This window comes from Agromyces sp. NPDC058064, assembly GCF_042885275.1.
Taxonomy (GTDB): Bacteria; Actinomycetota; Actinomycetes; order Actinomycetales; family Microbacteriaceae; genus Agromyces.
Genome location: NZ_JBHVSE010000002.1, coordinates 1,193,513 through 1,246,649 on the forward strand (window position 1 = coordinate 1,193,513; position 53,137 = coordinate 1,246,649).

Genomic DNA, 53,137 nt, shown 5'->3' on the forward strand with positions numbered 1-53,137 from the left:
GACTCGATCACGGGCCGGCTCGACGCGACGGTCGACTACGACGACGACCACATCATCGTCGACGGCACCGCGATCAAGGCGTTCTCGGAGCGCGACCCCGCGAACCTGCCCTGGGGCGAGCTCGGCGTCGACATCGTGATCGAGTCCACGGGCTTCTTCACGAAGGCGGCCGACGCGCGCAAGCACCTCGTGGCCGGCGCGAAGAAGGTGCTGATCTCGGCACCCGCCACCGACGAGGACGCGACCTTCGTGATCGGCGTCAACGAGCAGGACTACGACCCCGACCGCCACCACATCATCTCGAACGCCTCCTGCACGACGAACTGCCTGGCGCCGCTGGCGAAGGTGTTCAACGACGCCTTCGGCATCGAGCGGGGCCTCATGACGACGGTCCACGCCTACACGGCCGACCAGAACCTGCAGGACGGCCCCCACCGCGACCTCCGTCGCGCCCGTGCCGCCGCGCTCAACATCGTGCCGACGTCCACCGGGGCGGCGAAGGCCATCGGCCTGGTGCTGCCCGAGCTCGTCGGCAAGCTCGACGGCTTCGCGCTCCGCGTGCCGGTCCCTACCGGGTCGATCACCGACCTGACCGTGACTTCCTCGCGACCGGTCACGGTCGACGAGGTCAAGGCCGCCTACAAGGCAGCCGCCGAGGGGCCCCTGAAGGGCATCCTCAAGTACACCGAAGACGAGATCGTCTCCAGCGACATCGTCTCCGACCCGCACTCGTCGATCTTCGACGCCGGCCTCGTCCGCGTCATCGGCGATCAGGTGAAGCTCTCGAGCTGGTACGACAACGAGTGGGGCTACTCCAACCGTCTCGTCGACCTGACCGAGTACGTCGCCGACCGTCTCTGAAAGAGCACTGAATGACCCTGCGAACGATCGATTCCCTCGGTCCGCTCGCCGGCAAGCGCGTCGTCGTCCGTTGCGACCTCAATGTCCCCCTGCGGGACGGGGCCATCACGGACGACGGCCGCGTGCGGGCGTCGGTCCCCACCATCCAGGCCCTCCTCGGCCAGGGCGCCCGCGTCATCGTGGTCTCCCACCTCGGGCGCCCCGAGGGCGCACCCGATGCGCGGTACAGCCTCGCCCCCGTCGCGGCGCGACTCGGCGAGCTGCTCGACGCGCCCGTCGCATTCGCGACCGACACCGTCGGTGAGGATGCCACGGCCAAGGCCGACGCCCTCGCCGACGGCGAGGTGCTCGTGCTGGAGAACCTGCGGTTCAACCCGGGGGAGACCTCGAAGGACGAGGCCGAGCGCACCGCCTTCGCGGGCCGGCTCGCGGCCTTCGCCGACGCGGTCGTCTCCGACGGCTTCGGCGTCGTGCACCGCAAGCAGGCGAGCGTCTACGAGCTCGCCGAGCAGCGCCCGAGCGCGGCCGGCCTCCTCATCGCCGCCGAGCTCGACGTGCTCGACCGCCTCACCGAGAACCCCGAGCGCCCCTACACGGTCGTGCTCGGCGGGTCGAAGGTGTCCGACAAGCTCGGCGTCATCGCCCACCTGCTTCCCCGCGTCGACCGCCTCCTCATCGGCGGCGGCATGCTCTTCACCTTCCTCGCGGCCCAGGGCCACAAGGTCGCCTCCAGCCTGCTCGAGGCCGACCAGATCGACACGGTGAAGGGCTATCTCGCCGAAGCCGCGGAGCGCGGCGTCGAGCTCGTGCTGCCGAGCGACGTCGTCGTGGCGGCGGCCTTCTCGGCGGACGCCGAGCACGTGGTCGCGCCGGCGGACGCGATCGAGGACACGCCGTTCGGGGCATCCGGCCTCGGACTCGACATCGGGCCCGAGACCGCCGCGGCGTTCGCCGCCCAGGTCCGCGACTCGAAGACCGTGTTCTGGAACGGGCCGATGGGCGTCTTCGAGCTCGCCCCCTACGCCGCCGGCACCCGCGCGGTCGCGGAGGCGCTCACCGAGGTCGACGGCCTCAGCGTCGTCGGCGGCGGCGACTCGGCTGCGGCCGTGCGCCAGCTCGGATTCGCCGACGATCGATTCGGACACATCTCGACGGGCGGGGGCGCGAGCCTCGAGTTCCTCGAAGGAAAGAAGCTCCCCGGACTGGAGGTCCTCGGATGGCAGTGAAGCGCACCCCGTTCATCGCGGGCAACTGGAAGATGAACCTCGACCACCTGCAGTCGATCGCGTTCGTGCAGAAGCTCGCCTGGGCGCTGTCCGACGCGAAGCACGACTTCGCCGACGCCGAGGTCGCGGTGTTCCCGCCGTTCACCGACCTCCGCAGCGTGCAGACGCTCGTCGCGGCCGACTCGCTGCCGATCGGCTACGGCGCGCAGGACCTGTCGAAGCACGACTCGGGCGCCTACACCGGCGAGATCTCGGGCGCGTTCCTGAAGCAGCTCGACTGCGGCTACGTGATCATCGGTCACTCCGAGCGGCGCACGCTGCACGCGGAGACCGACGCCGACGTCAACGCGAAGGTCGTCGCGGCGCACCGCCACGGCCTCGTTCCGGTGCTGTGCGTCGGCGAGACGGCCGAGGACCTCGCGCAGCACGGCGCGAGCGCGGTGCCCGTCGCCCAGCTGCGCGCCGCGCTCGAGGGCGTCGACGCCTCGAAGGGGCTCGTGGTCGCGTACGAGCCCGTCTGGGCGATCGGCTCCGGCCAGGCGGCGACGCCGGCCCAGGCCGAGCAGGTCGCCGCCGCACTGCGCGCCGTCCTCGCGGAGATCGCGGGCGACGAGGTCGCAGCGGCGACGCGCATCCTCTACGGCGGCTCGGTGAAGGCGGCGAACATCGCCTCCTTCCTCCGCGAGCCGAACGTCGACGGAGCGCTCGTCGGCGGTGCGAGCCTCGACATCGACGAGTTCTCGAGCATCGTCCGCTTCAAGAAGCACGTCGGAGCGTGACCTCCCCGGGGCGGGGCGAGACGTCCCGCCCCGAGGTGTCACCCGGCTAAACTCGGCTGTGCTGATAGTCTGATTGGCGGCATCGACCCCCTGCGTCGTGCCCGGAAAGGTTCACCGTGGAGATTCTCCAGGTCGTCCTGCAGGTGCTGCTCGGTCTCACGAGCCTCCTGCTGACGCTGCTCATCCTGCTGCACAAGGGCCGTGGTGGCGGTCTGTCCGACATGTTCGGCGGCGGCGTCACCTCGAGCCTCGGCGCCTCCGGCGTGGCCGAGCGCAATCTGAACCGCATCACGGTGATCCTCGGGCTCATCTGGGTCACGTGCATCGTGGTGCTCGGACTGATCACCAAGTTCGACACCGGAATCTGACGAGGAGCCGAGATGGCATCAGGTAACAGCGCCATTCGCGGCTCCCGCGTCGGCGCAGGCCCCATGGGCGAGCAGGACCGCGGCTTCCACGCCGATCGCGTCGCCATCAGCTACTGGGACGCCCAAGGCAACGAGACGGTCCGCTACTTCGCTGCGAGCCTCCCCGACGAGGAGATCCCCGCGGTCATCGACAGCCCGTCGACCGGCCTCCCCGCAGGCCGCGACCGCGAGAACCCGCCGTCGGTGTCGAAGCTCGAGCCCTACAAGACCCACCTCGCCTACGTGAAGGAGCGCCGCACCGAAGACGAGGCAGCTCAGCTCCTCGACGACGCGCTGACGCAGCTCCGCGCCCGCCGCGGGCAGGCGCCGAAGGACTGATCACCGGTCGTGCGACCGGGACGAGAGCGGGGCGGGCCGAAAGGCCCGCCCCGCTCTCATCGTTCCGCCATGGCGGAACGACGTCAGTAGTCGCGTGCGATGAGCGCCTCGGGCACTTCGGCCGCGGCATCGCCGTCGACGAAGAAGACGGTGCGGCGACGCCCCTTGATGCCGGCGACGGGCACCTCGTCGCGGCTGGCACCGGCGAGGGCGAGGCCCAGCGCGGACGCCTTGTCGGCGCCGGCGAGCACCATCCACACCCGCTGCGAGCTGTTGATCACCGGGCGGGTGAGGCTCAGTCGCTCGGGCGGCGGCTTCGGCGACTCGCGGACCGCGATGACGGTCTGGTCGGTGACCGAGATCCCCGAGCGGTGCGGGAACAGCGAGGCGATGTGCCCGTCGGGGCCGACGCCGAGGAAGGTGATGTCGAAGACGGGATGTTCGAGCCCCTCGGCGGCGTGCTCGGCGAGCTCCGCGGCATAGGCCGCCGCTGCCTCGTCGAGGGTCAGGCCCGAGTCGGAGGCCGGGAACGGGTGCAGGTTCTCGGCGGGCAGGTCGAGATCGTCGAGCAGGGCCTCGTGCGACTGCCGGTCGTTGCGGTCGGCGTCACCGGCGGGGACCCAGCGCTCGTCGCCCCACCAGAAGTGCACGCGCGACCAGTCGATCGACATGCGTGCGGGGGAGGAGGCGACCGCTTCGAGCACCGCGGAGCCCATCGAGCCGCCCGTGAGGACGATGTGCACGATCGGCTGCGCGTCGAGCAGGTCGAGCGTCTTCGTGATGAATCGGGCGGCGACCGCCCCGGCCAGCGTGGCCTTGTCGGGGTGCACGAGCACCCGCCGTTCGTTCGTCACGCAGTGACCTCCTGGGCTCCGTCGAGGAGCGCCAGCCCCTTCGCGATCACTTCACCGTACAGCTCGTCGGGGTCGAGGCGGCGCAGCTCGTCGGCGAGGCAGTCGCGGAGGCTGCGGCGGGGGAGCGCGACGTCGTGCAGCGGCTGGTCGGGCTGGCGGAGCGTCGCGATGCCCGGCACGTCGCGAACGAGCTCGATGACGCCGCTCGCGCGCTCGAGGCGGACGCCGTGGATGCCGTGCGACCCGTCTTCGACGGAGGTGAGCTCGACGCCGGTCGCGCAGCGCAGCTGCAGGCGAAGCCACGCGCCGAGCAGCGTCGTCGACGGCGAGTCGATCGCACCGCTCACGTGCACCTTCGTGATGGGCTCGTACGGCGGCTGGTCGAGTACCGCGGCCAGCTGCGCGCGCCACAGCGTGAGCCGCGTCCAGGCGAAGTCGGCGTCGCCGGGGGTGTAGCTGTCGGCGAGGGCGTGCAGCGCCGCCTGCGGATCGGGCTGCGCCGAGGCGTCGGTGATGCGTCGCTGCGCGATGCGGCCGAGCGGCGAACGACCGGGCACCGCCGGCGCTGCGCCGGGCCACCAGGTGACGACCGGGGCATCCGGGAGCAGCAGGCCCATGACGAGGCTCTCCTCGTCGCGCGCGGCGTCGCCGCTCGCGCGGAGCACGATGACCTCGCTCGCGCCGGCGTCGCCGCCGACCCTGATCTCGGCGTCGAGGCGCGGCGCGACCGCCGTGGACTCGGTGCCCGGCTCGGTCGAGACCACGATGACGCGCATCGGGTGCTCGCGCGACGCGTCGTTCGCCGCCTCGATCGCCTCCTCCTCCTGGCCGGGGGAGGTGGCGATGACGAGGGTGAGCACGCGGCCGAGGGCGACGACGCCGCCGTCCTCGCGGATCTTCACGAGGGTCTTCGAGACCTGGCTCGTGGTCGTGTCGGGAAGTTCGACGATCATGGGCGCCTCCAGCTCCGTCCGTCTCGCGCGAGGAGCTCGTCGGCCGAGCTCGGGCCCCAGGTGCCGGGGCGGTACTGCTCGGGTTGGCCCTGCGTCGCCCAGAACTCCTCGATCGGGTCGAGGATCTTCCAGCTGAGCTCGACCTCCTCCTGCCGCGGGAAGAGCGGCGGATCGCCGAGCAGCACGTCGAGGATGAGCCGCTCGTACGCCTCGGGGCTCGCCTCGGTGAAGGCGTGGCCGTAGCCGAAGTCCATCGTGACGTCGCGCACCTGCATGCCCGCGCCCGGCACCTTCGAGCCGAACCGGATCGTGACGCCCTCATCGGGCTGCACGCGGATCACGAGCGCGTTCTGGCCGAGCTCCGAGGTCTGGCTGTCGGCGAAGACCTGCTGCGGTGCGCGCTTGAAGACCACCGCGATCTCGGTGACCCGGCGCCCGAGCCGCTTGCCGGCGCGGAGATAGAACGGCACGCCCGCCCAGCGGCGGGTGCCGATCAGGAGCTTCATCGCGGCGTAGGTCTCGGTCGTCGACTCGGGGTTCATGCCGTCCTCGTCGAGGAAGCCGATGACCTTCTCGCCGCCCTGCCAGCCGCCCGCGTACTGCCCGCGGGCGGTGCCCGTGGCCAGGTCGTCGGGGAGGCGGACCGCTGCGAGGATCTTCTCCTTCTCGGCGCGCAGGTCGGACGCGTCGAAGGAGATCGGCTCCTCCATGGCGGTGAGGGCGAGCAGCTGCAGCAGGTGGTTCTGGATCACGTCGCGCGCCGCGCCGATGCCGTCGTAGTAGCCGGCACGGCCGCCGACGCCGATGTCCTCGGCCATCGTGATCTGCACGTGGTCGACGTAGTTCGCGTTCCAGATGGGCTCGTACAGCTGGTTGGCGAAGCGCAGCGCGAGGATGTTCTGCACCGTCTCCTTGCCGAGGTAGTGATCGATGCGGAACACCGAGTCGGGCGGGAACACGCTCGCCACGACGTCGTTCAGCTCGCGGGCCGTCTGGAGGTCGGACCCGAACGGCTTCTCGATCACGACGCGTCGCCACTGCCCGTCGCGCTGCTCGGTGAGCCCCGAGCGCTTGAGCTGCTCGGTGACGAGCGGGAAGGACTTCGGCGGGATCGACAGGTAGAACGCGTGGTTGCCCATCGTGCCGCGCTGCGCGTCGAGGTCCTCGACGACGGCGCGCAGGCGGTCGAACGCGTCGTCGTCGTCGAAGGTGCCGGTGACGAATCGGATGCCGCGGGCGAGCTGCTGCCAGACGTCCTCGCGGAACTCGGTGCGGGCGTACTGCTTCACCGAGTCGTGCACGACCTGCGCGAAGTCCTGATCGGCCCAGTCGCGGCGCGCGAAGCCCACGAGCGCGAAGCCCGGGGGCAGCAGCCCCCGGTTCGCGAGATCGTAGACCGCGGGCATCAGCTTCTTGCGCGACAGGTCGCCCGTGACGCCGAAGATGATGAGGCTCGAGGGCCCCGCGATGCGATTGAGGCGATAGTCCTTCGGTGACCGGAGCGGGTTGTGCTGCGCCGAGATCTCTGCCGAAGTCAATTCGGGTCCTTTCGTCGGTTCAGCCGACGGCGTCGACGAGCGCCGGGATGTTCGCGGCCGGGTCGGTGAGCGTCAGCGTGAGCACGGGACGACCGTGCTCGGCGAGGACGCTCGCGTCGCCGGACGCCTGAGCGGCGATGAGCTCGCCGAACGTGAACGGCCGCTCGGGGATGGCCAGGTCGGCGGCGGGCGCCTGCGTGATCTGGAGGAACGCGCCGACGGCGGGGCCGCCCTTGTGGAACTGTCCGGTCGAGTGGAGGAAGCGGGGGCCCCAGCCGAAGGTGACGGGTCGGCCGGCGCGCGCCGCGAGGAGATCGCGCAGCTGCGCGAGCTCGGGGTGGGCGACCCGGTCGACGTAGGCCTGGATCGAGAGGTACCCGTTCGCGGGCAGCTCCTCGAGCAGCACCTCGATCGCCGACTCCAGGTCGCTCGAGGCGCCGATGACCTCGGGCGTGCCGCGGACCTCGATGCCGTCGGCCACGAACGCGGCGGGCTGGGGTGCGGGGCGGGCGTCGAGCAGCCCGCGCGCGGCGATCTTCGCCGACTCGACGTCGGGCTGGTCGAACGGGTTGATGCCGAGGAGGCGCCCCGCGACCGCGGTCGCGTACTCCCAGACGAGCAGCTGCGCGCCGAGGGTGCCCGAGACGAGGATGTCGCCCGAGTCGTCGTCACGGAAGATCTCGTCGCCCGCGTCGTCGACGAGGCGGACGAGCTGCAGGTCGGGCAGGTCGGAGCTGAGTTCGGGCGCGCCCGTCTCGAGCACGACCGGGAGGAGGCCGGTGCCCTCCTTGCCGGTCGACTCCGCGATGAGCTGCTCGGCCCAGTCGGCGAAGCCCACGATATGGGTGCCGTCGGCGACGATGCCGAGCTTGTCGCGGAGCGGCGCGGTCGCGGCGATCGCGGCGCCCAGCACGAGGCCCGGGTTCTCGGCGGTGTCGATCGCGAGCGAGAGCTCGATCGTCTCGGCCTCGTCGAGGATCTCGGAGATGTCGACGCCGGCGAGGCCCGACGGCACGAGGCCGAACGCGGTGAGCGCGGAGTAGCGGCCGCCCACGTTCGGGTCGGCGTTGAAGACGCGGTAGCCCGCGGCGCGGGCCGACTCGTCGAGCGGCGAACCGGGGTCGGTGACGATGACGATGCGCGAGGCCGGGTCGATGCCCGCGTCGCGGAACGCCTGCTCGTACGCCCGGCGCTGGCTGTCGGTCTCGACCGTCGAGCCCGACTTCGACGAGATCACGAGCGCGGTCGTCGCGAGGCGGTCGGCGAGCGCCGCACGCACCTGGCCGGGCTCGGTCGAGTCGAGCACGGTGAGGCCGACCCGCGCCGTGCGGGTGATGACCTCGGGCGCGAGCGAGGAGCCGCCCATGCCGCCGAGCACGATGTGGTCGACGCCGGCCGACTCGAGCTCGACCCGGAGGGCCTCGATCTCGGCGACGAGGGGGCGCGAGATCGCGACTGCCTCGGTCCAACCGAGTCGCTTCGACGCCTCGTCCTCCGCTGCGGCGCCCCAGAGCGCCGGGTCCTGCGCGGTGATGCCGCTCGCGACGAGGTCGGCGACCAGCGCGGGGACGGCGCGGCGCACGGCGTCGGCCGCCGCGCCGCCGACCGAGATGCGGAAGCTCATCGTGCGGCCTCCAGCGCGGTGCGGACGCTGTCGAGCAGCTCGCCCCACGACACGATGAACTTGTCGACGCCCTCGTTCTCGAGGAGGAGCGTGACGTCGTCGTAGTCGACGCCGGCGGCGGCGAGGGCGTCGAGCACCTCGCCCGCCTCGGCGTAGGCGCCGGTCACGGTGTCGCCGGTGATGACGCCGTGGTCGGCGGTCGCCTCGAGCGTCTTCTCGGGCATCGTGTTCACGACGCCCTGCGCGACGAGCTCGGTCACGTAGAGGGTGTCGGGCAGGGCCGGGTCCTTCACGCCGGTCGAGGCCCAGAGCGGGCGCTGCTTGTTCGCGCCGGCGGCGAGGAGGGCCGCGGCCCGCTCGCTCGCGAACTGCTGCTCGAAGAGCTCGTACGCGAGGCGCGCGTTCGCGACGCCGGCTTTGCTCTTCAGTGCGAGTGCCGCGTCGGTGCCGATCGCGGTCAGCCGCTTGTCGATCTCGGTGTCGACGCGCGACACGAAGAACGAGGCGACCGAGTGGATCGTCGAGAGGTCGAGCCCGGCCGCCTTCGCCTGCTCGAGGCCGGTGAGGTAGGCGTCGATGACCTGGCGGTAGCGGTCGAGGCTGAAGATGAGGGTGACGTTGACGCTGATGCCGGCGCCGATCGCGGCGGTGATCGCGGCGAGGCCCTCGACGGTGGCGGGGATCTTGATCATCGCGTTCGGGCGGTCGACCTTCGCCCAGAGCGCCTTCGCCTCGGCGATGGTGCCGTCGGTGTCGCGGGCGAGGCCGGGGGCGACCTCGATCGAGACGCGGCCGTCGTAGCCGTTGGAGCGGTCGTAGACCGGACGGAACACGTCGGCGGCCGCGCGCACGTCGTCGGTCGTGATCTCGAAGACCGCGGTGTCGACGTCGGCGCCCGCCGCGGCGAGCTCGGCGACCTGCTCGGCGTAGCCGTCGCCCTTGGCGAGGGCGCCGGCGAAGATCGTCGGGTTGGTGGTCACGCCGACGACGTCGCGCTCGGCGATGAGGCGGGCGAGGTCGCCCGACGCGATGCGCGCGCGCGAGAGGTCGTCGAGCCAGATGCTGACGCCGGCCTCGGAGAGGGCGGCGGTGGGAGAGGTGGTCATTGGGATGTCTCCTTCGTGCGCGCGTCAGGCCGACGCGAGCGATTCCTTCGCGGCGGCGACGACGGCCTCGGCCGTGATGCCGAACTCGCGGAACAGGGTCTTGTAGTCGGCGGACGCGCCGAAGTGCTCGATCGACACGGCACGGCCGCGGTCGCCGAGGTAGCGGTGCCACGACAGCGCGAGCCCGGCCTCGACCGAGACGCGTGCGGTGACCGCTGCGGGCAGCACCTGCTCGCGGTACTCGGCCGGCTGCGCCTCGAACCACTCGAGGCTCGGCGCCGACACGACGCGTGCGCCGATGCCCTCGGCGGCGAGCGTCTCGCGGGCGGCGAGGGCGAGCTGCACCTCCGAGCCGGTCGCGATGAGGATGACGTCGGGCGTGCCGGAGGCGGCCTCGGCGAGCACGTACGCGCCCTTCGCGACGTTCGCGGCGCTCGCGAGGGTGTCGCCGGATGCCTCGCCGTCGCCCCGCTCGAACACCGGGATGTTCTGGCGGGTCAGCGCGATGCCCGCCGGGGCATCCTGCTGCTTGAGGATCTCGAGCCAGGCGTAGGCGACCTCGTTCGCGTCGGCGGGGCGCACGACCGTGAGCCCGGGGATGGCGCGGAGCGTCGCGAGCTGCTCGATCGGCTGGTGCGTGGGGCCGTCCTCGCCGAGTGCGACGGAGTCGTGCGTCCAGACGAAGATCGAGGGCACCTTCATGAGCGCGGCGAGGCGGACGGCCGGGCGCATGTAGTCGCTGAAGATGAGGAAGGTGCCGCCGAACGCGCGGGTCGGCCCGTGCAGCACGATGCCGTTGACGATCGCGCCCATGGCGTGCTCGCGGATGCCGAAGTGCAGCACCCGGCCGTAGGGGTTGCCCGAGAACTCGTGCGTCGACCACTCGGCCGGGATGAAGGACGGCGCGCCGTTGATCGTCGTGAGGTTCGACTCGGCGAGGTCGGCCGAGCCGCCCCAGAGCTCGGGGAGCACCCCGGCGAGGGCGTTGATGACCTTGCCGGAGGCCGCGCGGGTGGACAGCTCGGTGCCGCCCTCGAAGACGGGCAGGGCCTGCTCGACGTCGGCGGGCAGTTCGCCCGCCTCGAGGCGGTCGAGGAGGGCCTTGCGCTCGGGGTTCGCCGCCGCCCAGGCGTCGAAGGCGAGCTGCCACTCGGCGTGCGCGGCCGCACCGCGCTCACCGGCCGCGCGGGTGTGGGCGATCACGTCGTCGGCGACGACGAAGTGCTGCTCGGGGTCGAAGCCGAGCACCTCCTTCGTCGCGGCGAGCTCGGCGGCGCCGAGGGCCGAGCCGTGGATCTTGCCCGAGTTCTGCTTGCCGGGGCTGGGCCAGCCGATGATCGTCTTGAGGATGATGATCGAGGGCTTGGACTGCTCGCCCTTGGCCGCATCGATCGCCTCGTTGAGCTCGGCGACGTCCTCGACGTACTCGCCCGTCTTCTTCCAGTCGACGGTCTGCACATGCCAGCCGTAGGACTCGTAGCGCTTCGCCACGTCCTCCGTGAAGGCGATGTTGGTGTCGTCCTCGATGGAGATCTGGTTCGAGTCGTAGATGACGACGAGGTTGCCGAGCTGCTGGTGGCCGGCGAGGCTCGACGCCTCGGACGTGACGCCCTCCTGCAGGTCGCCGTCGCCCGCGATGACGTAGACGAAGTGGTCGAAGGGGCTCTCGCCCGCGGGGGCCTCGGGGTCGAAGAGGCCGCGCTCGTAGCGCGCCGCGTAGGCGAAGCCGACCGCGGAGGCGAGGCCCTGGCCGAGCGGGCCGGTCGTGATCTCGACGCCGTCGGTGTGGCCGTACTCGGGGTGGCCCGGGGTCTTGGAGCCCCACGTGCGCAGCGACTCGAGGTCGGCGAGCTCGAGTCCGTCGCCGGCGAGGTAGAGCTGCACGTACTGGGTGAGCGACGAGTGGCCGGCCGAGAGGACGAAGCGGTCGCGGCCGAGCCAGGCGTGGTCGGCGGGGTCGCGGCGCATCACCTTCTGGAAGAGGAGATAGGCGGCCGGGGCGAGGCTCATCGCCGTTCCGGGGTGGCCGTTGCCGACCTTCTCGACGGCGTCAGCCGCGAGCACCCGTGCGGTGTCCACCGCGCGATCGTCGATGGGATCCCAGTGCAGAGTTGCCACGAGGTGCAGTTCCTTCCGTTCGTGACGGCGACGGGAACCGATCGGCCCCGACCCGCCGAGGACGTTGCGGCGCGGTATCGCCGGGCGTGCGGTCCTGGGGGATGCCGGTGGGGGAATCGAGGATCGCGACGTCAAGCGCGCAATCCTCAGTATATGGAGTTCATGACCCGCGATGACGGGGTATGACTCACACTCGTCCATGCCCTTTGTGAGGCCCGGTATGCCCACGTCGGGGCATCGCGCCCGATGGCCTAGAATCGAGGGGAGGCGGCGCGGGGTCCGGCGATGGTTGGCGCGCGCACTCTAGAAGAGGAACGATGCAGGCAGCCGTAGAAACCCGTGAAGCCCGACCGGCGATGACCGTTCGGCGCAAGCTCGCCGCCTACCTCGCGCTCACCAAGCCGCGCGTGATCGAGCTGCTGCTCGTGGTCACCGCCCCCACCATGATCCTCGCGCAGCAGGGGCTGCCGAGCCTCTGGCTCATGATCGCGACCCTCATCGGCGGCGCCATGAGCGCGGGATCGGCCGGCGCGTTCAACTGCTACATCGACCGCGACATCGACCGGGTGATGAAGCGCACCCAGGGCCGCCCGCTCGTGACCGGCGAGCTCAGCGACCGCGAGGCGCTCGTCTTCGCCTACGGGCTCGGCGTGGCATCCATCGTGTGGCTCGGCGTGTTCACCAACTGGCTCGCCGCCGCCCTCTCGCTCGGCGCGATCCTGCTCTACGTCGTCTTCTACAGCCTGATCCTCAAGCGCCGCACCGCGCAGAACATCGTGTGGGGCGGCGTCGCGGGCTGCATGCCCGTGCTCATCGGCTGGGCCGCCGTCACCGGCGACCTCAGCTGGCCCCCGTTCATCCTGTTCCTCATCATCTTCCTCTGGACGCCGCCCCACTACTGGCCGCTCTCGATGAAGTACAAGGACGACTACGCCGCGGCCGGCGTGCCGATGCTCGCGGTCGTGCGCGGCCGCGCCCAGGTCGGCCTGCAGGTCATCCTCTACGCGTGGGCGACCGTCGCGTGCTCGCTGCTGCTCATCCCGATCGCCGACATGGGACTGGTCTACTCGACGGTCGCGGTCGTCACGGGCGTCTGGTTCATCTACGAGACGCACCGCCTCTACAACCTCGCGATCCGGCACGAGCAGGTCTCGCCGATGCGGGTGTTCCACGGCTCGATCGCGTACCTCTCGCTGCTGTTCCTCGCCGTCGGCATCGACCCGCTGCTGCCCTTCTAGCCGCTCGAGCCTGCGGCGCTGCCCGCTGCCCGCTGCCCGCTGTCCCTGCCGCTGCCCGCTGCCCGCGGCGTACGCCGGGCGCCGGTGCCGCCACAGGTTCGGAGATCGCCGCCGATTCGGGCGACTTCGTCCGATCTCCACCGATGTCGTGGCGATCGCCGACGTCGTGGTCGGCGCGAATCGTCCTCCACAGGCGGTGCGCGTCGGGTTCGACGCACAGCACGGATGCTCCGGCTCGCGCGACCCGCTGCGGCGGCCACGATTCCGGCATGAGGGCACTCGAGCGTCGGCTCCACCGCAGCGACGGCGTCGCGCGGGTCACGAGCCTGCAGGCGGCGGGCCACAGCCGACACCAAGTGCGGCGTGCGCTGGCCGACGGCCGGCTCGTGCGACTGCGGCGCGACTGGGTCGCGCTGCCCGGCGCCGACCACGAGCTGACCGCGGCGGCTGCCGCAGGGGTCGTGCTCACGTGCGTGTCGCAGGCGCGGCGACTCGGCCTCTGGACCATGACCGATCCGGGCCTGCACGTCGCGACCGGCGGGCACGGTGCGGTGCCGCCGATCGCCGCGCGGGTGCACTGGGCGAAGCCGATCGTGCCGAGGCATCCCGACGCACTGACCGACCCCGTCGAGAACGTGCTCGCGCTCGTCGCGGCATGCCGTCCGTTCGAGGAGGCGCTCGTCGTGTGGGAGTCGGCGCTGCGGAAGGGGCTGGCGGCGCGCGACGCGCTCGCGCGCCTGCCGTTGGGGCCTGCCGCCAGGCGGCTGCTCGAGGTCGCGTCGACGACCGCTGACTCGGGTCTCGAGACGTTCCGAAGTCGTGGCGATCGCCGAAATTCTGGCGCCCGTGCGCTCGGGGCAGCCGGCAATCGGCAGCCGCACCCGACGGCGCGGCCGCCCTGCGGTCCGGAGCCCGGGGTGAGGAGGCCGTCGGCCGGGGTCAGACGGCCGTGGCCTCGACCGGCGCCTGCGGCGACGCCGGGACCGCGGCCACGGGGCGCTTCAGGCGCAGGATCACGAGGGTCATCGCCGCTGCGGTGAGCGCCGCGAGCACCATGTGCACGCCGACGGCGAGCACGGGCAGGCCGTTGCGCGCCTGGTAGAGGCCGACCGCGACCTGCACGAGCTCGACCACGAGCAGCGCGATCGACCAGCGCAGGGTCGGCAGCCCGCCGCGCCAGGCCGCGATCACGAGCACGATCGTCATGACGAGGAGCGCGTAGCCGGGCCAGGCGTGCACGTGCTCGAGGATCTCGGAGTCGAAGCCGTTGCGGCCGGCCTCTGCGTCGCCCGAGTGCGGGCCCGATCCAGTGGTGAGCACGCCGAAGACGATCGAGATGAGCAGCACGGCGCTCGTTGCGTGCGTGAGGCCCGCGTACCAGCCCGGAACGGCCCGTTCGCGGGCGCCGGCGGGCTCGTCCATCCGGCCGAGGAACGCGGCCGTCACGCAGACCAGCGCGAGCGAGGACAGGTAGTGGAAGCCGACGATGAACGGGTTGAGGCCCGTCCAGACGGTGATGCCGCCGACGATCGCCTGCGCGACGATGCCGAGGCCGACGATGAACGAGAGCACGAAGAGGTCGCGGCGCTCACGGCGGATGCGCCACACGAGGAGGAAGACGATGAGCGCGATGATGCCCACGACGCCCGTCATGAGCCGGTTCCCGAACTCGATGAGGGAGTGGTAGGTGAGCTCCTCCGTCGGCACGAGCGACTCGGGCGTGCAGGTGGGCCAGGTGGGGCATCCGAGGCCCGAACCGGTGAGGCGCACCGCGCCGCCGGTCGCGATGATCGTCACCTGCGCGACGAAGGAGGCCCAGGCGAAGAAGCGGAGAGAGCGGGGCACGCGGGTCGTTCCTGATCCGGGTCGCTCTGAGACGGGGCTGGGAGTCCGGCCCGGGTGTCACTGCGACCCTATAGACTTGAGTGGTTGGCGCACCTGCTGCGACGCGCGTTCGCGCGGCAAGCGGGCACCAGCCATCTTAGGTTCGCACTGGAGCCACCCGCACATCACACCCCCTCACCGAGTTCCTCGACAGGCGCGGGGGATGAGCCGGACTGATAGCCGGTTGCACGGGAGGAGAAGAGGAAGAGTATGACGGACGTACTGATCGACCGCCCCGAGCTCGAAGGGCTCGGCAACTACGAGTTCGGTTGGGCCGACTCCGATGCCGCGGGGGCCTCTGCCCGACGCGGCCTGTCGGCGGAGGTGGTGGCCGACATCTCGCGGCTGAAGGACGAGCCCGAATGGATGCTCCAGCGCCGCCAGCGCGGCCTGCAGCTCTTCGAGCGTAAGCCGATGCCGACCTGGGGCGCCGACCTGTCGGAGATCGACTTCGACAACATCAAGTACTTCGTCCGCTCGACCGAGAAGCAGGCCCAGACCTGGGAGGACCTGCCCGACGACATCAAGAACACCTACGAGCGGCTCGGCATCCCCGAGGCCGAGCGCCAGCGCCTCGTCGCCGGCGTGGCGGCCCAGTACGAGTCCGAGGTGGTCTACCACCAGATCAACGAAGAGCTCGAGCGCCAGGGCGTCATCTTCATGGACACCGACACCGCGCTGAAGGAGCACCCCGAGTTCTTCGAGGAGTACTTCGGCACCGTGATCCCGGCGGGCGACAACAAGTTCGCCGCGCTCAACACGGCGGTCTGGTCGGGCGGCTCGTTCGTCTACGTCCCGAAGGGCGTGCACGTCGAGATCCCGCTGCAGGCGTACTTCCGCATCAACACCGAGAACATGGGCCAGTTCGAGCGCACGCTCATCATCGCCGACGAGGGCTCGTACGTGCACTACATCGAGGGCTGCACGGCGCCGATCTACAAGAGCGACTCGCTGCACTCGGCCGTCGTCGAGATCATCGTGAAGAAGAACGCCCGCGTTCGGTACACGACGATCCAGAACTGGTCGAACAACGTCTACAACCTCGTCACCAAGCGCGCCACGGCCGCCGAGGGCGCCACCATGGAGTGGGTCGACGGCAACATCGGCTCGAAGGTCACGATGAAGTACCCGTCGATCTTCCTCATGGGCGAGCACGCCAAGGGCGAGACCCTCTCGGTCGCCTTCGCCGGCCCCGGCCAGCACCAGGACGCGGGCGCGAAGATGATCCACATGGCGCCGTACACGCAGTCGTCGATCGTCTCGAAGTCGATCGCCCGCGGCGGCGGCCGCGCCGGCTACCGCGGCGAGGTCCGCGTCGACGCGAACGCGCACCACTCGGCGAACAGCGTCGTCTGCGACGCGCTGCTGGTCGACACGATCTCCCGCTCCGACACGTACCCCGCGATCGACATCCGGGTCGACGACGTCAAGCTCGGCCACGAGGCCACGGTCTCGAAGGTCAGCGAGGAGCAGCTCTTCTACCTGATGAGCCGCGGTATCGACGAGACCGAGGCCATGTCGATGATCGTGCGCGGCTTCATCGAGCCGATCGCGCGCGAGCTCCCGATGGAATACGCGATGGAACTCAACAAGCTCATCGAAATGGGCATGGAAGGATCGGTGGGCTAGTAGTGACCGCCCAGATGACCAGCACAGCCATGCCCACGGCCGAGCAGCACGGCCTCGTCGCGCACTCCGACGGCGCCTTCGTGCCCGTGCAGACGCGCTCCGAGCGCTTCCGCTCGACGAACGTCGCCGACTTCGAGCCCGTGAACGGCCGAGAGCACGAGTGGAAGCTCTCGCCCGTCGCGACCTTCGCCGACCTGACGAGCGGCGAGCTCGACGGCGCCCGCCTCCCGATCGAGACGACGGATGCCCCTGGGGTCTCCTACTCGTACCTCTCGCGCGACGACGCCCGCATCGGCTCCGCCGGCATTCCCGAGGAGCGCGCGAGCGCGAACGCGTGGTCGAGCTTCGGCGAGGCGCTCCTCGTCTCCGTCACCGGCGAAGACCAGAAGACCGTGTTCGTGACCCGCTCGGGCCTCGGCGACGCGCCGCGCGCCGCGCACACCGTGATCGAGGCGGCCCCCAACAGCCGCGCGCTCATCGTGCTCGCGGGTGCGGGCGCGGCCCGGCTCAGCGAGAACGTCGAGATCATCGTCGGCGACGGGGCATCCCTCACCGTCGTCTCGCTGCAGGAGTGGGACGACGAGGCGGTGCACCTCTCGAGCCAGTTCGCCCGCCTCGGCCGCGACTCGTTCCTGAAGCACATCGTGGTCTCGCTCGGCGGCAAGGTCGTGCGGGTGAACCCGTCGACGCACCTCGCCGAGCAGGGCGCCGACATCGAGGCCCTCGGCCTCTACTTCGCCGACGCCGGGCAGCACCTCGAGCAGCAGGTCTACGTGCACCACGACGCGCCGCACACGAAGAGCCGCGTGACCTACAAGGGTGCGCTGCAGGGCTCGGGCGCGCGCACGGTCTGGGTCGGCGACGTGCTCATCGGCCAGAAGGCCACGGGCACCGACAGCTACGAGCAGAACCGCAACCTCGTGCTCACCGACGGCACCCGCGCCGACTCGGTGCCGAATCTCGAGATCGAGACCGGCGACATCGAGGGCGCCGGCCACGCGAGCGCGACCGGTCGTTTCGACGACGAGCAGCTCTTCTACCTCATGGCCCGCGGCATCCGCGAGGACGAGGCGCGCCGTCTCGTCGTCCGCGGCTTCCTCACCGAGATCGTGCAGAAGATCGGCTCGCCCGAGCTGGAGGAGCGCCTCACCACGGCACTCGAGTCCGAACTGCAGGGGGCCTGACGTGGCATCCGTTCGTGTCTGCGCACTCGACGAGCTCGTCGAGAACCAGGCGTCCCGCTTCGTGCTCGAGGGCGTGCCCATCGCCGTCGTGAAGGACGCGGCCGGCGACGTCTTCGCGATCGGCGACACCTGCACCCACGGCGACATCTCCCTCTCCGAGGGGTTCGTCGAGGACGACACGCTCGAGTGCTGGGCGCACGGTTCGCAGTTCTCGCTGAAGACCGGCAAGCCCCTCACCCTCCCGGCGTACGAGCCGGTCCCCGTCTACCAGGTCGAGATCCAGGGCGGCGACGTCCACATCGACCCCGCGGTCACGCTGACCGTCTGACCCACGCTTCTCCGGCCCGCGGCCGGCAACCGAAAGAGATACCCCAGAACATGTCAGTGCTCGAGATCAAGAACCTGCACGTCAACGTCGAGACCGAACAGGGCACCCGCGAGATCCTCCGCGGCGTCGACCTCACGATCAACGAGGGCGAGATCCACGCGATCATGGGCCCGAACGGCTCGGGCAAGTCGACCCTCGCCTACACGATCGCCGGCCACCCGAAGTACACCGTCGTCGAGGGCGAGATCCTCCTCGACGGCGAGGACGTCCTCGAGATGTCGGTCGACGAGCGCGCCCGCGCGGGCCTCTTCCTCGCGATGCAGTACCCGGTCGAGATCCCCGGCGTCACGGTCACGAACTTCCTTCGCACCGCGAAGACCGCGATCGACGGCGAGGCGCCGTCGGTGCGCACGTGGGTGAAGGACGTCCGCGAGTCGATGTCGAACCTCAAGATGGACAAGGCGTTCGCCGAGCGCAACGTCAACGAGGGCTTCTCGGGCGGCGAGAAGAAGCGCAACGAGATCCTCCAGCTCGAGCTCCTGAAGCCGAAGTTCGCCGTGCTCGACGAGACCGACTCGGGTCTCGACGTCGACGCGCTGAAGATCGTCTCCGAGGGCGTCAACCGCGCCAAGGCCAACACCGGCCTCGGCGTGCTGCTGATCACGCACTACACGCGCATCCTCCGCTACATCAAGCCCGACTTCGTGCACGTCTTCGTCGCCGGTCGCATCGCCGAGCAGGGCGGCCCCGAGCTCGCCGACCGTCTCGAAGAAGAAGGCTACGACCGCTACCAGGTCGCCGAGTCGGCCGCGGTCGAGCCGGCCGCGGCCGAGTAGGGCGCGGGTAGACTCCCACCATGGTCTCCTCACTCGCACCCGAGCGCTACGAGCAGGTCGAAGAAGCGCTGAAGGACGTGATGGACCCCGAGCTCGGGGTCAACATCGTCGACCTCGGCCTCATCTACGACCTCGGCTGGGACGACGAGAACGACGCGCTCGTCATCCACATGACCCTCACGAGCGCCGGCTGCCCGCTGACCGACGTCATCGAGGAGCAGACGGCCGAGGCGCTCGACGGCACCGTCGAGGCGTTCCGCATCAACTGGGTGTGGATGCCGCCGTGGGGCCCCGAGCGCATCACCGACGACGGCCGCGACATGATGCGGGCGCTCGGCTTCGCCATCTGAGGCGACGCCGAACCGTCGGGCCACGACGAAACGGATGCCCCGTGCAGCTCGCCTGCACGGGGCATCCGCCGTCTGAGCGGACCGGAGCCCGCCGGAGCAGGCCGGAGCCCACCCGGCCTCGACTCAGGCGAGCCCGCGGCGCGCGAGGAGCGCGTCGATCACGGGCTCGCGCCCGAGCAAGCGGCGGATGGACTCGCGCGGGTCGCGCGAGCCGCCCGGCTCGAGGATCTCGGCCCGGAACCGATCGCCGAGCTCGCGCCGCGCGCCGCCGTTCGCCTCGAACCAGGCCATGATGTCGGCACCGGGCACCTCGCTCCAGACGTACGAGTAGTAGCCGGCGTCGTAGCCGCCCGCGAAGACGTGCGCGAAGTACCCGCTCGAGTAGCGCGGCGGGATGCGCGCATCGGCGAGGCCGGCCGCCTCGAGGGCGCGCTCCTCGAAGGGCGCGACGGCCTCGACGCCGCCGAGTGCCCGGGCCGCGTCGGCGTCGAGCCGGTGCCACGCCTGGTCGAGCGCGGCCGCGGCGAGGTACTCGGTGGTCGCGAAGCCCTCGCCGAAGGTGCGCGAGGCGATGAGGCGCTCGACGAGCCCGGCGGGGATCCGCGCGCCGGTCTCGTGGTGCACGGCGTAGCGACCGAGGATCTCGGGGCGGAGCGCCCAGAGCTCGTTCACCTGGCTCGGCAGCTCGACGAAGTCGCGGAACACGTTGGTGCCGGCTGCGCTCGGGAACTCGACGCGGGCGAGCAGCCCGTGCAGCGCGTGGCCGAACTCGTGGAAGAGCGTCTCGGTCTCGTCGAAGCTGAGCAGCGTCGGCTCGCCCGCGGGCGGCTTCGGCACGTTGAGGTGATTGACGACGACCGGGAGCTCGCCCGTGAGGTCGGACTGGTCGACGAGGGAGCTCATCCAGGCGCCGCCCCGCTTCGAGTCGCGCGCGTAGAGATCGAGCAGGTAGAGCCCGACCGGGGTGCGATCGGCCTCGGAGACCTCGTACACGCGCGCATCCGGGTGATGCGCGACGAGGTCGGGCCGCTCGTCGAAGCGCAGCCCGTAGAGCAGCGTGGCGGCGTGGAAGACGCCGTCGCGGAGCACCCGGTCGGCCTCGAGGTAGGGGCGCATCGCGCCGAGGTCGACCGAGTGGCGTTCGGCGCGCTCCCGTTCGGCGAGGTGCAGCCAGTCGGATGCCTCGAGCGGCCGGTCTCCGTCGCGTTCGGCGAGCCCGGCGAGGTCGGCGGCTTCGCGGCGGGCGTTCGCCATCGCGCGGGGCGCCAGTTCGCCGATGAGCGCGGCGACGGCCTCGGGGGAGCCGGCGGTCTCGTCGGCGGTGACCGCACCGGCGTGATCGGCGTAGCCGAGCAGTGCGGCGCGCTCGGCCCGGAGCCGCACCAGCTCGAGCAGGATCTCGCGGGTGTCGTGCGCCCCGCCGGACGTGCCGCGTCCGTGGGAGGCGGCGAGGAGCCGGTCGCGCACCTCCGCGGACTCGAGCGCGGCGAGCGCGGGCTGCTGGGTGGGCAGCACCAGCGGGATCACCCAGCCGTCGACGCCGCGCGCCTCGGCGGCGGATCGGGCGGTGGCGCGGCGCTCCTCGTCGAGCCCGGCGAGCTCGTCGGCGTCGCGGAGGTGCAGCGCGCGGGTGTTTCCGTCGGCCAGCAGTTCGCGCTGGAACGCGGTGGTGAGCCCGGCGATGCATTCGTTGAGCACGGAGAGCCGCTCGCGCCCGTCGGCAGGGAGCCGGGCGCCGGCGAGCGTCGCCGTGCGATGGCGACGGCGGAGGAGGTACTCGCGGGCGGCGAGACGGTCGGGCGCGGGGGCGCCGTTCGGGTCGTCGGTGTCGATGCCGAGGTCGAGCCCGCCGGCGTCGAGGGCCGCGACGAGCGCCTCGAGGCGGGCGAAGAGCCGCTGGTCGAGGACGACGGCGTCGCGGAGTGCGGCGAGCTTCGGGGCGAACTCGGCCTCGAGCGCGTCGATCGCGTCGTCGGCGTCGGCCGCGCTGCGGTTCTCGAACACGGGGAGGGCGCGGCGCAGGAGGGCGCCCGACCGTTCGAGTGCGACGATCGTGTTCGCGAAGGTCGGCGCGTCGGGGTTCTCGGCGATCTCCGCGAGCTCGGCCTCCTGCTCGGCGATCCCGAGGGTCAGCGCCTCGCGGAAGTGCTCGGGGGCGAGGAGTTCGAACAGGGGGAGCCGGAACGGCAGGGGGCTCGGTTCCAGCAGCGGATTGCGCGTCGAGTCGCTCATCCGATCACCCTATGACGGGCGACGAGCGCCGCAGGGCGCACCGCGCGTAGGCTCAGCACATGGCCAGCGAAACTCCCGCCCGCGACACCTACACCCACGGCCACCATGCGAGCGTGCTGCGCATCCATGCCTGGCGGACGGTCGAGAACTCGGCCGCCTACCTCGCGCCGCACCTCCAGGCGGGTGCCGCGGTCCTCGACGTCGGCAGCGGGCCGGGCACCATCACCCTCGACCTCGCCCGGCGCGTTCGCCCGGGCCGCGTGCGGGGCATCGACGCCTCGGCCGAGGTGGTCGCCCAGGCGACGGGCCTCGCCGAGAGCGAGGGCGTGCGCAACGTCGACTTCGCGGTGGGCGACGCCTACGGGATCGACGCGGCCGACGGCAGCTACGACGTCGTGCACGCGCATCAGGTGCTGCAGCACCTGGGCCGTCCGGTCGACGCGCTCCGCGAGTTCCGGCGGGTGCTGAAGCCCGGCGGGATCCTGGCGGTGCGCGACGTGGACTACGGCGGCGTGATCTGGAGCCCGGCGTCGGCGGGGCTCACCCGATGGCTCGAGCTCTACCACGACGTGCACGAGTGGAACGGCGGCGACCCGCACGCCGGCCGCCACCTCAAGCGCTGGGCGCGCGAGGCCGGCTTCGGCGAGATCACCGCGAGCGGCACGACCTGGGTGTTCTCCTCGGCGCTCGAACGCGAGTGGTGGGGCGGCTCGTGGGCCGAGCGCGCCACCGAGTCGCAGTTCGCCGCGCATGCGATCGAATCAGGTCACTCGAATCCCGACGAGCTGCGCTCGATCGCGCAGGCGTGGCGCGACTGGGCCGCCGACGACGACGGCTGGTTCCTCATGCCGCACGGCGAGATCCTCGCGCGCGCCTGACGCCGAGACCAGACCCGGACTCCGACCCGGGTCCGCAGATCACCAGTCCTCGTCGTCGTCCCTGACGTCGACGTTGACCTCGGTCACGACGGTGCCGTCGTCGAGCTCGGCGATCGGCCGGCCCTCGAGCCAGGTCAGCGTCCAGTGCCGGTCGCTGCCGTCGCCCTCGAAGTCGGCCTCCGCCGCGGCGATGCGCGGGCGCAGCTCGACCGGCACCGAGACGGGCGGCTCGGTGCCGAACGCCCAGCGGGTGCCGAGCCGCATCAGGCGTCCATCTCGTACGTCACCCAGCTGGTGCGCTTGGCGATGCGGTCGTAGAGCTGCTGGGCCGTGGCGTTGTCGTCGGCGGTGATCCAGGCGACGCCGCCGTGCCCGACCTCGGCCGCACGTGCGTGCACGAACTCGATCAGGGCCTTGCCGGTGCCCGTGCCCCGCTGCGCGTCGACGACGTAGAGGTCGTCGAGGTACATGCCGAAGGTCGCGCTCAGCGTCTCGGGCACCTGGCGGAAGTGGGCCAGCCCGACGGGCGTGCCCTCCTCGTCGACGGCGAGCGCCGCCTGCAGCGGGTTGTGCTCGTCGCGCAGCCAGTTCCACACGATGAGCGCCTTGGCGTCGTCGAGCTCGGTCTCGTAGAACGTGCAGTACGCCTCGAACAACGGCAACCAGCCGAAGAAGTCGTCGTCACCGGCGAGCCGGATCTCATTGGTCATGTTTCCCCCTATTCGGACGCCGCCTCGAAGACGACGTCGCTGACTGCGAACTCCTCCGCCTCGGCGAAGACGAGCTCGGTGATGCGCCCCACCGCGCGCAGGTCGGATGCCACGGACTCGAGCAGTGCGATCGTCGCCGCCGAGGCGTGGATCGTCGCCTGCGCGACCGGGGTCTTCTGCGAGGCCTTCGCGTCGGTCTTCGCACGGCGGATGCCGGTGAGGGCGAGGCTCGCGATCTCGAGGAGCTCGCCGTCGGCGTCGCCGCGTGCGGCGAGCTCGTCGGCGGTCGGCCATGCGGCGCGGTGCACCGAGCCCTCGTGCGACCAGCGCCAGGCCTCTTCGGTCGCGAACGGGATCACCGGCGCGAAGAGCCGCAGCATCACGCCGAGCGCCGTCTTCAGCGCGGCGACCGCCGAGGCCTGCTCGGGGCTGGCCTCGCCGTAGGCGCGCTCCTTGACGAGCTCGAGGTAGTCGTCGCAGAAGGTCCAGAAGAAGGTCTCGGAGAGCTCGAGCGCGCGGGCGTGGTCGTAGCCCTCGAGCGCGCGGGTGGCACGCTCGACCACCGTGGCCAGCTCGGCCAGCATGCTGCGGTCGACGGGCACGGTGACGGCGGCGTCGGCCGAGCCGTCGAACCCGAGGATGAACTTCGCCGCGTTGAGGACCTTGATCGCGAGGCGACGGCCGATCTTCACCTGCGTCGGGTTCTGCGGGTCGAAGGCCGCGTCGGTGCCGAGCCGGGACGAGGCCGCCCAGTAGCGCACCGCGTCGGAGCCGTGCTGCTCGAGCAGGCCGGACGGCGTGACCACGTTGCCCTTCGACTTCGACATCTTCTTGCGGTCGGGGTCGACGATGAAGCCCGAGATCGAGGCGTTCGCCCACGGTGCGACGCCGTGCTCGAGCTCGGCGCGCAGCGTCGTCGAGAAGAGCCAGGTGCGGATGATGTCCTGGCCCTGCGGGCGCAGCGAGTACGGGAACACGAGGTTCCAGAGCTCGGGGTCGCGCTCCCAGCCGCCGGCGAGCTGCGGGGTGAGCGACGAGGTCGCCCAGGTGTCCATGACGTCGTGCTCGCCGATGAAGCCGCCGGCCTGGCCGCGCTGCGACTCGTCGTAGCCGGGCGCGGGCGCCGACGACGGGTCGACGGGCAGCAGCTCCTGCGTGGCGACGATCGGCTGGTCGAACACGGGGTCGCCCTGGGCGTCGAGCGGGTACCAGACGGGGATCGGCACGCCGAAGAAGCGCTGGCGGGAGACGAGCCAGTCGCCCGACAGGCCGCCGACCCAGTTCTCGTAGCGCACCCGCATGAAGTCGGGGTGCCAGTCCATCTCGCGACCGTGGGCGAGCAGGCGCTCGCGCAGCGCCTCGTCTCGGGCGCCGTTCGTGATGTACCACTGGCGGGTGGAGACGATCTCGAGCGGCTTGTCGCCCTTCTCGAAGAACTTCACGGGGTGCGTGATCGACTTCGGGTCGGCGAGCAGCTCGCCCGAGTCGCGCAGCTGCTGCACGACGGCCTGCTTGGCCGAGAAGGTCGTCTTGCCCGCGAGCTCGGCGTAGGCCGCGCGGCCGGCCTCGGAGGTGATCGCCTCGGGTGCCTCGGCGATCACGCGGCCGTCGAAACCGATGATCGCCCGGTTCGGCAGGTCGAGCTCGCGCCACCAGACGACGTCGGTCACGTCGCCGAAGGTGCAGATCATGGCGATGCCGGTGCCCTTGTCCTTCTGGGCGAGGTGATGCGCGACGACGGGCACCTCGACCCCGAAGACGGGCGTCGTCACGGTCGTGCCGAAGAGCGGCTGGTAGCGCTCGTCGTCGGGGTGGGCGACGAGGGCGACGCACGCGGGCAGCAGCTCGGGGCGGCTCGTCTCGATCTCGATCGTGCCGCCGTCGGGCCGGTGGAACGCGACGCGGTGGTAGTGGCCGGGCTGGTCGCGGTCCTCGAGCTCGGCCTGGGCGACCGCGGTGCGGAACGTGACGTCCCAGAGGGTCGGCGCGAGCGCCTGGTAGGCCTCGCCGCGCTCGACGTTGCGGATGAACGCGAGCTGCGAGGTGAAGAGCGCCTCATCGGCGATGGTGCGGTAGCTCTGGGTCCAGTCGACCGAGAGGCCGAGCATGCGCCAGAGCGCCTCGAACTGCTGCTCGTCCTCGACGGTGAGCCGCTCGCAGAGCTCGATGAAGTTGCGGCGCGAGATCGGCACCTGGTCGGCCGCCTTCGTCGACTTGCCGTCGCCGCCCTCGAACGGCGGCACGAAGCCCTCGGTGTAGGGCAGCGTCGGGTCGCAGCGCACGCCGTAGTAGTTCTGGACGCGGCGCTCGGTCGGCAGGCCGTTGTCGTCCCAGCCCATCGGGTAGAAGACGTGCTTGCCGCGCATGCGCTGGAAGCGGGCGACGACGTCGGTGTGGGTGTACGAGAACACGTGGCCGATGTGGAGCGAGCCGGAGGCCGTCGGCGGCGGGGTGTCGATCGAGTAGATGCACTCGCGCGTCGCCGAGTCGCGGTCGAACCGGTAGGTGCCCTCGCGCTCCCACGCGCCTCCCCAGACGGATTCGAGGCCTTCGAGAGCGGGCTTGTCGGGGATGCGCGCGGTGTCGGTCATGATGCTCCGGTTCGATATCTGCGGCACCGAGTCCGTGATGAGGTGCCTGAATGTGACGCTCAAGCCTAGCGGAGGGCGGCCGGGAATCGCCCGCGCAGGCCGGTGAGCGGCGCGGCGGCGGTGCACCGCCGGGGCGGAACCGCGATGGTTCCGCGGGTCAGCGCACGAGGCGCGGGGCGTCCGCGACGAGCCTCGCGGTGTAGGGGTGGGCGGGGGCGGCGAAGACCTGCTCGGCGGGCCCGGTGTCGACGATCCGGCCCGCCTGCATGACGGCGACGCGGTCGGCCATGTGCCGCACCACGCCGAGGTCGTGCGAGATGAAGAGCATGGCCAGGCCGCGCTCGCGCTGGAGCTCGTCGAGCAGGTCGAGGATCTGCGCCTGGATCGTGACGTCGAGCGCCGAGACCGGCTCGTCGCAGATCAGGAGCTCGGGGGAGGCGGCGAGGGCGCGCGCGATCGCCACGCGCTGCCGCTGCCCGCCCGAGAGTGTGAGCGGCTCGCGGCCCGCGACGGCGGCGGCGAGGCCGACCTGCTCGAGGAGTCCGGCGACGCGACGGGCGACGGTCGCACGGCCCGGATGCTCCGCGCCCGCGCCGTCCGCGGCACCGCCCGCGGCGTCCGCGGCGTCCGCGAGGATGCGGCCGACCGTCCAGCGGGGATCGAACGAACTCAGCGCGTCCTGGTAGATCGCACCGATCCCGGGCCGGCGGGGCCGTCGAGCGCGCTCCTCGAGGGCCGACCACGGCTCGCCGTCGACCGTGACGACGCCGCGGTCGGGTGCGGTGAGTGCGAGGGCGAGCCTGGCGACGGTCGTCTTGCCCGACCCCGATTCGCCGACGAGGCCGACGGTCTCGCCCGCATGCACCTCGAGCGAGACGTCGTCGACGGCGGTGAAGCGCCCGGCGCCGCGCACGGGGAAGGTCTTCACGACGCCGTCGAGCGCGAGGAGCGGGACCGGCCGGAGTGCCCCGCCCCGCGCCGCGTCGTGCGCGGGCGGTGCAGCGGGCGGGACCGGCGCGGTGCGAACGGGCGGCGCCTCGCTCTCGGGCCTGCTCAGCGCGGCCCCGCGCGGCACGTCGGCGGGCACCGCGGCGATGAGGGCGCGCGTGTACGGTTCACGCGGTGCACCGAGCACGTCCTCGACCGGGCCCTGCTCGACGACCCGGCCCTCGCGCATCACCAGCACGCGATCGGCGAGGCGCGACACGACGGCGAGGTCGTGGCTGATCAGCAGGATCGCGGTGCCGCGGCCGCGAATCTCGGCGAGGAGCTCGAGCACGCGCGCCTGGACCGTCGCGTCGAGCGCGGTGGTCGGCTCGTCGGCGATGAGGAGCGGCGGGTCGAGCGCGAGCGCCGAGGCGATGAGCGCGCGCTGTCGCAGGCCGCCCGAGAGCTCGCCGGAGCGGCGGCGCACGGCGGCGGGCGGGTCGGGCATCCCGACGTCCGCGAGGACCTCGAGGGTGCGCGCGCGGCGCTCCGCGCGGGGCATCCGGTCGTGGATGCGCAGCGCGTCGCCGATCTCGCGACCGATCGGTCGCAGCGGGTCGAGCGCGACGAGCGCGTCCTGCAGGACGAGCCCGGCCTGCCGACCGCGCACGGCGCGCCACTCGCGTTCGCCGGCGCCGCGGAGGTCGCGTCCGGCGAGCCGGAGCGTCTGCGCCTCGACGCGGGCGTCGTCGCCCGCCATGCCGAGGAGGCTGCGCGCGGTGACCGACTTGCCCGAGCCGGACTCGCCGACGATCGCGACGCATTCGCCCGCGGCGATCGCGAGCGAGACCCCGCGCACGACCTCGTCGCGCCCGAAGGCGACCCGGAGCTCCTCGAGCTCGAGCACGGGCGCCGCCCCGATCGCCGTCATCGCGCGCCCCGCTCGCGTCGGGCGAGCGCACGGCCGAGCACCGTCGTCGCGATCGTCGTGCCGACGATCGCGAGGCCGGGGAACACCGTCATCCACCACGCCGTCTGGAGGTAGGTGCGCCCCGCTGAGAGCATCGCGCCCCATTCAGCGGCCGGCGGTTGCGCGCCGAGGCCGAGGTAGCTGAGCGCCGCCGCCCAGACGATCGCCTGGCCGATGCCGAGGGTCGCGAGCACCACGAGCGGCAGCAGGGCGTTCGGCAGCAGGTGCGCGGTGAGGATGCGACGGGGCGGCCGCCCGAGCACGCGCGCCGCCTCGACGTACTGCGAGGAGCGGATCGCGACGAGCTGGCCGCGGATGATGCGGGCGTAGCCCGGCGCCGTGGAGAGGCCCACGGCGATCGTCGCGGTCACCGGGCCGGGGCCCGCGACGACGATCACGAGGAGCGCGAGCAGGAGGCCGGGGAAGGCGAACAGCACCTCGACGAGCCGGCCCACCCCGAAGTCGACGACCCGGCCGCCGAAGCTCGCGAGCACCCCGAGCAGGAGGCCGAGGGCGAGTCCGATGGCCGTCGCCGTGACGCCGATGAGGAGCGAGGTGCCCGTGCCGGCGATGATGCGGCTGTACACGTCGCGGCCCGACTCGTCGGTGCCGAACCAGTGCGCGGCCGACGGCGGCTGGAACGCCTCGGCGGCCGAGATCGCGTTCGGGTCCTGCGTCGCGACGAGCGAGGGGAACGCCGCGGCGACGAGGAGGAAGGCGACGAAGCCCCCGGCGACGAGCGTGCCGGCCCGCGGCCGCCGCCGGGGGGACTCGCGGTCGTGGACCGCCTCGGCGTCGACCGCGGTCTGCCGCAGCTCGAGCTCGCTCATCGGGCATCCTCCTGCGCGAGACGCGGATCCGCGATGCGGGCGACGAGATCGGTGAGCACGGTCATGACGACGTAGACGAAGGCGACGAGGAGCACGACCCCGGTGACGACGGGGATGTCGCGGAGGGTGACGGCCTGCAGCAGGGTGCGCCCGAGCCCCGGCATCGCGAAGATCGTCTCGACGACGACCGCGCCGGAGAGGAGCCACCCCAGCGCCCAGCCAGACAGGCTGATGCCGGGCAGCGCCGCATGGCGGATCGTGTGGCGGAACCGGATGCCGAGGGCGCTCTCGCCGCGCGCCCTCGCCGAGACGACGAACGGCTGCCGCATGGCGTCGATGAGGCTCTCGCGCATGACCTGGGCGAGGAACCCCGCGAGCGGGATCGCGAGCGTCGTCACGGGGAGCACGAGCCCGGCAGGCGTGCCGGTCGCGACCGGTGGGAACCAGCCGAGGCCCGTGCTGAACACGGCGATCAGCACCGCCGCGAGCCAGAAGTGGGGGAGGGCGGCGGCGACGAGCTCGATGCCCTGGCCCAGCGCGGAGGCGATGCGACCGCGCCCGGTCGACCAGAGCGAGAGGCCGAGGGCGAGTACCCAGGCCGCGGCGAGCGACCATACCGCGAGGAGCAGCGTGCCCCCGATCTGCGCGCCGAGGAGCTCGGCGACGGGCACCTTCAGCGTGTACGAGGTGCCGAGGTCGCCCGTGAGCAGTCGGCCGAGCATCGCGAAGTACTGCACGATGAGGGGCTGGTCGAGCCCGTAGTCGCTGCGCACCTGGTCGAGCGCCTCCTGCGACGCCTGCGAACCCGGCCCGCCGAGGATCGCCTGCGCGGGGTCGCCCGGGATGAGGCGGATCGCGAAGAAGGTGAGCGTCGCCACCGCCCACAGCACGAAGAGCGCACCCCCGAGGAGCAGCGCGAGGTGCCGGCCCGTCCGGGCCCGGCGCGTGCGCCCGGGCGCCGCGACGCCCGTGCCGGCCGTGCGGCCGGTCACGGGCGGGGCCTCACTCGGCTAGCCAAGCGTCGGCGAAGCTCGGCGTCGACACGGTCGGCAGCGCTCGGGCGCCCTGCACCTTCGGGCTGAGCAGGAAGCTGTTCTGCTGGTCGTAGAGCGGCAGCAGGTAGTGCCCGCCGAGGATGAGGCGCTGCGCCTCCTCGTACTGCTCGGCGCGCTCGGCGGGATCGCTCGTCGAGGCGGCGGCGGTGAGCAGCGCGTCGATCTCGGGGTCGTTCACCTGGGCGAGGTTCGCGAAGTAGCCGCTGGGCGCCGGCGTGATGCTGTCGGAGTGGTACAGGATCCGCAGCACGTCGGGGCCGACCTTCGTGTAGGGGGCGCTCACGATCTCGTACTCGTGGGCGAACAGCGCCCCGTACCAGCTCGAGAGGTCGAGGAGCGAGATCTGCACGTCGAAGCCCGCCTCCTTGGCGGTGGCCTGCACCTGCTCGAAGAGCGACTGCTCGGCCGGCACCGACTGGTTCGTGCTGACCGGGAAGCGCAGCACGAGGCGGGCGCCGTCCTTCATGCGGGTGCCGTCGTCGTCGCGCTCGGTCCACCCGGCATCGTCGAGCAGTTCGTTCGCGCGATCGAGGTCGGTCGCGAAGAGCTCGGGCTCCGAGTACGCGAGCGCCTCGACCGAGGAGAGCGCCGAGTAGGAGCGCCCCGCGGTGCCGAAGTAGAGCGCGTCGATGCCGTCGTTGACGTCGACCGCGGCGAGGAACGCCTCGCGCACGCGCTCGTCGTCGAACGGCGCCTGCGAGGAGTTCAGCTCGATGCGGTTCGAGGCGCCCGGCCGCGGCGCGTCGATCCACTCGAACGCGCCGCTCTCGTCGGCGGCGGCGATGGTGTCGGGTTGCGGGTTGTCGATCACGTCGACCTGGCCGCCCTGCAGCGCGGCGTAGCGCGACGCCGCATCGGGCACGAAGCGCCAGTCGATCGCCTCGAGGTGGGCGGGGCCCTCGTGCGCGGCGTCGGCGGGCGGCGAGACGTAGTCGTCGTTGCGCACGAGCGAGACCCGCTCCTGCTTGACCCAGCCGTCGACGACGAACGCGCCGGTGCCGATCGGCGCCTGGCAGTTCTCCTCCATGCCGCGGGCGAGGCCGGCGGGCGACTCGATCGCGAGCCAGGGCTGCGAGAGCGACTCGAGGAGGGCGCTGTCGGGCGCGGTGAGCACGAAGCGCGCCACGTCGGGCGCGACGACCTCGACGCGGTCGACCTTGCCGAGGGCGAGGTAGCCGGTCGAGGACTGGGTCGCCGGGTCCTTCAGGTGCTCCATGTTCACCTTGACCGCCTCGGCGTCGAACGGCGTGCCGTCGGTGAACTCGACGTCGTCGCGGAGCGTGAACTCCCACGCGAGCCCGTCGTCGGAGGACTCCCACGACTCGGCGAGCCACGGGATGATCTCGCCCGACTCGTCGCGGGAGACGAGCGACTCGAGGAACTGGCTCGCGAGCAGCGCCTGCGGGTAGTTGCCGCCGACGTGGGGGTCGAGGCAGCTCGGCTCGGCGTCGCCGCTCGCGTAGCGCAGCGTGCCGCCCGCGACCGGCTCGTCGGAGACGGGCGCCTCGCCGGCCTGGCAGCCGGCGAGCAGGACGCCGCCCGTGAGCGCGAGGGCGAGGAGGCCGACCGTGCGTGATCGGCGGGCGGAGGTCGGGGCAGTGCGCATCGGAGTCCTTGCAGGAGGCGTGGGGGAGTTGGTCGGACGACGTCGGCCGGACTCATCCTGACACCGGCGGACGGCCGCGACAAGCAAGTTGTTCTATTAGCAATAGAACAATAGAGTTTAAGCATGCTCATCCGGCTCGATCCCACCCGTGCGAGCCCGCTCGCCGAGCAGCTCGCGGCCGGGCTCCGCGCCTCGATCATCGACGGGCGGCTCTCCGGCGGCGAGCGGCTGCCCGCCGCCCGCGACCTCGCCGCCGACCTCGGGGTGAACGTCCACACGGTGCTCCGCGCCTACCATCGCCTGCGTGACGAGCAGCTCATCGAGCTCCACCGGGGGCGCGGCGCGGTCGTCGCGGTCCGCATCGGCGGCCACGCCGCGCTCGCCGGCGCGGTCCACGACCTCGTCGACGAGGCGAAGGGGCACGGCCTGCCCGAGGCCGCGCTGCTCGAGCTCATCCGCGAGGCGTACCGCTCGGCGCCGAGCCCCGCCGGCGTCGTCCGCCCCGCGCCGACACGGTATTCTTGACGGCAACGACATCGATCCGGCCATCACCGGGGAGTCTCCGGAAGAACGCGAACGGCGGCCACGTGGCATCCGATCGCCAGTAGAACCGGACGGGGCGGCCCGTCACAGCCGGCAATGAGGGGCCCTTCGAACCGGAGGGCAAGCGAGGTGGTACCGCGGCGGAGGCTCGATCGAGCGGCCGGCGTCCTCGTGAGAGCATCCGTCCCACAAGGAGCGAGCGTGTACCCCCGTACCTCAGACGACCACGGTGTCGCCCCCTCACCCGACTTCCCCGCCGTCGAGCGCGAGGTCCTCGAGTTCTGGCTGAACGACGAGACCTTCCAGGCCTCGATCGACCAGCGCGAGGGCGCCCCCGAGTGGGTCTTCTACGACGGGCCCCCGTTCGCCAACGGCCTGCCGCACTACGGGCACCTCCTCACCGGCTACGCGAAGGACCTGTTCCCGCGCTACCAGACCATGCGCGGCCACCAGGTGCACCGCCGCTTCGGCTGGGACACGCACGGCCTGCCGGCCGAGCTCGAGGCCGAGCGGCAGCTCGGCATCACCGACAAGAGTCAGATCGAGGAGATGGGCATCGCGGCCTTCAACCAAGCCGCCCGCGAGTCCGTGCTCCGCTACACCAAGGAGTGGGAGGAGTACGTCACGCGCCAGGCGCGCTGGGTCGACTTCGAGCATGACTACAAGACGCTCGACGTCACCTTCATGGAGAGCGTGATCTGGGCGTTCAAGACCCTCTACGACAAGGGGCTCGCCTACGAGGGCTACCGCGTGCTGCCGTACTGCTGGCGCGACCAGACGCCGCTCTCGAACCACGAGCTGCGCATGGACGACGACGTCTACAAGATGCGCCAGGACCAGACGGTCACGGTCACCTTCCCGCTCACGGGCGCGAAGGCCGAGTCGCTCGGCCTCACCGCCGTGCGCGCGCTCGCCTGGACGACGACGCCGTGGACCCTGCCGACGAACTTCGCGCTCGCCGTCGGCCCCGAGATCGAGTACGCGGTCGTGCCCGGCGGGCCGAACGGCACCCCCGACGCCACGGTGCTCCGCGAGGGCGCCGAGGGCGTCGCGAGCGACACCGAGGTGCTCGGCGCCGAGTACCTCCTCGCGATCGACCTCGTCGGCAACTACGCGAAGGAGCTCGGCTACGACTCCGCCGACGAGGCGCGCGCCGCGGTGTCGCGCACGGTGCGCGGCGCCGAGCTCGAGGGCGTCACCTACGACCGCCTCTTCGACTACTACGCCGACGTCGAGGCGTACGGGCTCGAGAACGCCTGGCGCATCCTCGTCGCCGACTACGTCACGACGGAGGACGGCACGGGCATCGTGCACCAGGCGCCCGCCTACGGCGAGGAGGACCAGAAGGTCGGCGAAGCCGCCGGCATCCCGGTCGTGATCTCGCTCGACGAGGGCGGCCGGTTCCTCCCGGCGGTGACGGATGTCGCGGGGCTGCTCTGGAGCGACGCGAACAAGCCGCTCACGCAGATCCTCAAGGCCGAGGGCCGGCTCCTCCGCCAGGCGAGCTACGAGCACTCGTACCCGCACTGCTGGCGCTGCCGCAACCCGCTCATCTACCGCGCCGTGTCGAGCTGGTTCATCAAGGTGCCCGAGTTCAAGGGCCGCATGGGCGAGCTCAACCAGGACATCAACTGGGTGCCCGACAACGTCAAGGACGGCCAGTTCGGCAAGTGGGTCGCCGGCGCCCGCGACTGGTCGATCAGCCGCAACCGCTACTGGGGCTCGCCGATCCCGGTGTGGAAGAGCGACGACCCCGAGCACCCCCGCATCGACGTGTACGGCTCCCTCGAGGAGCTCGAGCGCGACTTCGGCCGGCTGCCCGTCGGCCCGTCGGGCGAGCCCGACCTGCACCGGCCGTACATCGACGACCTCACGCGGCCGAACCCCGACGACCCCACGGGCCGTTCGACCATGCGCCGGATCCCCGACATCTTCGACGTCTGGTTCGACTCGGGCTCGATGCCCTTCGCCCAGGTGCACTACCCGTTCGAGAACCGCGAGTGGTTCGACTCGCACAACCCCGCCGACTTCATCGTCGAGTACATCGGGCAGACGCGCGGCTGGTTCTACGTCATGCACGTGCTCTCGACGGCGCTGTTCGACCGGCGCGCCTTCTCGAACGTCGTGAGCCACGGCATCGTGCTCGGCAGCGACGGCCAGAAGATGTCGAAGTCGCTGCGCAACTACCCCGACGTCTCCGAGGTGTTCGAGCGCGACGGCTCCGACGCGATGCGCTGGTTCCTCATGTCGAGCTCGGTGCTGCGCGGCGGCAATCTCGTCGTCACCGAGGAGGGCATCCGCGAGGGCGTGCGCCAGCTCATGCTGCCGCTGTGGAGCACCTGGTACTTCTTCTCCCTCTACGCCAACACGGCGAAGGAGGGCGGCTACGAGGCATCCCGCTCGACGACCTCGACCGACGTGCTCGACCGCTACCTGCTCGCGAAGCTGCGCGACCTCGTCGAGGCGGTCACCGCCGACCTCGACGACTTCGACTCGCCGCTCGCGGCGCAGAAGCTGCGCGACTTCGGCGACGTGCTCACGAACTGGTACGTGCGCCGCTCGCGCGACCGGTTCTGGGGCGGGGTCGCCGAGGACGGCTCGGGGCGCGAGGCGTTTGACACCCTCCACACCGTGCTCGAGACGCTCACCCGCCTCGCCGCACCGCTGCTGCCGCTCGTCAGCGAGAAGGTCTGGCGCGGGCTCACCGGCGGGCGCAGCGTGCACCTGACCGACTGGCCCGACGCCGCGGAGTTCCCCGCCGACCCGGCCCTCGTCGCCGCGATGGACGCCGTCCGCGAGATCAGCTCCTCGGCGCTCTCGCTGCGCAAGCAGTCGGGTCGCCGGGTTCGCCTGCCGCTCGCGAAGCTCACCGTCGTGAGCGCGGATGCCTCCGCGCTCGCCCCGTTCGAGGCGATCCTCCGCGACGAGCTCAACGTCAAGCAGGTCGAGCTCGTCGCGCTCGACGAGCACAGCGCCGAGCGCTACGGCGTGACCAAGCGGCTCACCGTCAACGCACGTGCCGCGGGCCCGCGCCTCGGCAAGCAGGTGCAGCAGGCGATCCAGGGGGCGCGCAGCGGCGACTGGTCGGTCACCGGCGACGCGGTCGTCGCGGGCGGCATCGCCCTCGAGGCGGGCGAGTACGAGCTCGTGCTCGAGGCCGGCGCGTCGGGCGACGGCGAGAACGCGCTCGCGCTGCTGGCGGACGGCGGCTTCGTGCTGCTCGACACCGCGACGACCCCCGAGCTCGAGGCCGAGGGCCTCGCGCGCGACGTCGTCCGTGCGGTGCAGGAGGCGCGCAAGGCGGCCGGCCTCGAGGTCGGCGACCGCATCGTGCTCAACCTCGCGCTCGACCCGGCCGGAGCGGCCGCCGCAGAGACGCACCGCGCCCTCATCGCGGGCGAGACGCTCGCGACGACGCTCGACGTCGTCGCGTCGCCCGCCGCAGCCGAGTCCGCCGAGGCGAAGCCCGTCGGCGACGATTCACGACTCCTGATCGGATTGGAGCGCGCATGAGCGACGCCCACGACCACGACGCCGAGGCCGCCGACGCGGCCGACGCGGTCTACGCCTCGCTCATCGCCCGGGTGGGCGAGGGCGCGCCGCGCCCGCGGCTCGAGCCGACGCGTCGCGCCGTCGAGCTCCTCGGCGACCCGCACCGCGCCGCGCCGGTGATCCACCTCACCGGCACGAACGGCAAGACCTCGACGAGTCGCATGATCGAGAGCCTGCTGCGCGCCTCCGGCCTGCGCACGGGGCTCCTCACGAGCCCGCACCTCGTCCGCTTCACCGAGCGCATCCGCATCGACGGCGAGTCCGTCACCGACGAGGCGGTCGCGCGCAACTGGGAGGAGATCCTCCCGTTCATCGCGATCGTCGACGCCGAGCTCGAACAGTCCGGCGAGTCGCCGCTCACCTTCTTCGAGGTGCTGACCGTGCTCGCGTTCGCGTGCTTCGCCGACGCCCCCGTCGACGTCGTCGTGCTCGAGGTCGGCATGGGAGGCGAGTGGGACTCCACGAACGTCGCCGACGGGCAGGTCGCCGTCTTCACCCCGATCGCGCTCGACCACCAGGCTCGTCTCGGCTCGACCGTCGAGGCGATCGCGCGCACCAAGTCGGGAATCATCAAGCCGGCCGCGGCGGTCGTGTCGGCGCGCCAGCCCGACGCCGCGCTCGCGGTGCTCGAGGAGGCGGCCGAGCTCACCGAGTCGACGCTCGCCGTCGAGGACGACGCCTTCGCCGTGATCGAGCGCAAGGTCGCCGTGGGCGGGCAGCTCGTCTCGATCCGCGGGCTCGCGGGGGAGTACCGCGAGATCTTCCTGCCGCTCTTCGGGGCGCACCAGGCCGAGAACGCCGCCGTCGCGATCGCGGCGGTCGAGGCCTTCATCGGGGGCGGCTCCGTCCGCCTCGCCGACGAGGTCGTCGAGCGCGGCCTCGCCGAGGCGACCTCGCCCGGCCGGCTGCAGCTCGTCGGCATCGAGCCGACGATCCTCGTCGACGCCGCGCACAACCCGCACGGCGCCCGCGCCCTCGTGACCGCACTCGGCGAGTTCTTCGACTTCGACGAGTGGGCGATCGTCGTCGGCGTCGTCGACGACAAGGACGCGGCCGGCATCGTCGACACGCTCGCCGAGCTCGACGGGCCGATGCTCGTCACCGCGCCCGACACCGAGCGGGCCCTGCCCGCCGCCGCGCTCGAGGCGATCGTCACCGAGCGCGTGGGCATGAAGCGCACGCTCGTGGTCGAGCGGCTCGACGACGCGCTCGAGGAGGCCCGCACCTGGGCCGCCGAGGCGCCGAGGCGCGCGGTGCTCGTGACCGGTTCGATCGTCCTCGTGGGCGAGGCCATGGCGATCGCCGACGACCGGGAGTGGGGCGGGGCATGAGCGACGCGTTGCAGGGCGGCGGCGAACCCGGGCCCGAGTCCGAGTCGGCTGCGCCGGCACCGGCCCCCCGATCGATCAGGCGGAGCCTCGCCTCGATCGTCCTCGCCTTCGAGACGATCGTCGTCTTCCTCGCCGCACTCGTGATCTGGGGTCTCGCGCAGGGCGGTGCCGACCAGGCGCTGCCGTCGTGGGTCGCCCTCGCCGCGGGCGGCGTCATCATCCTCGGCCTGATCGCGACGATGGGCCTGCTGCGATTCGAGTGGGCGTACGTGCTCGGCTGGATCCTGCAGGTGCTCATCATCGCGTCCGGCTTCCTCAACCCGGCGATGTTCGTCGTCGGGGCGCTGTTCGGCGGCATGTGGTGGTACTGCATGGTCGCCGGCAGCCGTATCGACCGACAGCGCGCGGCCTTCGCCGCGCCGGGAAAGGAACAGCAATGAGCACTGCGATCGAAGAGACCCTCGTGATCGTGAAGCCCGACGGGGTCGCCCGCAACCTCACCGGCGAGATCCTCCGCCGCATCGAGGCGAAGGGCTACTCGCTCGTCGACATCCGCCTCGTGCAGGCCGACCGCGAGCTCCTCGCGAAGCACTACGCCGAGCACGAGGGCAAGCCCTTCTACGAGCCGCTCGTCGAGTTCATGCAGTCCGGTCCGGTCGTCGCGATGCGCGTCGCGGGCAACCGCGTCATCGAGGGGTTCCGCGTGCTCGCCGGGACGACCGACCCGACGACCGCCGCTCCCGGCACCATCCGCGGCGACTTCGGTCGCGACTGGGGCCTCAAGGTGCAGCAGAACCTCGTGCACGGCTCCGACTCGCCCGAGTCGGCCGAGCGCGAGCTCGCACTCTGGTTCGCCTGAGCGACCACGGACGCAGAACGCCCCGGCCGGGATCCCCGGCCGGGGCGTTCGCGGTTCGGGTCAGCCGAAGAGGCCCTGCAGGTCGAGCATGACGCGGGGGATGGCGTTCATCTGCAGCTGCGCGAGCAGGATGACGATGCCGTAGCAGACGAGCGTGATGAGCGGAATCCACGCGAACCAGCCCGCGGCGAGCCGGCGGACGCGTGCCGAGGCCGGAATGTGGCCCGAGCGCAGGTTGTGGAGCGTCACCACCCAGAAGGTCGGGATCGTGACCGCCCAGGTCAGCATGCACCAGGGGCAGAGCACGTCGAGCACGTAGATGCTCTGGTAGATCAGCCAGCCGACGAAGACCAGTGCGCCCGCCACGCCGACGTTGAAGCCGATCCAGAACCAGCGCGCGAAGGTCGCCCCCGCGAGGATCGCCACGCCGATCGTGATCACGACCGGCCACGCCATGAGTCCGACGAACGGGTTCGGGAAGCCGAACACCGAGCCCTGCCATGAGGCGAGGTTCGTGCTGCAGCCGACGAGCACGCCGACGTTGCAGTTCGGCACGTGCGTCGGGTCCATCAGGGTGAGGACCTTCTCGAGCGAGAGCTCGAACGCGGCGAGGAGGCCGAGCGCCCCCGCGATGATGAGGAAGATCGCCGACGCGACCGGTCGGGATCCGCGAGGGGAGTCGGGCATGCTCGGATTATGGCACGCCGGTTCCCCACTGCGCTGTGAGACCATGCGATAATCGAGGGAGTCGCTCGGGCCGCGCCCGGCGCGGCGCCAACGAAGGCTTTGAGGATGCACCGCATCCGAGTGGGCGGGAGACACCCGCAAGACGTGGCGATTCAGGCACCCGCCGATCGCAGCAGTGAAGGTTCGGCGGTTCCGCACACGGCGGAACCGCTCCAGATGAGTAACGGAACGACGGCGCGGCCGTCGGGACCGGCGTAGGAGTGCACCAGAGATGGTGGAAGGCAACGAGAAGAACACGAACGAACCCGATTCGAGGGGCGCGAAGCGACGCGGCGGCCTGTTCGGCTCCCGCAGGGGCCGCGGCAAGGCGGCGCAGCCCGCTCCCGACGCGGTGACGCCCGCCGACGAGGCCGTGGGCGCGCAGCCCGTGGCCGACGACGCCGCGGCCGACGCGGCGCCCTCGGTGCAGCCCGAGGCATCCGTCGCGGAGCCGGCGAACCCGGTCGTCGCGACCCCCGACGCCGAGGTCGACGCGGAGGCGCAGGCCGAGGCCGCCGACGAGGCCCCGGCGGAGGAGGAGCCGGCGATCTCGCCGATCCCGACCGCGCTCACGACGACCTCGCTGATCTTCCACGCGCCGCCCGTGTTCGCGGTGCCCGAGCGCGACGACCGCGCCGAGCGCGACGAGCGGCCGGCCGACGAGACGTCGAGCGTGCGCCGCCGCACGCGCCGGCGCTCCGGCGAGGAGGGCCGCCCGTCGGGCGACGAGCCCGCCAACAACGTCGTGAAGGTGCGCAAGCCCCGCGAGGTCGAGCTCATCACCGAGCCGCAGAAGGTCAAGGGCTCGACCCGCCTCGAGGCGAAGAAGCAGCGCCGTCGCGACGGCCGCGACGCCGGCCGGCGCCGCGCCGTCATCACCGAGGCCGAGTTCCTCGCACGCCGCGAGTCGGTCGACCGCTCGATGGTCGTCCGCGAGAAGGGCGGCCGGATCCAGATCGGCGTCCTCGAGGACGGCGTGCTCGTCGAGCACTACGTGGCGCGCAACCAGGACGCCTCGCTCATCGGCAACGTCTACCTCGGCCGCGTGCAGAACGTGCTGCCCTCGATGGAGGCGGCCTTCGTCGACATCGGCCGCGGCCGCAACGCCGTGCTGTACTCGGGCGAGGTCGACTGGGACGCCGCCGCCGAGAACGGCGAGAAGAACCAGCCCCGCCGCATCGAGCTCGCGCTGAAGCCCGGCGACCGCGTGCTCGTCCAGGTCACGAAGGACCCGGTCGGCCACAAGGGCGCACGCCTGACGAGCCAGATCTCGCTGCCCGGCCGCTACCTCGTGTACGTGCCGAACGGCTCGATGAACGGCATCAGCCGAAAGCTCCCCGACACCGAGCGGGCCCGCCTCAAGAAGATCCTCAAGGAGGTGCTGCCCGAGAACCAGGGCGTGATCGTGCGCACCGCCGCCGAGGGCGCCACCGAGGAGCAGCTCACCCTCGACGTCAACCGACTCATCGCGCAGTGGGCCGACATCTCGAAGACCCTCGAGAAGGTGCAGGCGCCCGCGCTCCTGCACTCCGAGCCCGACCTGCTCATCAAGATCGTCCGCGACGTCTTCAACGAGGACTTCCAGAAGATGGTCATCGAGGGCGACGAGGCACGGCAGACGATCGAGCGCTACCTCCGCGCCGTCGCGCCCGACCTGCTCGAGCGGGTCGAGGCGTACGCCGGTGAGCGCGACTCGTTCGACGAGTTCCGCATCAGCGAGCAGATCGAGAAGGCGCTCGACCGCAAGGTCTGGCTGCCCTCCGGCGGCTCGCTCGTCATCGACCGCACCGAGGCGATGACCGTCGTCGACGTCAACACCGGCAAGTTCGTCGGTTCGGGCGGCAACCTCGAAGAGACCGTCACGAAGAACAACCTCGAGGCGGCCGAAGAGATCGTGCGCCAGCTGCGCCTGCGCGACATCGGCGGCATCATCGTCGTCGACTTCATCGACATGGTGCTCGAGTCGAACCGCGACCTCGTGCTGCGCCGCCTCGTCGAGTGCCTGTCGCGCGACCGCACCAAGCACCAGGTCGCCGAGGTCACCTCGCTCGGCCTCGTGCAGATGACCCGCAAGAAGCTCGGGCTCGGGCTCCTCGAGTCGTTCAGCGAGCCCTGCGAGGTCTGCGCCGGCCGCGGCATCATCGTGCACCACGAGCCCGTGCTCAAGCACCGCGCGCCGCAGCAGCAGCCCGAGCGCCGCCGCAACCGCGGCGGCGGCAACTCGAACGGCGGCGGCGGGCAGCAGCAGAACGCCCAGCCCGCATCGTCGAGCGCGCCGCACACCGGCACCCACGCGATCACCGACGACGTGAAGAACGCCCTCGCGCAGATCGCGGCCTCGACGATCCCGCACGCCGAGCCCAAGGCGGGCGAGACGCCGGTCGCCGTGCCGGCCGACGCCGCGCGCACGGCCGACGCCCCCGCGGCCGACGCGCCGACCGGCGGCCGACGCCGCGGTCGCCACCGCCGGGTCTCGCAGGAGCAGGGCACCCCCGAGGCGAGCACCGCTCGTGACGAGCGCGCCGGTGCGAACGAGGCAGCGGCGAACGCCGAGGTCGCCGCCCAGGCTGCCGCCCCCGCGGCCGAGGCGACGCCGATCCTCGAACTGCCCGCGCCGGCCGTCGAGCGCAAGCGCCCGGTGCACGCCGCCGAGGCCGAGGTGCTCCTCGACTCCGTGCTCGACGCGCTGCCCGCCCCGAAGAAGGCCGGGGAGGGTCGCGCCCGCAGCCGTCGCGTCTCGACCGCGGCGCTCAGCACGGGCGGTGCCCCGCCCGTCATCACCCGTGCCGACGACAGCGCCGGCGCCGAGGCATCCGACCGCTCAGAGTGAGCCGTCGCGCCTGCGGGCGCGCCGCTCGCGCGGCGTGACCCGCAGGCCGCTCCTCGCGAGCCGCACGACGAGCTCGCGGGGCTCGACCGGGAGCGCCCCGGCGGCGACCAGGTCGTCGTAGCGCTCCACCGGCACGTCGTAGTGGTCGAGGTCGAACGCGCGCGGCGGAAGCTCGGCGCGTCGCGCGAAGGCGTGCAGCTCATCGATCGACGAGTCGCTCACGAGGTGCGCCCAGACCGTGCCGTGCTTCGGCCAGAGCGGCGTGTCGATGAGGATCACGTGCGCCTCCGCTCGCGGCTCAACGGCCGTGCCGCCGGGACGTGTCGATGAGTGCGGTCATACCGGGATCGTACGCGGGGGAGCGCCGCGACGCGCCGGTCGCGCTCGTTTGACCGCTCCCCACTCATCCGGTAAACTCGTCCGTTGGTGCCGCTGCTTATCCCAGTGGGCGCCGCTTTGCAGTTCGCTCTGCACATCGTTTTCTGGCAGTCACCACCCTTCTTCCCGCTGGGGCGACCGCGCAGTGACAATCCCATCAGACAGTCGGAACCCCCGAGGGTTCCCCAGAGATAGGTACGAGTAGTGGTTTACGCAGTAGTGCGCGCCGGCGGTCGGCAGGAGAAGGTCGAAGTCGGCACCATCGTGACGATGGACCGGATCCAGGCTGACAAGGACGGCAACGTCCAGCTCATCCCGGTGCTCCTCGTCGATGGTGAGAAGATCACCTCCGACGCCAAGTCGCTCGCCAAGGTCACGGTCACGGCCGAGGTTCTCAACGACCTCCGCGGCCCCAAGATCGTGATCCAGAAGTTCAAGAACAAGACCGGCTACAAGAAGCGCCAGGGCCACCGTCAGGAGCTCACGCGCGTCAAGATCACCGGCATCAAGTAGCCCGCGGCGCCTCGAAGGAGAATCAGACATGGCACACAAAAAGGGAGCGAGCTCCACTCGCAACGGTCGTGACTCGAACGCCCAGCGCCTCGGCGTGAAGCGCTTCGGCGGCCAGGTCGTCAGCGCCGGCGAGATCCTCGTCCGCCAGCGCGGCACCCACTTCCACCCGGGCGCGGGCGTCGGTCGCGGTGGCGACGACACCCTCTTCGCGCTCGAGGCCGGCGCGGTGCAGTTCGGCAACAAGGGCGGCCGCAAGGTCGTCAACATCGTGGCGGTCGGCGAATAGTCGACCGACGGTCATCGTGAGGGCGGGCTTCGGCTCGCCCTCACGTGTTTCATCGCTGGGAAGGGGTACGGAATGGTCAGCTTCGTCGACGAGGTGACGCTGTTCCTGCGCGCCGGGCACGGCGGGAACGGCTGCGTCTCGGTGCGCCGCGAGAAGTTCAAGCCCCTCGCGGGCCCCGACGGCGGCAACGGCGGCCACGGCGGCGACATCGTGCTCGTCGCCGACCCGCAGGTCACCACCCTCCTGGCGTACCACGGTCGCCCTCACCGCTCCTCCGCGAACGGCCAGCCCGGCCAGGGCGACAATCGCTCGGGTGCGCTCGGCGAGTCGCTCGAGCTGCCCGTGCCGATCGGCACCGTCGTGAAGGACGAGGACGGCAACGAGCTCGCCGACCTCGCCGAGCCGGGCCTGCGCTACGTCGCAGCCTCCGGCGGCCTCGGCGGACTCGGCAACGCGGCGCTCGCGACGACGAAGCGCAAGGCCCCAGGTTTCGCCCTGCTCGGCACCGACGGCGACGAGCGCACCATCAAGCTCGAACTGAAGACCATCGCCGACGTCGCGCTCGTCGGCTACCCGAGCGCCGGCAAGTCGAGCCTCATCGCCGCCCTCTCCGCGGCCCGGCCGAAGATCGCCGACTACCCGTTCACGACGCTCCACCCGAACCTGGGCGTGGTGCAGGCCGGCGACCATCGCTACACCGTCGCCGACGTGCCCGGGCTCATCGAGGGCGCGAGCGAGGGCAAGGGCCTCGGCCTCGAATTCCTCCGCCACGTCGAGCGCTGCTCGGCCCTGCTGCACGTCATCGACTGCGCGACCCTCGAGCCCGGTCGCGATCCGATCAGCGATCTCGACATCATCCTCGGCGAACTCGGCGCCTATCCGGTTCCCGAGGGCCAGGTGCCGCTGCTCGAACGCCCGCAGATCGTCGCCCTGAACAAGGTCGACGTGCCCGAGGCCCGAGAGCTCGCGGAGTTCGTGCGCCCCGACCTGGAAGCCCGCGGCTACCGCGTGTTCGAGATCTCGACGGTGAGCCACGAGGGCCTGCGCCAGCTCGGCTTCGCCCTCGGCGAGCTCGTCGACCACGCTCGCATCGCCGCCGCCGCAGAGCCCGCCCCCGAGCGCATCGTCATCCGGCCGAGGGCCGTCGACGAGGTCGAGTTCGTCGTGCGCGCCGAGGGCGGCAGCTACGGCACGATCTACCGGGTGCTCGGCAAGAAGCCCGAGCGCTGGGTGCAGCAGACCGACTTCACCAACGACGAGGCCGTCGGCTTCCTCGCCGACCGGCTCGCGAAGCTCGGCGTCGAGGACGAGCTCGTGCGCGCCGGGGCCGTCGCCGGATCGACCGTCGTCATCGGCAAGGGGCAGGGCGTCGTCTTCGACTGGGAGCCGACGCTCACCTCGACCGCCGAGCTCATCACGGCGCCGCGCGGCACCGATGCCCGCCTCGACGACCACCGTCGTGCCACCCGCGCCGAGCGCAAGAGCGACTACCACGAGCGCATGGACGCGAAGGCGGAGGCGCGCGCCGAGCTCGAGCGCGAGCGCGAGGCCGGCCTCTGGGCCGACGGCGACGGCGACGCGAGCGACTCGGAGACGGGCACGGGCTCAGAGGGCGAACGGTGACCGTGCGGTCGCGCGCCGACGTGGCGTCGGCGCGGCGCATCGTCGTGAAGGTCGGCTCCTCGTCGATCAGCGGCGAGAACGCGGGCCAGATCGCGCCGCTCGTCGATGCGCTGGCCGCGGCCCACGCGCGCGGCACCGAGGTGGTGCTCGTGTCATCCGGTGCGATCGCGACCGGCATGCCGTACCTGCGCCTCGACTCGCGCCCCAACGATCTCGCCACGCAGCAGGCCGCCGCCTCCGTCGGGCAGAACCTGCTCGTCGTGCGCTACCAGGACGCGCTCGACCGGTTCGACATCATCGCCGGGCAGGTGCTGCTCACGGCGAGCGACCTCGAGAACGAGACGCCGCGACTCAACGCGCAGCGGGCGATGGACCGCCTGCTCGCGCTGCGCATCCTGCCGATCGTGAACGAGAACGACACCGTCGCGACCCACGAGATCCGCTTCGGCGACAACGACCGGCTCGCCGCGCTCGTCGCCGAGCTCATCGGCGCCGAGCTGCTCGTCCTCCTCTCCGACGTCGACGCGCTCTACACGAAGCCGCCGCACCTCGAGGGCGCCGAGCGCATCGCGCACGTGCCGCACGGCGACGAGCTCGCGGGCGTCGAGATCGGTTCGGTCGGCCGCGCCGGCGTCGGCACCGGGGGAGCGGAGACGAAGGTCTCCGCCGCTCGGATCGCCGCCGACGCGGGCGCTGCGGTGCTCATCACCGCGACCCCGCTCGTCGCCGACGCCCTCGCCGGCGCCGAGATCGGCACCTGGTTCGACCCGGCACCCGCCGCCGGCTGACCGGCTGCCCGACGCCGTCCGACCTCGTCATACGGCGAGCGTCGTACCGTCGCTCGCCTAGGCTGGTGCCATGGAGCATCCCGACCTCGACCTCGCCGTGCTCGACGAGCGCTTCGCCGCCGCGAAGGCGGCCTCGCACCTGCTCGCGCGTGCCTCCACCGCAGAGAAGGATGCCGCGCTCGAGCAGGTCTCGACGCTCCTCCGTGCGCGGGCCGACGACATCGTCGCGGCGAACGCGCTCGACCTCGAGGCCGGGCGCGCGAGCGGGCTCTCCGACGGGCTGCTCGATCGACTGACGCTCGACGTGCGCCGGGTCGAGTCGCTCGCCGACGCCGTGCTCGAGGTGATCGCCCTCACCGACCCGATCGGCGAGACCGTGAGCGGCCGCTCCCTGCCGAGCGGCGTGCGCATCGACCAGGTGCGGGTACCGCTCGGCGTCGTCGGCGCCATCTACGAGGCGCGCCCGAACGTGACGATCGACATCGCGGTGCTCGCCCTGAAGAGCGGCAATGCCGTGGTGCTCCGCGGCGGCAGTGCCGCCGAGCAGACCAACCGCGTGCTCGTCGAGGTGCTGCGCGACGCCCTCGAGCTCGCCGGCCTCCCCGGCGACGCGGTGCAGACGGTCGACGACTTCGGCCGCGCGGGCGCCCGTCACCTCATGCAGGCCCGAGAGTTCGTCGACGTGCTGATCCCCCGGGGGAGCGCGGGGCTCATCCGCGCCGTCGTCGACGAGGCGCGCGTGCCCGTCATCGAGACGGGGGCGGGCGTCGTGCACATGTTCCTCGACGAGAGCGCGCCCGAGCAGTGGGCGGTCGAGCTCGTGCACAACGCCAAGGTGCAGCGGCCGAGCGTCTGCAACGCGCTCGAGACGCTGCTGGTGCATCGCGCCGCCGCCGAGCGACTGCTGCCCGCGGTGCTCGACCGGCTCGAGGCGTCCGGAGTGACCGTGCACGCCGACGAGCGGGTGCGCGCCCTGCGCCCCGAGGCGGTGCCCGTCACCGACGAGGACTGGGCGACCGAGCACATGAGCCTCGACATCTCGGTCGGCGTCGTCGATTCGCTCGACGACGCCCTTCGGCACATCCGCCGCTACTCGACCAAGCACACCGAGGCCATCGTCACGAACGACCTCGGCAACGCCGAGCGCTTCCTCAACGAGGTCGACGCCGCTGCGGTCATGGTGAACGCCTCGACGCGCTTCACCGACGGCTCGGAGTTCGGCTTCGGCGCCGAGGTCGGCATCTCGACGCAGAAGCTGCACGCGCGCGGGCCGATGGGCCTGCCGCAGCTCACGAGCACCAAGTGGATCGTGCGCGGCTCTGGCCACGTGCGCGCCTGACCCCGGCCCGACCGCCGTTCTCGCTAGACTGTCGGGAGCGTTACCAGCAGGATTCGAAAGGAACGGCCGAATGAGCCTCACCACCGCAGCGTTGACCGGCACGGTGCTCACCGAGACGGTGCACGCACGGGAGCTTCCGATGGAGGCCTGGATGTACGGGCTCATCGCGCTGATCATCTTCGCCGCGCTCGGCATCGTGACCGCCTCGTACCGCGACGTCGCCAACCGTCACCGCGCGAAGGCCGAGGCCTACGCCGCCCGCCACACCGGAGACGGGCACGGCCACTGAGGCGAGCGGTCGCACCGTGACCGGCCCGGGCCGCCGGCCCCGAATCGGGGTCATGGGCGGCACGTTCGATCCCATCCACCACGGCCACCTCGTGGCCGCGAGCGAGGTCGCGCAGTCGCACGACCTCGATGAGGTCGTGTTCGTGCCGACCGGGCAACCGAGCTACAAGACGGTCGTCACCCCGGCCGAGCACCGGTACCTCATGACGGTCATCGCGACCGCATCGAACCCGCGCTTCACGGTGAGTCGCGTCGACATCGATCGGCCGAAGGCGACCTTCACGATCGACACGCTGCGCGACATCCGGCGCGACCGCCCCGATGCCGACCTCTTCTTCATCACGGGTGCCGACGCGATCGCGCAGATCCTCTCGTGGAAGGACGTCGACGAGCTCTGGGAGCTCGCGCACTTCGTTGCTGTGAGTCGTCCGGGACATGTGCTGAGCGTTACTGGTTTGCCCGAGCAAGACGTAAGCTTGCTTGAAGTTCCGGCACTTGCGATCTCCTCGACCGATTGTCGGAGCAGGGTGCGCCGGGGTTTCCCGGTGTGGTACTTGGTCCCCGATGGGGTCGTCCAGTACATCTCCAAGCACCATCTCTACCGGAGTGTCGAATGACGTCGTCCAACGAACCGCAGCTCACGCGCCGTGAGCTGCGCGAGCTCGAGCGCCTGCGGGAACAGCAGGCCGGTGGAGCGACCCCGGAACAGGCTCCTCCCGCCGCGGCGCCGACCTACTCGGCCCCACCCGCGCAGGCTCCTGCTGCGCCGCAGCAGTACGCGCCGCAGCCCGTCGCGCCGCAGCCCGTCGCCCCCCAGCCGGCCGCGGCTCCCGTGATGCCGACGCCCGCGCCGGTGGCGCCGCAGCAGCCGGCCGCCGCGCCGTCGGCGTACGCGCCGCCCCAGAACTTCGCCCCGCCGCGCCCCGCCGGCGGGTACGAGCAGGCCGCGCCGGTGACCGCCGTCCCGCAGCAGGCTCCGCAGAACCCGTTCGCCCCGCGCCCCTCGGCGCCGCAACCCGCCGAAGCAGCACCGCAACCGGCGGTGCCCCAGCCGATTCCCGTGGCACCCCAGGCTCCCCAGCCCGCCGCCGCCATGCCGTCTGCGCCCGAGCGCACGCTGACGCGGCGCGAGCTGCGGGCGATGCTCGACGGTGCCCAGCTCGACGACTTCGACGACGAGTTCGACGACGAGCCGGCCGCCCCGATCGCGACCGCGGCAGCCGCTGCGCAGCCGGTGCAGGGTGCGCAGCCGCAGGCGCAGCCGCAGCCGCAGCCGCAACCGCAGCCGCAGGCGCAGCGGCCCCCGCAGGCGATGCCCGCATCGCTCGCGACGCCGCAGCCGGCCCTGAACCCGATGCTCGACACGAGTGTGCCGAACCTCCCCGGTGTGAGCGCCGGGTCGCCCGGGCACTGGACCTCGCAGCTCAACGTGCCCGACACCGAGCAGCGCGCCGAACCGTTCGACCAGATGCTCTCGCGCGGTGCGCTGAGCCACGGTGTGCCGACGACGACGAACGCGCTGATCCTCCCGTCGCTGCCCGATCAGGGCGCCTTCGGCAACCAGCTCTCGCAGTCGGGCGAGGTGCTCGCGACCGGCTCGATCGACCTGCCCCGCAGCTACGGCGCGACCGGCGTGCACCCGAGCCAGGTCGACTCCTCCGACGTCGACCGGCTCTTCGAGCACCAGGTCGAAGACGTCGGCACGGGCGTCGCCCCCGTCGCGGCCACGCGTGCGATCAGCACGCAGGGCGCCGCACGCACCATGATCTCCCCGCCGAAGAAGGAGGGCATGAACGTGCCCCTCGTCCTCGCCGTGACCGCGGGCGTGCTCGCACTCGGCGTCGTCGGCACCCTCGTCATCGGAGCGATGACCGGCCTGTTCTGACCGGTCCCGCACCACCACTCGTACACCGGAAATGAGCGTATGACCGCATCCACCCAGGCCCTCGACTCCCTCGCACGCGCGGTTCGCGCGGCCGACGCGAAGGGCGGCGAAGATCTGGTCGCGCTGGATGTCTCGCGGCCGCTCCCGTTCGCCGACGTGTTCCTGCTCGTCACGGGCACCTCGGAGCGCAACGTCGTCGCCATCGCCGACGGCATCGAAGAGGTGCTCGGCCGCGCCGGCCGGCGCGAGGGGCACGCGGGCGGCCGGTGGGTGCTGCTCGACTTCGGCGACCTCGTCGTGCACGTCTTCCACCAGGAGGAGCGCATGTACTACGGCCTCGAGCGCCTCTGGAACGACTGCCCGGCACTGCCGGTCGAGCCGATCCTGGCGGCAAACCCCTGATCAGGAGGGCCCTCATCGGCTGAGGCCCGCTCGATTTCGTTTCGGGCGAGTGGCTGGTGTAAGCTCGAATCGTTGGGCCGCGAGAGCGAGAAACCAACGAAATGGGTCTGTGGCGCAGCTGGTAGCGCACCTGCATGGCATGCAGGGGGTCAGGGGTTCGAGTCCCCTCAGATCCACCAAAACCCCTGATGAACCGAAGGTTCTCAGGGGTTCTTTTCGTTGGAAGCGGGCGTTTGGGGCCTTTTTGGGGCCTTTTCGAAATCGGCCCGGCTTCCACAGGGATCCACAACGGATCCCAGCAGACCCTGACGATGCAGGGGATGTGCCGCACTCATCAGGAGTATGAGCACATCGCTTCCGACCACGGCCCCGGCGACTCGGTTCATCGAGAGCTTCGGGGACTACTTCACCGTCGACGAGCTGGCAGCATACCTGCAGCTCTCGAAAGAGACGCTGTACCACTGGCGGCTCGAGGGCACCGGCCCGAAGGCCACCAAACTCGGCAGCAGCTGCGCTACAGCAGCGCGGCAGCCACGATGACGATCCTCACGGCGGGAATTCTCCGTGCGCATTGACCTCCCCTCCATGCGGCGGTGACCGCAGAGCCCGATCAGACGGGTGCGAACTCCGTTCCGCCAGGGTCGGACTCGGGATCGACGGTGCCCCATCGCCCGGCTACGTCCACGGCGACATCGCACGAACTACGTGATGCGACGAACGATTCGCGATGGAAACCTACTCGTCGAACGCTCAGTCGGGGCACTCACAGGGGCGCCCGCGTGCGAACGTCGACCGGAGGGGGATCCGGAAACATGTCAACGAAGCAGCCGAACATCGTGTTCATCCTGTGCGACAACGTCGGTTGGGGGGACTTCGCGATCTACGGCGGAGGCACGCCGACGCCGAACATCGATCGCCTCGCCAACGAAGGGATCCGTTTCAACAACTACACGGTCGAGGCCCAGTGCACGCCGACGCGGTCGGCGATTCTCACCGGCCGGCAGTCGGTGCGGTCGGGCACCTACAAGGTGCCGTTCCCGGGGGAGGGGAAGAGCGGGCTCACGCCGTGGGAGTACACGACCGCCGACCTGCTCTCGGACGCGGGATACGCGACCGGCCTGTTCGGCAAGTGGCATCTCGGCGATGACGAGGGCCGCCTTCCGACCGACCAGGGGTTCGACGAATGGTGGGGCTATCGCAACAGCGCGGACGAGGCTGGATGGACCTCGTATGCGGCGTTCAACGCCATCGCCGAGGCGCGCGGAATCCAAGCGCCCCAGATCTGGGAAGGCCGGAAGGGCGGCGAGCAGCACGCGGTCCGTGAGCTCGACATCGAGGTTCGGCCGCTGCTCGATGAACTCATCGTCGACAAGACCGTCGACTTCATCAAGCGCAACGCGAACGGGACCCGACCGTTCTACACCTATGTCGGCCTGTCGCACTTGCATCCGCCGGAGCGCGTGCACCCCGACTTCGACCAGACCTCGCCCGATCGTCTCGGGATGCTCGCCGACCTCATCGCCGAGATGGACCATCGCGTCGGGCAGATCGTCGACTGCATCGAGGCAGAGGGGATCAGCGAGAACACGCTGATCGTGTTCTCGAGCGACAACGCCGCGGCGCTCGCCGATCTCGACATCATGGGTCAGTCGAACGGGCCCTTCCGGGGCGGCTTCATGACGCCGCCGTGGGAGGGGTCGATGCGGGTGCCGGCGATGGTCCGTTGGCCCGGTCACGTGCCCGCGGGCGTCGTGACCGAGCAGATGCTGTCGGCCCATGACTGGTACAAGACGTTCGCGACCTTGGCGGGCGCCGCCGATCGAGTGCCGACGGATCGTCCGATGGACGGGATCGACGCGTCCGAGTTCCTGTTGGGGACGAGCGAGGAGACGGGACGGGAGTCCCTCGTGTTCTTCGGCCCCGACGGCTCGCTCATGTCCTGCAAGTGGCGCAACGTCAAAGCGGTGTTCCGCTACTGCGACGGGATCGATCAGCCGATCGTGGAGCCCCAGTTCCCGATGTTCTTCGACATCGGAAGCGACCCCGGCGAGCGCTACAACCTGTTCGACTACAAGCTCGACATGGGATGGATGTTCGCCGCGGTGCTCGGCGCGGTCGCCGAGTTCAAGGCGAGCATGGCGATGTACCCGAACATCACGCCGGGGCAGGAGTTCGACGGCTACCCGCCGGCATGATCCACGGAAGCCCGGAACTCGTTCGCCGCACGTAGGGTCCTCCTCCCAGGGCAGACTTCGGCGCTCAAGCCGACTCAACGCAACTCGCTGAGAATCGGGCGCAGCCTGCGGGTGCTGCAGGCATCTCCGGATCCCCGTGGCGGCCCCACTGTTGGGGCCCTTCGTGGGGCCGTGCGAACGTCGAGTCGGTCCCGATCCGGACGGCCACGGATCGTTCCCGGGCACGTGTCGGGGCATCGGCTTGCGACGTGCTCCCCGGGCTGGGAACGCGCCTCACCGCTCGAGGAGGTAGAACCGGAAGGCGGCGAACCCGTCGATCGGCAGGATGCTGACGGCGGAGAAGCCGGCTTCGTGCGCGTAGCGTTCGAGCGTCGCACGTCGCATGACGGTGCCGGTCGCGACGGAGTCCGGTGTCGACATCGAGTCAGGCAGGCAGATCAGCAGACTGTATCCATACATCGCCCGCTCGGTGTCGTCGCCGGGAGGCGAGAACGTTTCGGCGACGGCTTCGTCCATCACGACGACGGCACCGTCGGATCGGACCGCGCGCCCGATCGAAGAGAGGACGGCGACGGGGTCGGGCATGTCGTGCAGTGCTTCGAAGACGAACGCGGCGTCGTAGCGGTCTTCGCCCTCGTCGGCGAGATGCTCGCCTCGGAGCTCGGAGAATGTCACATTCTCGAGCCCTGCGGCGTGCTCGCGTGCCGCCTCGATGGCGGGGGCATCGATATCGAACCCGTCGACGATCGCATCCGGGTACGCCCGGGCAAGACCGATCGTCGACCACCCGTGCCCGCACGCGACATCGGCGATCCCCGCATCGGGTCGCGACAGCACCTCGTGCACCCGCGGGACGGACGCGAGCGCCTTCGCAAGCACGTTCTCGAACCACGGGCGGTTGATGTCGCCCTGACCGTCGCGTACGGCAGCGCCGAACGCCGCCCACGGAACGCCTCGACCCGTCCGGTAGGCGTCGGTGAGGTCGGGCACACGCAGCGCGACCGCGGCGAACATGTCCGCCAGTGGCGCGGAATACCCGAGAGAGGCGCGATCGGTGAGCACCTCCGCCTGCGCGGCCGGCAGACGGAACCTCTCGGTGCCGTCGTCGCGATCGACATCGAGGATGCCCGCCGTCGCCTGCTGCTCGAGCCACTCGCGCGCGTACCGCCGATCGATGCCGGTCCGCGCGGCGAGCTCAGCCGGAGTGGCCGGCGCATCCCGGAGCGCCGCGTAGAGCCCGAGGCTGGAACCGATGTGGATGGAGAGCGTCTCCATCGCGCCGAGGAACCTGTCGAACACCCACCCCGCGAAATCCTCGACCACCTGCTCGTCGGCCTTCTCGCCGTCGCGATCAACCGTGTCGTCCATCGCGCACCCCCTCGCTTGATGGGACGGGATCAATCAGCGACATGCTAGAACTCGCGCCCCCCATCCACTAGGCCTCAGTGCCCATCCGGCGTCCTTCATCGACCCGTACGGGTCACGGTGACGTGTCGCGCGGTGATGCGGCGCGAGCGATCGCCGCACGGATCTCGGGCGTCGAGCGCACCGATCCTCATGCGCCGCTCATGCACCGCCACCGGCCTCGACCCGAATCAGACCATGCGCGCCGCGCACGTCGAGGTCTAGGTTGAGACCATGAGCACCCAGAAGACCGTGCCGACGGATGCGGACGTGGACGAGTTCCTCGCTGCGGCGACGCCCAGTCGCCGGGTCGAGGAGGGCCGGCGGATCGCCGAGATCTTCCGCGAGGTCACCGGCACCGACCCGGTCATGTGGGGGCCGTCGATGGTCGGCTACGGCAGCTACCGGTACATCTCGCCGGCGAACCCGCGCACGCGCGGGGACTGGCCGAAGGCGGGGTTCTCGCCCCGCAAGGCGCAGTTGACCTTCTACGGGCTCAAGGACCTGCCCGAGAGCGCTGCGCTGCTGCCCGAGCTCGGCACGTACACCGAGGGTGCTGGCTGCATCTACGCCAAGAAGCTCGACGATCTCGACCTCGACGTGCTCCGGCGCCTCATCGAGATCGCCTGGCACCGAAGCGACGATCCCGACCCGCTCCGCCGCGACTGACGTCGGGAGCGGCCCGACGTGCGAGCGCCCCGTGCGGAATGCGGCCCGCGCTAGCTGTACTGACCTCGACCGTTGTTGATTCGGTCGATGGGAGTGCGGCCTCCGATGCCGAGGTGGGTTCTGTCTAGGTTGTAGTAGTCGAGCCAGGCGGGCAAGGCTGCGGCGCGTTCTGCGTTCGTGGTGAATGGCCGCGCGTAGGCCCATTCGGTCGCGAGTGTTCGGTTGAGGCGTTCGACTTTCCCATTGGTCCATGGGCAGCGCGGGCGGATGAACTTCTGCTTGATGCCGTGATCGTTCAGGACATCGCGGAACACGGTCGAGTTTCGGTACGCGAACGCGTTGTCCGTGATCACGCGCTCGACTCGCACGCCGAGTCGGGCGTAGAACGCGATCGCTCGTTCGAGGAACCCGGCACAGGTCGCACCTCGTTCGTCGGGATGGATCTCGAGGTACGCCAGCCGGGAGTGGTCATC

Annotated in this window: 50 protein-coding genes and 1 tRNA gene (1 of these 51 only partly in view); 32 read left to right on the top strand and 19 right to left on the bottom strand. The window is 71.3% G+C overall.

The window, feature by feature from the left end:
• From gap to ACFVSL_RS11430, 5 genes are all read left to right on the top strand, one after another.
• A protein-coding gene (gap, locus tag ACFVSL_RS11410) for a type I glyceraldehyde-3-phosphate dehydrogenase (RefSeq protein WP_386941067.1) crosses the window boundary here: on the top strand, positions 1-861 show its 3' portion. It extends 144 nt beyond the left edge of the window; 861 of the gene's 1,005 nt are visible here — the last part of the coding sequence; its start codon lies beyond the left edge, outside the window; the stop codon is at positions 859-861.
• An 11-nt stretch (positions 862-872) separates the two neighbouring features.
• Entirely contained in the window at positions 873-2,087 is a 1,215-nt protein-coding gene (locus ACFVSL_RS11415; protein ID WP_386941068.1) for a phosphoglycerate kinase, read from the top strand.
• Entirely contained in the window at positions 2,078-2,866 is a 789-nt protein-coding gene (gene tpiA / locus ACFVSL_RS11420; RefSeq protein WP_386941069.1) for a triose-phosphate isomerase, read from the top strand. The genes ACFVSL_RS11415 and tpiA overlap by 10 nt, the downstream gene beginning before the upstream one ends.
• Positions 2,867-2,982: 116 nt before the next feature.
• On the top strand, positions 2,983-3,234 hold the full coding sequence (gene secG, locus ACFVSL_RS11425) for a preprotein translocase subunit SecG (RefSeq protein WP_386941070.1): 252 nt from the start codon (positions 2,983-2,985) through the stop codon (positions 3,232-3,234).
• A gap of 12 nt (positions 3,235-3,246) precedes the next feature.
• On the top strand, positions 3,247-3,612 hold the full coding sequence (locus ACFVSL_RS11430; protein ID WP_386941071.1) for an RNA polymerase-binding protein RbpA: 366 nt from the start codon (positions 3,247-3,249) through the stop codon (positions 3,610-3,612).
• Positions 3,613-3,695: 83 nt separating this feature from the next.
• On the opposite strand, the gene pgl is transcribed toward ACFVSL_RS11430, so the two are convergent.
• The 6 genes from pgl to tkt are packed head-to-tail and all read right to left on the bottom strand — an operon-like array spanning position 3,696 to position 11,805.
• Positions 3,696-4,466: a 6-phosphogluconolactonase gene (gene pgl / locus ACFVSL_RS11435; RefSeq protein ID WP_386941072.1), complete on the bottom strand. Its 771-nt coding sequence runs from the start codon at positions 4,464-4,466 to the stop codon at positions 3,696-3,698.
• A complete protein-coding gene (locus ACFVSL_RS11440; protein WP_386941073.1) occupies positions 4,463-5,419 on the bottom strand; it encodes a glucose-6-phosphate dehydrogenase assembly protein OpcA in 957 nt (318 codons plus the stop codon). Before ACFVSL_RS11440 ends, pgl begins: the two co-directional genes overlap by 4 nt.
• On the bottom strand, positions 5,416-6,957 hold the full coding sequence (gene zwf, locus ACFVSL_RS11445) for a glucose-6-phosphate dehydrogenase (protein ID WP_386941074.1): 1,542 nt from the start codon (positions 6,955-6,957) through the stop codon (positions 5,416-5,418). Before zwf ends, ACFVSL_RS11440 begins: the two co-directional genes overlap by 4 nt.
• 19 nt (positions 6,958-6,976) lie before the next feature.
• Positions 6,977-8,581 (bottom strand): glucose-6-phosphate isomerase, encoded by a 1,605-nt coding sequence (locus tag ACFVSL_RS11450; protein ID WP_386941075.1) that lies wholly within the window; start codon positions 8,579-8,581, stop codon positions 6,977-6,979.
• On the bottom strand, positions 8,578-9,687 hold the full coding sequence (gene tal / locus ACFVSL_RS11455) for a transaldolase (protein ID WP_386941076.1): 1,110 nt from the start codon (positions 9,685-9,687) through the stop codon (positions 8,578-8,580). Before tal ends, ACFVSL_RS11450 begins: the two co-directional genes overlap by 4 nt.
• 24 nt (positions 9,688-9,711) lie before the next feature.
• Positions 9,712-11,805: a transketolase gene (gene tkt / locus ACFVSL_RS11460; RefSeq protein WP_386941077.1), complete on the bottom strand. Its 2,094-nt coding sequence runs from the start codon at positions 11,803-11,805 to the stop codon at positions 9,712-9,714.
• Positions 11,806-12,122: 317 nt separating this feature from the next.
• Between tkt and ACFVSL_RS11465 the strand changes: the two genes are divergently transcribed.
• A complete protein-coding gene (locus ACFVSL_RS11465) occupies positions 12,123-13,043 on the top strand; it encodes a heme o synthase (RefSeq protein WP_386941078.1) in 921 nt (306 codons plus the stop codon).
• A gap of 269 nt (positions 13,044-13,312) precedes the next feature.
• Positions 13,313-14,083 (top strand): hypothetical protein, encoded by a 771-nt coding sequence (locus ACFVSL_RS11470; RefSeq protein WP_386941079.1) that lies wholly within the window; start codon positions 13,313-13,315, stop codon positions 14,081-14,083.
• Here the strand turns inward: ACFVSL_RS11470 and ACFVSL_RS11475 are convergent.
• The gene (locus tag ACFVSL_RS11475; RefSeq protein WP_386941080.1) at positions 13,983-14,888 is read right to left on the bottom strand and encodes a heme A synthase; all 906 of its coding nucleotides are present in this window, start codon (positions 14,886-14,888) and stop codon (positions 13,983-13,985) included. The two genes, ACFVSL_RS11470 and ACFVSL_RS11475, sit on opposite strands and share 101 nt — an antisense overlap.
• Before the next feature lie 249 nt (positions 14,889-15,137).
• Here ACFVSL_RS11475 and sufB point away from each other — a divergent pair, with 249 nt between their 5' ends.
• From sufB to ACFVSL_RS11500, 5 genes are read left to right on the top strand one after another with little or no spacing between them, the layout of a single operon-like run.
• A complete protein-coding gene (sufB, locus tag ACFVSL_RS11480) occupies positions 15,138-16,556 on the top strand; it encodes a Fe-S cluster assembly protein SufB (protein WP_386941081.1) in 1,419 nt (472 codons plus the stop codon).
• A gap of 14 nt (positions 16,557-16,570) precedes the next feature.
• Positions 16,571-17,740 carry a Fe-S cluster assembly protein SufD gene (sufD, locus tag ACFVSL_RS11485; RefSeq protein ID WP_386941082.1) on the top strand — a complete coding sequence of 390 codons (1,170 nt, stop codon included), beginning with the start codon at positions 16,571-16,573 and terminating at the stop codon, positions 17,738-17,740.
• A 1-nt stretch (position 17,741) separates the two neighbouring features.
• Positions 17,742-18,068, top strand: a complete 327-nt coding sequence (locus ACFVSL_RS11490) for a non-heme iron oxygenase ferredoxin subunit (protein WP_386941083.1) — start codon at positions 17,742-17,744, stop codon at positions 18,066-18,068.
• Between the two features lie 50 nt (positions 18,069-18,118).
• Entirely contained in the window at positions 18,119-18,904 is a 786-nt protein-coding gene (gene sufC / locus ACFVSL_RS11495; protein ID WP_386941084.1) for a Fe-S cluster assembly ATPase SufC, read from the top strand.
• Between the two features lie 20 nt (positions 18,905-18,924).
• A complete protein-coding gene (locus ACFVSL_RS11500) occupies positions 18,925-19,254 on the top strand; it encodes a metal-sulfur cluster assembly factor (protein ID WP_157424200.1) in 330 nt (109 codons plus the stop codon).
• A gap of 123 nt (positions 19,255-19,377) precedes the next feature.
• Here ACFVSL_RS11500 and ACFVSL_RS11505 read toward each other — a convergent pair whose 3' ends face one another.
• Positions 19,378-21,486 (bottom strand): M3 family metallopeptidase, encoded by a 2,109-nt coding sequence (locus tag ACFVSL_RS11505; protein ID WP_386941085.1) that lies wholly within the window; start codon positions 21,484-21,486, stop codon positions 19,378-19,380.
• Between the two features lie 59 nt (positions 21,487-21,545).
• Between ACFVSL_RS11505 and ACFVSL_RS11510 the strand changes: the two genes are divergently transcribed.
• Entirely contained in the window at positions 21,546-22,364 is an 819-nt protein-coding gene (locus ACFVSL_RS11510; protein ID WP_386941086.1) for a methyltransferase domain-containing protein, read from the top strand.
• A gap of 39 nt (positions 22,365-22,403) precedes the next feature.
• On the opposite strand, the gene ACFVSL_RS11515 is transcribed toward ACFVSL_RS11510, so the two are convergent.
• From ACFVSL_RS11515 to ACFVSL_RS11545, 7 genes are all read right to left on the bottom strand, one after another.
• The gene (locus ACFVSL_RS11515) at positions 22,404-22,628 is read right to left on the bottom strand and encodes a hypothetical protein (RefSeq protein ID WP_386941087.1); all 225 of its coding nucleotides are present in this window, start codon (positions 22,626-22,628) and stop codon (positions 22,404-22,406) included.
• On the bottom strand, positions 22,628-23,074 hold the full coding sequence (locus tag ACFVSL_RS11520) for a GNAT family N-acetyltransferase (RefSeq protein ID WP_386941088.1): 447 nt from the start codon (positions 23,072-23,074) through the stop codon (positions 22,628-22,630). The genes ACFVSL_RS11515 and ACFVSL_RS11520 overlap by 1 nt, the downstream gene beginning before the upstream one ends.
• An 8-nt stretch (positions 23,075-23,082) precedes the next feature.
• A complete protein-coding gene (gene valS, locus ACFVSL_RS11525; protein ID WP_386941089.1) occupies positions 23,083-25,665 on the bottom strand; it encodes a valine--tRNA ligase in 2,583 nt (860 codons plus the stop codon).
• A 157-nt stretch (positions 25,666-25,822) separates the two neighbouring features.
• A complete protein-coding gene (locus tag ACFVSL_RS11530; protein ID WP_386941090.1) occupies positions 25,823-27,523 on the bottom strand; it encodes a dipeptide ABC transporter ATP-binding protein in 1,701 nt (566 codons plus the stop codon).
• Entirely contained in the window at positions 27,520-28,392 is an 873-nt protein-coding gene (locus ACFVSL_RS11535; protein ID WP_386941091.1) for an ABC transporter permease, read from the bottom strand. Before ACFVSL_RS11535 ends, ACFVSL_RS11530 begins: the two co-directional genes overlap by 4 nt.
• Entirely contained in the window at positions 28,389-29,384 is a 996-nt protein-coding gene (locus ACFVSL_RS11540; protein WP_386941092.1) for an ABC transporter permease, read from the bottom strand. The genes ACFVSL_RS11535 and ACFVSL_RS11540 overlap by 4 nt, the downstream gene beginning before the upstream one ends.
• Before the next feature lie 10 nt (positions 29,385-29,394).
• Entirely contained in the window at positions 29,395-31,053 is a 1,659-nt protein-coding gene (locus ACFVSL_RS11545) for an ABC transporter substrate-binding protein (protein ID WP_386941093.1), read from the bottom strand.
• A 123-nt stretch (positions 31,054-31,176) separates the two neighbouring features.
• Between ACFVSL_RS11545 and ACFVSL_RS11550 the strand changes: the two genes are divergently transcribed.
• From ACFVSL_RS11550 to ndk, 5 genes are all read left to right on the top strand, one after another.
• A complete protein-coding gene (locus ACFVSL_RS11550; protein WP_386941094.1) occupies positions 31,177-31,578 on the top strand; it encodes a GntR family transcriptional regulator in 402 nt (133 codons plus the stop codon).
• A gap of 219 nt (positions 31,579-31,797) precedes the next feature.
• Positions 31,798-35,109 carry an isoleucine--tRNA ligase gene (gene ileS / locus ACFVSL_RS11555; RefSeq protein ID WP_386941095.1) on the top strand — a complete coding sequence of 1,104 codons (3,312 nt, stop codon included), beginning with the start codon at positions 31,798-31,800 and terminating at the stop codon, positions 35,107-35,109.
• On the top strand, positions 35,106-36,479 hold the full coding sequence (locus ACFVSL_RS11560; RefSeq protein ID WP_386941096.1) for a bifunctional folylpolyglutamate synthase/dihydrofolate synthase: 1,374 nt from the start codon (positions 35,106-35,108) through the stop codon (positions 36,477-36,479). The genes ileS and ACFVSL_RS11560 overlap by 4 nt, the downstream gene beginning before the upstream one ends.
• Complete coding sequence (locus ACFVSL_RS11565; protein WP_386941097.1) at positions 36,476-36,919, top strand: DUF4233 domain-containing protein; 444 nt, start codon at positions 36,476-36,478, stop codon at positions 36,917-36,919. Before ACFVSL_RS11560 ends, ACFVSL_RS11565 begins: the two co-directional genes overlap by 4 nt.
• Positions 36,916-37,338 (top strand): nucleoside-diphosphate kinase, encoded by a 423-nt coding sequence (ndk, locus tag ACFVSL_RS11570; protein ID WP_386941098.1) that lies wholly within the window; start codon positions 36,916-36,918, stop codon positions 37,336-37,338. The genes ACFVSL_RS11565 and ndk overlap by 4 nt, the downstream gene beginning before the upstream one ends.
• Before the next feature lie 60 nt (positions 37,339-37,398).
• Here the strand turns inward: ndk and ACFVSL_RS11575 are convergent, their stop codons facing one another.
• Positions 37,399-38,025 (bottom strand): vitamin K epoxide reductase family protein, encoded by a 627-nt coding sequence (locus tag ACFVSL_RS11575; RefSeq protein ID WP_386941099.1) that lies wholly within the window; start codon positions 38,023-38,025, stop codon positions 37,399-37,401.
• A 271-nt stretch (positions 38,026-38,296) separates the two neighbouring features.
• On the opposite strand from ACFVSL_RS11575, the gene ACFVSL_RS11580 reads away from it, so the two are divergent.
• Positions 38,297-40,894, top strand: coding sequence for an Rne/Rng family ribonuclease (locus ACFVSL_RS11580; RefSeq protein WP_386941100.1), 2,598 nt, complete (start codon positions 38,297-38,299; stop codon positions 40,892-40,894).
• Here ACFVSL_RS11580 and ACFVSL_RS11585 read toward each other — a convergent pair.
• Positions 40,886-41,173: a DUF4031 domain-containing protein gene (locus tag ACFVSL_RS11585; RefSeq protein ID WP_386941101.1), complete on the bottom strand. Its 288-nt coding sequence runs from the start codon at positions 41,171-41,173 to the stop codon at positions 40,886-40,888. The genes ACFVSL_RS11580 and ACFVSL_RS11585 overlap by 9 nt on opposite strands.
• A 303-nt stretch (positions 41,174-41,476) precedes the next feature.
• Between ACFVSL_RS11585 and rplU the strand changes: the two genes are divergently transcribed.
• The 12 genes from rplU to ACFVSL_RS11645 all read left to right on the top strand — a co-directional run bounded on the left by rplU (position 41,477) and on the right by ACFVSL_RS11645 (position 50,591).
• Positions 41,477-41,785: a 50S ribosomal protein L21 gene (gene rplU, locus ACFVSL_RS11590; protein ID WP_157424218.1), complete on the top strand. Its 309-nt coding sequence runs from the start codon at positions 41,477-41,479 to the stop codon at positions 41,783-41,785.
• A gap of 28 nt (positions 41,786-41,813) precedes the next feature.
• Positions 41,814-42,071, top strand: coding sequence for a 50S ribosomal protein L27 (rpmA, locus tag ACFVSL_RS11595; RefSeq protein WP_022888079.1), 258 nt, complete (start codon positions 41,814-41,816; stop codon positions 42,069-42,071).
• A 72-nt stretch (positions 42,072-42,143) separates the two neighbouring features.
• On the top strand, positions 42,144-43,694 hold the full coding sequence (obgE, locus tag ACFVSL_RS11600) for a GTPase ObgE (protein WP_386941102.1): 1,551 nt from the start codon (positions 42,144-42,146) through the stop codon (positions 43,692-43,694).
• Complete coding sequence (proB, locus tag ACFVSL_RS11605) at positions 43,691-44,482, top strand: glutamate 5-kinase (protein ID WP_386941103.1); 792 nt, start codon at positions 43,691-43,693, stop codon at positions 44,480-44,482. The genes obgE and proB overlap by 4 nt, the downstream gene beginning before the upstream one ends.
• 70 nt (positions 44,483-44,552) lie before the next feature.
• On the top strand, positions 44,553-45,821 hold the full coding sequence (locus tag ACFVSL_RS11610) for a glutamate-5-semialdehyde dehydrogenase (RefSeq protein WP_386941104.1): 1,269 nt from the start codon (positions 44,553-44,555) through the stop codon (positions 45,819-45,821).
• Between the two features lie 70 nt (positions 45,822-45,891).
• Positions 45,892-46,110 carry a hypothetical protein gene (locus ACFVSL_RS11615; protein ID WP_386941105.1) on the top strand — a complete coding sequence of 73 codons (219 nt, stop codon included), beginning with the start codon at positions 45,892-45,894 and terminating at the stop codon, positions 46,108-46,110.
• A gap of 16 nt (positions 46,111-46,126) precedes the next feature.
• A complete protein-coding gene (gene nadD, locus ACFVSL_RS11620) occupies positions 46,127-46,726 on the top strand; it encodes a nicotinate-nucleotide adenylyltransferase (protein ID WP_386941106.1) in 600 nt (199 codons plus the stop codon).
• Entirely contained in the window at positions 46,723-47,994 is a 1,272-nt protein-coding gene (locus ACFVSL_RS11625) for a hypothetical protein (RefSeq protein WP_386941107.1), read from the top strand. The genes nadD and ACFVSL_RS11625 overlap by 4 nt, the downstream gene beginning before the upstream one ends.
• A gap of 39 nt (positions 47,995-48,033) precedes the next feature.
• A complete protein-coding gene (gene rsfS / locus ACFVSL_RS11630; RefSeq protein WP_157424224.1) occupies positions 48,034-48,396 on the top strand; it encodes a ribosome silencing factor in 363 nt (120 codons plus the stop codon).
• 103 nt (positions 48,397-48,499) lie between these two features.
• Positions 48,500-48,575 (top strand) — tRNA-Ala (locus tag ACFVSL_RS11635).
• 163 nt (positions 48,576-48,738) lie between these two features.
• Positions 48,739-48,936 (top strand): helix-turn-helix transcriptional regulator, encoded by a 198-nt coding sequence (locus ACFVSL_RS11640; RefSeq protein ID WP_386941108.1) that lies wholly within the window; start codon positions 48,739-48,741, stop codon positions 48,934-48,936.
• Between the two features lie 53 nt (positions 48,937-48,989).
• The gene (locus tag ACFVSL_RS11645) at positions 48,990-50,591 is read left to right on the top strand and encodes an arylsulfatase (protein ID WP_386941109.1); all 1,602 of its coding nucleotides are present in this window, start codon (positions 48,990-48,992) and stop codon (positions 50,589-50,591) included.
• Between the two features lie 273 nt (positions 50,592-50,864).
• On the opposite strand, the gene ACFVSL_RS11650 is transcribed toward ACFVSL_RS11645, so the two are convergent.
• Positions 50,865-51,992: a class I SAM-dependent methyltransferase gene (locus ACFVSL_RS11650; protein WP_386941110.1), complete on the bottom strand. Its 1,128-nt coding sequence runs from the start codon at positions 51,990-51,992 to the stop codon at positions 50,865-50,867.
• A gap of 237 nt (positions 51,993-52,229) precedes the next feature.
• On the opposite strand from ACFVSL_RS11650, the gene ACFVSL_RS11655 reads away from it, so the two are divergent.
• On the top strand, positions 52,230-52,664 hold the full coding sequence (locus ACFVSL_RS11655; protein ID WP_386941111.1) for a DUF1801 domain-containing protein: 435 nt from the start codon (positions 52,230-52,232) through the stop codon (positions 52,662-52,664).
• Between the two features lie 50 nt (positions 52,665-52,714).
• Here the strand turns inward: ACFVSL_RS11655 and ACFVSL_RS11660 are convergent.
• On the bottom strand, positions 52,715-53,137 hold a 423-nt coding region (locus tag ACFVSL_RS11660), incomplete at its 5' end, for an integrase core domain-containing protein (RefSeq protein WP_386941112.1).

Excerpts from the sequence above, each read along its gene's own strand:
- ACFVSL_RS11415 (WP_386941068.1), top strand. The coding sequence starts at position 873 with ATGACCCTGCGAACGATCGATTCCCTCGGTCCGCTCGCCGGCAAGCGC.
- tpiA (WP_386941069.1), top strand. The coding sequence starts at position 2,078 with ATGGCAGTGAAGCGCACCCCGTTCATCGCGGGCAACTGGAAGATGAAC.
- ACFVSL_RS11430 (WP_386941071.1), top strand. The coding sequence starts at position 3,247 with ATGGCATCAGGTAACAGCGCCATTCGCGGCTCCCGCGTCGGCGCAGGC.
- ACFVSL_RS11440 (WP_386941073.1), bottom strand. The coding sequence starts at position 5,419 with ATGATCGTCGAACTTCCCGACACGACCACGAGCCAGGTCTCGAAGACC.
- ACFVSL_RS11450 (WP_386941075.1), bottom strand. The coding sequence starts at position 8,581 with ATGAGCTTCCGCATCTCGGTCGGCGGCGCGGCGGCCGACGCCGTGCGC.
- tal (WP_386941076.1), bottom strand. The coding sequence starts at position 9,687 with ATGACCACCTCTCCCACCGCCGCCCTCTCCGAGGCCGGCGTCAGCATC.
- ACFVSL_RS11465 (WP_386941078.1), top strand. The coding sequence starts at position 12,123 with ATGCAGGCAGCCGTAGAAACCCGTGAAGCCCGACCGGCGATGACCGTT.
- ACFVSL_RS11470 (WP_386941079.1), top strand. The coding sequence starts at position 13,313 with ATGAGGGCACTCGAGCGTCGGCTCCACCGCAGCGACGGCGTCGCGCGG.
- sufB (WP_386941081.1), top strand. The coding sequence starts at position 15,138 with ATGACGGACGTACTGATCGACCGCCCCGAGCTCGAAGGGCTCGGCAAC.
- sufD (WP_386941082.1), top strand. The coding sequence starts at position 16,571 with ATGACCAGCACAGCCATGCCCACGGCCGAGCAGCACGGCCTCGTCGCG.
- sufC (WP_386941084.1), top strand. The coding sequence starts at position 18,119 with ATGTCAGTGCTCGAGATCAAGAACCTGCACGTCAACGTCGAGACCGAA.
- ACFVSL_RS11500 (WP_157424200.1), top strand. The coding sequence starts at position 18,925 with ATGGTCTCCTCACTCGCACCCGAGCGCTACGAGCAGGTCGAAGAAGCG.
- ACFVSL_RS11505 (WP_386941085.1), bottom strand. The coding sequence starts at position 21,486 with ATGAGCGACTCGACGCGCAATCCGCTGCTGGAACCGAGCCCCCTGCCG.
- ACFVSL_RS11510 (WP_386941086.1), top strand. The coding sequence starts at position 21,546 with ATGGCCAGCGAAACTCCCGCCCGCGACACCTACACCCACGGCCACCAT.
- ACFVSL_RS11515 (WP_386941087.1), bottom strand. The coding sequence starts at position 22,628 with ATGCGGCTCGGCACCCGCTGGGCGTTCGGCACCGAGCCGCCCGTCTCG.
- ACFVSL_RS11520 (WP_386941088.1), bottom strand. The coding sequence starts at position 23,074 with ATGACCAATGAGATCCGGCTCGCCGGTGACGACGACTTCTTCGGCTGG.
- valS (WP_386941089.1), bottom strand. The coding sequence starts at position 25,665 with ATGACCGACACCGCGCGCATCCCCGACAAGCCCGCTCTCGAAGGCCTC.
- ACFVSL_RS11530 (WP_386941090.1), bottom strand. The coding sequence starts at position 27,523 with ATGACGGCGATCGGGGCGGCGCCCGTGCTCGAGCTCGAGGAGCTCCGG.
- ACFVSL_RS11535 (WP_386941091.1), bottom strand. The coding sequence starts at position 28,392 with ATGAGCGAGCTCGAGCTGCGGCAGACCGCGGTCGACGCCGAGGCGGTC.
- ACFVSL_RS11545 (WP_386941093.1), bottom strand. The coding sequence starts at position 31,053 with ATGCGCACTGCCCCGACCTCCGCCCGCCGATCACGCACGGTCGGCCTC.
- ACFVSL_RS11550 (WP_386941094.1), top strand. The coding sequence starts at position 31,177 with ATGCTCATCCGGCTCGATCCCACCCGTGCGAGCCCGCTCGCCGAGCAG.
- ACFVSL_RS11560 (WP_386941096.1), top strand. The coding sequence starts at position 35,106 with ATGAGCGACGCCCACGACCACGACGCCGAGGCCGCCGACGCGGCCGAC.
- ACFVSL_RS11565 (WP_386941097.1), top strand. The coding sequence starts at position 36,476 with ATGAGCGACGCGTTGCAGGGCGGCGGCGAACCCGGGCCCGAGTCCGAG.
- ndk (WP_386941098.1), top strand. The coding sequence starts at position 36,916 with ATGAGCACTGCGATCGAAGAGACCCTCGTGATCGTGAAGCCCGACGGG.
- ACFVSL_RS11575 (WP_386941099.1), bottom strand. The coding sequence starts at position 38,025 with ATGCCCGACTCCCCTCGCGGATCCCGACCGGTCGCGTCGGCGATCTTC.
- ACFVSL_RS11580 (WP_386941100.1), top strand. The coding sequence starts at position 38,297 with ATGGTGGAAGGCAACGAGAAGAACACGAACGAACCCGATTCGAGGGGC.
- rpmA (WP_022888079.1), top strand. The coding sequence starts at position 41,814 with ATGGCACACAAAAAGGGAGCGAGCTCCACTCGCAACGGTCGTGACTCG.
- obgE (WP_386941102.1), top strand. The coding sequence starts at position 42,144 with ATGGTCAGCTTCGTCGACGAGGTGACGCTGTTCCTGCGCGCCGGGCAC.
- ACFVSL_RS11610 (WP_386941104.1), top strand. The coding sequence starts at position 44,553 with ATGGAGCATCCCGACCTCGACCTCGCCGTGCTCGACGAGCGCTTCGCC.
- ACFVSL_RS11615 (WP_386941105.1), top strand. The coding sequence starts at position 45,892 with ATGAGCCTCACCACCGCAGCGTTGACCGGCACGGTGCTCACCGAGACG.
- ACFVSL_RS11625 (WP_386941107.1), top strand. The coding sequence starts at position 46,723 with ATGACGTCGTCCAACGAACCGCAGCTCACGCGCCGTGAGCTGCGCGAG.
- rsfS (WP_157424224.1), top strand. The coding sequence starts at position 48,034 with ATGACCGCATCCACCCAGGCCCTCGACTCCCTCGCACGCGCGGTTCGC.
- ACFVSL_RS11640 (WP_386941108.1), top strand. The coding sequence starts at position 48,739 with ATGAGCACATCGCTTCCGACCACGGCCCCGGCGACTCGGTTCATCGAG.
- ACFVSL_RS11655 (WP_386941111.1), top strand. The coding sequence starts at position 52,230 with ATGAGCACCCAGAAGACCGTGCCGACGGATGCGGACGTGGACGAGTTC.